Origin of the sequence: Dyadobacter koreensis, from assembly GCF_900108855.1 — a bacterium.
Taxonomy (GTDB): Bacteria; Bacteroidota; Bacteroidia; order Cytophagales; family Spirosomataceae; genus Dyadobacter; species Dyadobacter koreensis.
Genome location: NZ_FNXY01000008.1, coordinates 1 through 57,671, shown reverse-complemented (window position 1 = coordinate 57,671; position 57,671 = coordinate 1). Strand labels below are relative to the sequence as shown.

Annotated in this window: 52 protein-coding genes (1 of these 52 running past the window's edge); 35 read left to right on the top strand and 17 right to left on the bottom strand. The window is 40.5% G+C overall.

The window, feature by feature from the left end:
• The 5 genes from BMY70_RS23585 to BMY70_RS23565 all read left to right on the top strand — a co-directional run.
• Positions 1-1,026 carry the 3' portion of an ABC transporter ATP-binding protein gene (locus BMY70_RS23585; RefSeq protein WP_090338984.1) on the top strand. It extends 789 nt beyond the left edge of the window, so only the last 1,026 of its 1,815 coding nucleotides appear in the window; the start codon falls outside the window, past its left edge; it ends in the stop codon at positions 1,024-1,026.
• A 434-nt stretch (positions 1,027-1,460) separates the two neighbouring features.
• Positions 1,461-1,883, top strand: coding sequence for a hypothetical protein (locus BMY70_RS23580; protein WP_090338982.1), 423 nt, complete (start codon positions 1,461-1,463; stop codon positions 1,881-1,883).
• 211 nt (positions 1,884-2,094) lie between these two features.
• A complete protein-coding gene (locus tag BMY70_RS23575; RefSeq protein ID WP_090338979.1) occupies positions 2,095-3,246 on the top strand; it encodes an efflux RND transporter periplasmic adaptor subunit in 1,152 nt (383 codons plus the stop codon).
• A 28-nt stretch (positions 3,247-3,274) separates the two neighbouring features.
• The gene (locus BMY70_RS23570) at positions 3,275-6,430 is read left to right on the top strand and encodes an efflux RND transporter permease subunit (protein WP_090338976.1); all 3,156 of its coding nucleotides are present in this window, start codon (positions 3,275-3,277) and stop codon (positions 6,428-6,430) included.
• Positions 6,431-6,499: 69 nt separating this feature from the next.
• Positions 6,500-7,942, top strand: a complete 1,443-nt coding sequence (locus tag BMY70_RS23565) for a TolC family protein (RefSeq protein WP_090338973.1) — start codon at positions 6,500-6,502, stop codon at positions 7,940-7,942.
• 103 nt (positions 7,943-8,045) lie between these two features.
• Here BMY70_RS23565 and BMY70_RS23560 read toward each other — a convergent pair whose 3' ends face one another.
• Positions 8,046-10,163 carry a carboxy terminal-processing peptidase gene (locus BMY70_RS23560; protein WP_090338971.1) on the bottom strand — a complete coding sequence of 706 codons (2,118 nt, stop codon included), beginning with the start codon at positions 10,161-10,163 and terminating at the stop codon, positions 8,046-8,048.
• A 17-nt stretch (positions 10,164-10,180) separates the two neighbouring features.
• Positions 10,181-10,939 (bottom strand): BamJ family beta-barrel-assembly machinery protein, encoded by a 759-nt coding sequence (gene bamJ, locus BMY70_RS23555; protein ID WP_090338970.1) that lies wholly within the window; start codon positions 10,937-10,939, stop codon positions 10,181-10,183.
• Positions 10,940-11,227: 288 nt separating this feature from the next.
• Here bamJ and atpA point away from each other — a divergent pair, with 288 nt between their 5' ends.
• The 8 genes from atpA (at position 11,228) to BMY70_RS23515 (ending at position 18,556) form a co-directional block, all read left to right on the top strand.
• Positions 11,228-12,802 (top strand): F0F1 ATP synthase subunit alpha, encoded by a 1,575-nt coding sequence (gene atpA, locus BMY70_RS23550; RefSeq protein WP_090338968.1) that lies wholly within the window; start codon positions 11,228-11,230, stop codon positions 12,800-12,802.
• Between the two features lie 95 nt (positions 12,803-12,897).
• The gene (gene atpG / locus BMY70_RS23545; protein ID WP_090338965.1) at positions 12,898-13,785 is read left to right on the top strand and encodes an ATP synthase F1 subunit gamma; all 888 of its coding nucleotides are present in this window, start codon (positions 12,898-12,900) and stop codon (positions 13,783-13,785) included.
• Between the two features lie 94 nt (positions 13,786-13,879).
• Positions 13,880-14,074 carry a hypothetical protein gene (locus BMY70_RS23540; protein WP_090338962.1) on the top strand — a complete coding sequence of 65 codons (195 nt, stop codon included), beginning with the start codon at positions 13,880-13,882 and terminating at the stop codon, positions 14,072-14,074.
• An 81-nt stretch (positions 14,075-14,155) separates the two neighbouring features.
• Entirely contained in the window at positions 14,156-14,890 is a 735-nt protein-coding gene (locus tag BMY70_RS23535; protein WP_229209748.1) for an outer membrane lipoprotein-sorting protein, read from the top strand.
• 151 nt (positions 14,891-15,041) lie between these two features.
• Positions 15,042-15,578: a YceI family protein gene (locus tag BMY70_RS23530; RefSeq protein WP_177197123.1), complete on the top strand. Its 537-nt coding sequence runs from the start codon at positions 15,042-15,044 to the stop codon at positions 15,576-15,578.
• Positions 15,579-15,776: 198 nt separating this feature from the next.
• A complete protein-coding gene (locus BMY70_RS23525; protein ID WP_090338957.1) occupies positions 15,777-16,772 on the top strand; it encodes a mevalonate kinase family protein in 996 nt (331 codons plus the stop codon).
• A gap of 108 nt (positions 16,773-16,880) precedes the next feature.
• Entirely contained in the window at positions 16,881-17,744 is an 864-nt protein-coding gene (galU, locus tag BMY70_RS23520) for a UTP--glucose-1-phosphate uridylyltransferase GalU (RefSeq protein ID WP_090338954.1), read from the top strand.
• A 122-nt stretch (positions 17,745-17,866) separates the two neighbouring features.
• Positions 17,867-18,556, top strand: a complete 690-nt coding sequence (locus tag BMY70_RS23515; protein WP_090338951.1) for an SDR family NAD(P)-dependent oxidoreductase — start codon at positions 17,867-17,869, stop codon at positions 18,554-18,556.
• A 6-nt stretch (positions 18,557-18,562) separates the two neighbouring features.
• Here BMY70_RS23515 and BMY70_RS23510 read toward each other — a convergent pair whose 3' ends face one another.
• The gene (locus tag BMY70_RS23510; RefSeq protein ID WP_090338948.1) at positions 18,563-18,901 is read right to left on the bottom strand and encodes a hypothetical protein; all 339 of its coding nucleotides are present in this window, start codon (positions 18,899-18,901) and stop codon (positions 18,563-18,565) included.
• Between the two features lie 108 nt (positions 18,902-19,009).
• Between BMY70_RS23510 and BMY70_RS23505 the strand changes: the two genes are divergently transcribed.
• A complete protein-coding gene (locus BMY70_RS23505) occupies positions 19,010-21,361 on the top strand; it encodes a PDZ domain-containing protein (RefSeq protein ID WP_090338945.1) in 2,352 nt (783 codons plus the stop codon).
• A gap of 6 nt (positions 21,362-21,367) precedes the next feature.
• On the opposite strand, the gene BMY70_RS23500 is transcribed toward BMY70_RS23505, so the two are convergent.
• Positions 21,368-22,657, bottom strand: coding sequence for a hemolysin family protein (locus tag BMY70_RS23500; protein ID WP_090338943.1), 1,290 nt, complete (start codon positions 22,655-22,657; stop codon positions 21,368-21,370).
• Between the two features lie 151 nt (positions 22,658-22,808).
• The gene (locus BMY70_RS23495; RefSeq protein ID WP_090338940.1) at positions 22,809-23,054 is read right to left on the bottom strand and encodes a DUF1456 family protein; all 246 of its coding nucleotides are present in this window, start codon (positions 23,052-23,054) and stop codon (positions 22,809-22,811) included.
• 159 nt (positions 23,055-23,213) lie between these two features.
• Here BMY70_RS23495 and BMY70_RS23490 point away from each other — a divergent pair, with 159 nt between their 5' ends.
• The 4 genes from BMY70_RS23490 to BMY70_RS23475 all read left to right on the top strand — a co-directional run bounded on the left by BMY70_RS23490 (position 23,214) and on the right by BMY70_RS23475 (position 29,564).
• Complete coding sequence (locus tag BMY70_RS23490; protein ID WP_090338938.1) at positions 23,214-24,419, top strand: DUF763 domain-containing protein; 1,206 nt, start codon at positions 23,214-23,216, stop codon at positions 24,417-24,419.
• Positions 24,420-24,580: 161 nt separating this feature from the next.
• Positions 24,581-27,997, top strand: a complete 3,417-nt coding sequence (locus BMY70_RS23485; protein ID WP_090338936.1) for a DUF7133 domain-containing protein — start codon at positions 24,581-24,583, stop codon at positions 27,995-27,997.
• Between the two features lie 18 nt (positions 27,998-28,015).
• On the top strand, positions 28,016-29,209 hold the full coding sequence (locus tag BMY70_RS23480) for a hypothetical protein (protein ID WP_229209747.1): 1,194 nt from the start codon (positions 28,016-28,018) through the stop codon (positions 29,207-29,209).
• A 16-nt stretch (positions 29,210-29,225) separates the two neighbouring features.
• The gene (locus BMY70_RS23475) at positions 29,226-29,564 is read left to right on the top strand and encodes a DUF6984 family protein (RefSeq protein WP_090338933.1); all 339 of its coding nucleotides are present in this window, start codon (positions 29,226-29,228) and stop codon (positions 29,562-29,564) included.
• Positions 29,565-29,569: 5 nt separating this feature from the next.
• On the opposite strand, the gene BMY70_RS23470 is transcribed toward BMY70_RS23475, so the two are convergent.
• The gene (locus BMY70_RS23470) at positions 29,570-30,430 is read right to left on the bottom strand and encodes a helix-turn-helix domain-containing protein (RefSeq protein ID WP_090338931.1); all 861 of its coding nucleotides are present in this window, start codon (positions 30,428-30,430) and stop codon (positions 29,570-29,572) included.
• A gap of 198 nt (positions 30,431-30,628) precedes the next feature.
• On the opposite strand from BMY70_RS23470, the gene hxlB reads away from it, so the two are divergent.
• The 3 genes from hxlB (at position 30,629) to BMY70_RS23455 (ending at position 32,278) form a co-directional block, all read left to right on the top strand.
• Positions 30,629-31,213 (top strand): 6-phospho-3-hexuloisomerase, encoded by a 585-nt coding sequence (hxlB, locus tag BMY70_RS23465; protein WP_090338926.1) that lies wholly within the window; start codon positions 30,629-30,631, stop codon positions 31,211-31,213.
• A 45-nt stretch (positions 31,214-31,258) separates the two neighbouring features.
• Entirely contained in the window at positions 31,259-31,888 is a 630-nt protein-coding gene (gene hxlA, locus BMY70_RS23460) for a 3-hexulose-6-phosphate synthase (protein ID WP_090338923.1), read from the top strand.
• Between the two features lie 180 nt (positions 31,889-32,068).
• Positions 32,069-32,278: an alkylphosphonate utilization protein gene (locus BMY70_RS23455; RefSeq protein WP_090338920.1), complete on the top strand. Its 210-nt coding sequence runs from the start codon at positions 32,069-32,071 to the stop codon at positions 32,276-32,278.
• A gap of 96 nt (positions 32,279-32,374) precedes the next feature.
• On the opposite strand, the gene BMY70_RS23450 is transcribed toward BMY70_RS23455, so the two are convergent.
• Positions 32,375-35,164, bottom strand: a complete 2,790-nt coding sequence (locus BMY70_RS23450) for a DUF5686 and carboxypeptidase regulatory-like domain-containing protein (protein WP_229209746.1) — start codon at positions 35,162-35,164, stop codon at positions 32,375-32,377.
• An 80-nt stretch (positions 35,165-35,244) separates the two neighbouring features.
• Complete coding sequence (locus BMY70_RS23445; protein WP_090338918.1) at positions 35,245-37,386, bottom strand: ATP-binding response regulator; 2,142 nt, start codon at positions 37,384-37,386, stop codon at positions 35,245-35,247.
• 198 nt (positions 37,387-37,584) lie between these two features.
• On the opposite strand from BMY70_RS23445, the gene BMY70_RS23440 reads away from it, so the two are divergent.
• A complete protein-coding gene (locus BMY70_RS23440; RefSeq protein ID WP_090338915.1) occupies positions 37,585-38,814 on the top strand; it encodes a multidrug effflux MFS transporter in 1,230 nt (409 codons plus the stop codon).
• A gap of 93 nt (positions 38,815-38,907) precedes the next feature.
• Positions 38,908-39,219 carry an EthD family reductase gene (locus BMY70_RS23435; RefSeq protein ID WP_090338912.1) on the top strand — a complete coding sequence of 104 codons (312 nt, stop codon included), beginning with the start codon at positions 38,908-38,910 and terminating at the stop codon, positions 39,217-39,219.
• A gap of 198 nt (positions 39,220-39,417) precedes the next feature.
• On the opposite strand, the gene BMY70_RS23430 is transcribed toward BMY70_RS23435, so the two are convergent.
• The 4 genes from BMY70_RS23430 to BMY70_RS23415 form a co-directional block, all read right to left on the bottom strand.
• The gene (locus tag BMY70_RS23430) at positions 39,418-40,368 is read right to left on the bottom strand and encodes a bifunctional metallophosphatase/5'-nucleotidase (RefSeq protein WP_090338909.1); all 951 of its coding nucleotides are present in this window, start codon (positions 40,366-40,368) and stop codon (positions 39,418-39,420) included.
• Positions 40,343-41,104 (bottom strand): 5'-nucleotidase C-terminal domain-containing protein, encoded by a 762-nt coding sequence (locus BMY70_RS23425; RefSeq protein WP_090338907.1) that lies wholly within the window; start codon positions 41,102-41,104, stop codon positions 40,343-40,345. The genes BMY70_RS23430 and BMY70_RS23425 overlap by 26 nt, the downstream gene beginning before the upstream one ends.
• A 129-nt stretch (positions 41,105-41,233) precedes the next feature.
• Entirely contained in the window at positions 41,234-41,749 is a 516-nt protein-coding gene (locus BMY70_RS23420; RefSeq protein WP_090338905.1) for a hypothetical protein, read from the bottom strand.
• A gap of 106 nt (positions 41,750-41,855) precedes the next feature.
• On the bottom strand, positions 41,856-42,533 hold the full coding sequence (locus tag BMY70_RS23415) for a response regulator transcription factor (RefSeq protein WP_090338904.1): 678 nt from the start codon (positions 42,531-42,533) through the stop codon (positions 41,856-41,858).
• A gap of 420 nt (positions 42,534-42,953) precedes the next feature.
• Between BMY70_RS23415 and BMY70_RS23410 the strand changes: the two genes are divergently transcribed.
• Entirely contained in the window at positions 42,954-43,739 is a 786-nt protein-coding gene (locus BMY70_RS23410; RefSeq protein WP_090338902.1) for a murein L,D-transpeptidase catalytic domain family protein, read from the top strand.
• Here BMY70_RS23410 and BMY70_RS23405 read toward each other — a convergent pair.
• The gene (locus tag BMY70_RS23405) at positions 43,697-44,890 is read right to left on the bottom strand and encodes a L,D-transpeptidase family protein (protein WP_090338900.1); all 1,194 of its coding nucleotides are present in this window, start codon (positions 44,888-44,890) and stop codon (positions 43,697-43,699) included. The two genes, BMY70_RS23410 and BMY70_RS23405, sit on opposite strands and share 43 nt — an antisense overlap.
• Positions 44,891-45,179: 289 nt before the next feature.
• Between BMY70_RS23405 and BMY70_RS23400 the strand changes: the two genes are divergently transcribed.
• Positions 45,180-46,082 carry an EamA family transporter gene (locus tag BMY70_RS23400; protein ID WP_090338898.1) on the top strand — a complete coding sequence of 301 codons (903 nt, stop codon included), beginning with the start codon at positions 45,180-45,182 and terminating at the stop codon, positions 46,080-46,082.
• 36 nt (positions 46,083-46,118) lie between these two features.
• Entirely contained in the window at positions 46,119-46,811 is a 693-nt protein-coding gene (locus tag BMY70_RS23395) for a DUF2461 domain-containing protein (protein WP_090338896.1), read from the top strand.
• A 68-nt stretch (positions 46,812-46,879) separates the two neighbouring features.
• On the opposite strand, the gene BMY70_RS23390 is transcribed toward BMY70_RS23395, so the two are convergent.
• Positions 46,880-48,175 (bottom strand): aminotransferase class V-fold PLP-dependent enzyme, encoded by a 1,296-nt coding sequence (locus BMY70_RS23390; protein WP_090338894.1) that lies wholly within the window; start codon positions 48,173-48,175, stop codon positions 46,880-46,882.
• Between the two features lie 160 nt (positions 48,176-48,335).
• Here BMY70_RS23390 and BMY70_RS23385 point away from each other — a divergent pair, with 160 nt between their 5' ends.
• Both BMY70_RS23385 and BMY70_RS23380 read left to right on the top strand, forming a co-directional pair.
• Complete coding sequence (locus BMY70_RS23385) at positions 48,336-48,773, top strand: hypothetical protein (protein ID WP_218148676.1); 438 nt, start codon at positions 48,336-48,338, stop codon at positions 48,771-48,773.
• Positions 48,774-48,981: 208 nt separating this feature from the next.
• Complete coding sequence (locus BMY70_RS23380; protein WP_090338892.1) at positions 48,982-49,500, top strand: hypothetical protein; 519 nt, start codon at positions 48,982-48,984, stop codon at positions 49,498-49,500.
• Positions 49,501-49,542: 42 nt separating this feature from the next.
• On the opposite strand, the gene BMY70_RS23375 is transcribed toward BMY70_RS23380, so the two are convergent.
• Positions 49,543-50,256 carry a YqjF family protein gene (locus tag BMY70_RS23375; protein WP_090338890.1) on the bottom strand — a complete coding sequence of 238 codons (714 nt, stop codon included), beginning with the start codon at positions 50,254-50,256 and terminating at the stop codon, positions 49,543-49,545.
• A 174-nt stretch (positions 50,257-50,430) separates the two neighbouring features.
• On the opposite strand from BMY70_RS23375, the gene BMY70_RS23370 reads away from it, so the two are divergent.
• Together BMY70_RS23370 and BMY70_RS23365 are read left to right on the top strand one after the other, a co-directional pair.
• Positions 50,431-50,841: a hypothetical protein gene (locus BMY70_RS23370; RefSeq protein ID WP_090338889.1), complete on the top strand. Its 411-nt coding sequence runs from the start codon at positions 50,431-50,433 to the stop codon at positions 50,839-50,841.
• 56 nt (positions 50,842-50,897) lie between these two features.
• A complete protein-coding gene (locus tag BMY70_RS23365) occupies positions 50,898-51,257 on the top strand; it encodes a hypothetical protein (protein WP_090338886.1) in 360 nt (119 codons plus the stop codon).
• Between the two features lie 119 nt (positions 51,258-51,376).
• Here the strand turns inward: BMY70_RS23365 and BMY70_RS23360 are convergent, their stop codons facing one another.
• Positions 51,377-51,934: a hypothetical protein gene (locus BMY70_RS23360; RefSeq protein WP_090339801.1), complete on the bottom strand. Its 558-nt coding sequence runs from the start codon at positions 51,932-51,934 to the stop codon at positions 51,377-51,379.
• Between the two features lie 117 nt (positions 51,935-52,051).
• On the opposite strand from BMY70_RS23360, the gene BMY70_RS23355 reads away from it, so the two are divergent.
• From BMY70_RS23355 to BMY70_RS23340, 4 genes are all read left to right on the top strand, one after another.
• Positions 52,052-52,924, top strand: coding sequence for a LysR substrate-binding domain-containing protein (locus tag BMY70_RS23355; RefSeq protein ID WP_090338884.1), 873 nt, complete (start codon positions 52,052-52,054; stop codon positions 52,922-52,924).
• Between the two features lie 381 nt (positions 52,925-53,305).
• On the top strand, positions 53,306-53,842 hold the full coding sequence (locus BMY70_RS23350; RefSeq protein ID WP_090338882.1) for a type II toxin-antitoxin system antitoxin SocA domain-containing protein: 537 nt from the start codon (positions 53,306-53,308) through the stop codon (positions 53,840-53,842).
• Complete coding sequence (locus tag BMY70_RS23345; RefSeq protein WP_090338880.1) at positions 53,842-55,794, top strand: hypothetical protein; 1,953 nt, start codon at positions 53,842-53,844, stop codon at positions 55,792-55,794. The genes BMY70_RS23350 and BMY70_RS23345 overlap by 1 nt, the downstream gene beginning before the upstream one ends.
• Complete coding sequence (locus BMY70_RS23340) at positions 55,791-56,054, top strand: hypothetical protein (RefSeq protein WP_090338878.1); 264 nt, start codon at positions 55,791-55,793, stop codon at positions 56,052-56,054. Before BMY70_RS23345 ends, BMY70_RS23340 begins: the two co-directional genes overlap by 4 nt.
• A 530-nt stretch (positions 56,055-56,584) precedes the next feature.
• Here BMY70_RS23340 and BMY70_RS23330 read toward each other — a convergent pair.
• Complete coding sequence (locus BMY70_RS23330; RefSeq protein ID WP_177197122.1) at positions 56,585-57,376, bottom strand: type ISP restriction/modification enzyme; 792 nt, start codon at positions 57,374-57,376, stop codon at positions 56,585-56,587.
• 94 nt (positions 57,377-57,470) lie between these two features.
• Between BMY70_RS23330 and BMY70_RS23325 the strand changes: the two genes are divergently transcribed.
• Positions 57,471-57,671 (top strand): hypothetical protein (locus tag BMY70_RS23325; RefSeq protein WP_218148675.1); only part of this gene is annotated, 201 nt, incomplete at its 3' end.

The following is a 57,671-nucleotide window of genomic DNA, read 5'->3' as shown; positions in this document are numbered from 1 at the left end:
GCAACCAAAGCACAAATGTTTTCAGGAATGATGATGCCGATTATGATCAACATGAGTACGATCAATTATGCGCTGACCGCAACAATCGGCGGAGTGCTCGCTGTCACGCGCGGACTGGATATCGGTGGGCTGGCTTCTTTTCTTCAATATTCCAGACAATTCGGTAGACCAATAAACGAATTATCAAGTCAGCTGAACAGCTTGCAAGCCGCTTTGGCAGGAGCGGAACGAGTTTTCGAAATGATGGACCAATTACCTGAACCAGCAGATGCAGAAAATGCTTTTAAACTTACGAATGTAAAAGGTGAAGTTCGTTTTGAAGGCGTTTCATTCAGTTATAGTTCTGATAAAGTAATCCTGCATGATATCAATTTATCAGTCAAACCAGGTCATAAAATTGCATTTGTAGGTTCGACTGGCGCTGGCAAAACCACGATTATTAATCTGCTTCCGCGTTTTTACGATATCCAATCCGGAAAGATCACGATTGACGGTATTGATATCAAAGATATTTCCAGAAAAAGTCTTCGAGAATCGATGGCAATAGTTTTACAGGATACGCACCTATTTACAGGAACGGTAATGGAAAATATCCGTTATGGACGCCTGTCTGCAACAGACGACGAAGTTATTCATGCGGCCGAACTCGCCAATGCGCACTCTTTTATCACAAGGATGCCTCAAGGATATCAGACGACATTAGATGGTGACGGAAGTAATCTGAGCCAGGGACAAAGGCAGCTTCTAAATATCGCGCGCGCCACCGTTGCCGAAGCTCCGATCCTGATTTTGGATGAGGCGACGAGCTCCATTGATACAAGAACGGAAAAATTAATCGATCTAGGTTTAAATACACTGATGCAAGGAAAATCGACCTTTGTGATCGCCCACCGTTTATCTACTGTTCAGAACGCGGACGAAATTATTGTACTGGAATTTGGTAAGATTGTTGAGCGCGGAACCCATAATGATCTGATGTCCGGCAAGGGAAAATATTATCAATTATATACCGGACAATTTTCCTGAATTGCCTCAGTTTGATTAGATGCCAAACGTAAAAATAAGATTATTCCAAGCTTAAATCAGATTAAAAATACGGAATAAAGTCCAAAATCAGACAGCGAACATAAGGCTTTCAGACATTTTTAAACGCCTTAAAATACATTTTTCAGAAGACAATCACATCTGTACAAAAAACAGCCTTAAATGAAGAGACAATTGAAATATTGATGTTCGGACTATTTAAATATATTAATAATCAATAACTTATAAGCTTAATTAGAAAAATATTAGATTTGGTTAACAGTTGTTAACATTCCCGAAAATTTGGTTATAAAATTTGAATTGTTATATTTGAATAATTGGAGCACAGTATTGCATATTCAATTATATAATTCCAATCATTCTTGAATTCATTATAAAAATATGAATTTTTAATGTTTTGAACTTTAATCAGCACCATGCTTAAAAGAACTTTCATATTGTTTTTTTGCATTGGGCAAATTCTTGCCTCGGCACTGTTTTCCGGACAGGCGGAAGCGTCATGCAGGTCTAATTTCGGAATAAAGTTCTTGTCTCCCTTCAATAATTCCTACTATCTGGAAGACGAAGAAGAAGAAATTGAAATTGATGATTCAATTTGTCAACGCCAGACATTCGTTAAGGCTGATGAATTCGAATGGAAGGAAAGTTTAACGCACTTATTACGTCACCGGACATCAAGCTACCGGTTTATCAGCTTCGAAACTGTTCCCTCGGAATACTTCCATTTTTCTTTAAAATCAGTTGTAAAACATTATACCAAGCAAGTCATCGGCTCCATTGAGGGGTTACTTACCTTGCCAGACTATTACAACTTCCTTCATCGACTTTGTCCGTTTTAACAGACAATTCCGGCATTCTGCCACATTATTCTAGCCGCACAGATTTTTTGAATTAATTGACAGACACCAAATGCCTGCTTTTTGCTGCATGCATTCATGTTTGCTGATAACAATATACATCCTAATGGGTCACATTTGGATGTATCACCATGTGCCAAAGTTCTATTCATACACTTTAAAATATTAAATTTCAATTACTTACTTACTCATCATGAAAAATTATAACTGGTCTTTTCTGTTAGGAATAAGCCTTTTCGCGACGGCTTGTTCTACACAAAGCAAAGACTCCACAGAACTCAAAGATTCTATTTTGACAATTCCTGTCACAGAATTGAAATCTCAGAAAACCGATCTTCACAGGGAATATGTTAGTGATATTCATGCTGTCAGAAATGTGGAAATATATGCCAGAGTTAAAGGTTACCTCGAGCAGGTTTATGTTGATGAAGGCAAAGAAGTAAAAAAAGGGCAGATACTGTTTCGCATCAACAGCGCAGAATACGAATCCGGCCTTGCCAAAGCAAAGGCTAATCTGCAAAGTGCCGACGCTGATGCCAAGGGCGCAGAACTTGAACTGAAACGTGTTAAATTACTTGTTGAAAAAAATGTCATTTCAAAAACCGAGCTAGAGGTTGCACAGGCAAAACTCGCAGCTGCAAACGCTAAAATTGAAGAAGCAAAATCGGAACGATCGACAGCAGCGCTGCATCTGGCACAAACAGAGATCAAGGCGCCATTCGATGGCGTTATCGACAGACTTCCTTACAAAACAGGCAGTTTGATCAACGAAGGCACCTTGCTTACCACGCTTTCTGATACTAAAAATGTATTTGCTTATTTTAATGTCTCAGAAAACGAATACCTCGAATACACCCGGGCACGGGGATCTGCCTCTAATAATAACACGATTGTAGAGCTTGAACTGGCAGATGGTTCTTTTTTCAAACATAAAGGAATTATTGAAACCATGGAGGGCGCTTTCGACGAAGGTACCGGATCTATTGCTTTCAGGGCACGTTTTACAAATCCTGAAAAATTATTGAAACACGGATCTACAGGCACGATCAGGTTGACCAATACCGTTGAGAATGCCATTTTAATTCCTCAAAAAGCTGCTTTTGAAATTCAGGATAAAAACTTTGTTTACGTTTTGGGCAAAGACAATAAAATAAAAACCAGAAGCTTTGTCCCAAAATCGAGACTTTCAGGATACTATATTGTAAAGTCGGGATTAGAGCCGGGAGAAACAATCGTTTGCGAGGGACTTCAGGGATTGAAGGATGGCGTTACGATTAATCCAAAAACAATACTTCTGGATTCTGTCAAAACCGAAACGAACAAAATCGAGCTTACAGCGCGATAAAATCAAACGCCCACCTGAATTTTAAATCATGTTTCAAAAATTTATAGAGCGACCGGTACTGTCGCTGGTAATTTCTATTTTCATAACGCTGATGGGGATTCTGGCTTTCACCGGACTACCTGTTTCTCAATTCCCCGATATTGTTCCGCCTTCTGTTGTCGTAACAGCCACTTATACAGGGGCAAACTCGGAAGTTTGCGTCGACGCTGTTGCAGTTCCCTTGGAAAAAGCCATTAACGGTGTACCTGGCATGACGTACATGACCAGTGTCTCCGGAAACGACGGCGTGACGACCATTACCATTTCGTTTAACGTAGGCGTAGACCCCGATCTTGCCGCAGTCAACGTGCAAAACCGTGTGCAAACGGTTATTGACGAACTCCCGGAAGAAGTAATTAAAGCTGGTGTTACCACTGAAAAAGAGGTCAATAGTATGCTCATGTATCTCGATATTATGAGCACAGATACCACAGTTGGTGAAGACTTTGTATATAATTTCGCCGATATAAATATTTTAAAAGAGTTGAAAAGGATTGACGGCGTAGGTCGTGCACAGATTATGGGAAGTAAGGATTACTCCATGCGTGTGTGGCTGAAACCCGATCGAATGAATACTTACAACGTGTCGGCCGATGAAGTTGTAAAGGCAATACGCGATCAAAATGTGGTTGCGGCACCTGGAAAAACAGGCGTAGCTTCTGGCCGCGAAACACAGGTTTTGCAATATGTTTTAAAATATACCGGGAAATTGTTTGAACCGGTTCAATACGAAAATATTGTTCTGCGGTCCAATCCGGACGGTTCGATGCTTAAACTAAAAGATGTTGCAGATATCGAATTTGGAACACTGGAGTATGATATGGCTTCCAAGTCCAACGGAAAACCGTCGGCATCGATCATGATCAAACAGCGTCCGGGCTCAAATGCGCAGGATGTTATCAGAAATATCAAAAGCAAAGTAGCAGAATTAAAAGGCACAAGTTTCCCGCCCGGGATGGACTACTTTGTTTCTTATGACGTGTCTCGCTTCCTCGATGCATCTATTCATGAAGTGGTTCGCACATTGATTGAAGCATTTATTCTTGTGATCATCATTGTTTATCTGTTCTTGCAGGATTTCCGTTCAACGCTTATTCCTGCCTTAGCTGTCCCGGTGGCTTTGATCGGTACATTTGCATTTATGCAGCTTTTCGGCTTTTCGATTAACTTGCTTACGCTGTTTGCTTTGGTACTAGCGATCGGTATTGTGGTCGATAATGCCATCGTCGTCGTCGAGGCCGTCCATGCAAAAATGGCTGAAAAACATCTGGATGCCAGAGAAGCAACCCTCGAATCAATGAAAGAAATGAGCGGGGCAATTATTGCAATTACACTCGTGATGTCAGCAGTGTTTGTTCCGGTAGCGTTTATGTCAGGTCCCGTTGGAATATTTTACCGGCAGTTTTCGATCACCCTGGCGATTTCGATTGTAATTTCCGGTATCAACGCATTAACCCTTACACCTGCTCTTTGCGCAATAATGCTCAAAAATACACATGGGCAGCCGTCAAAAAATACCCCTCTTGACCGGTTTTTTAAAGGTTTTAATAATGGCTATAATGGTATTTCAAACAAATACCAAAAACTGCTTTCCTTCATTATCGGCCGTAGAATGATTACAATTGGCTTGCTGATCGCATTTTGTATCGGAACTTATGGCATCAGCGCGATCCTTCCAAGTGGGTTCATTCCTACGGAAGATCAAGGTGTAATTAACGTGAATGTGACAACGCCGGTTGCCGCCACGGTTGAAAGAACGGAAGCTGTTCTGGATGAAATACAGAAAGTAGCGGAGTCACTGGAACCTGTGGAATCGGTATCATCCCTTTCAGGGTATAGCTTGATTACTGAATCTGCCGGATCATCTTATGGTATGGCAATGATTAACCTTAAAGCCTGGGATCAACGCAAAGAATCAGTGAAAGACATCATTGCTGAAATGGAGCAGAAAACAAAGCATATCACAGATGCAAAAATAGAGTTTTTCCCTCCTCCAACGGTTCCTGGATTTGGTAATTCAAGTGGATTTGAACTTCGTGTCCAGGATAGGACTGGCAGTGATGATCTTCAAAAAACTGCCAGTGTCACAAATGAATTTGTTAAAGAATTAATGGCCACTCCTGAAATATCAAGTGCGTTCAGCAGTTTTGATGCAAGCTTTCCGCAATACATGATTCATGTGGATGCTGATATTGCTTCCAAAAAAGGAGTTTCTGTTGATGCCGCTATGAGCACACTCCAAACCTTGATCGGTAGCTTGTATGCTTCCAACTTCATCCGGTTTGGACAGATGTACAAGGTTATGGTACAGGCAGATCCAAGTTTCCGCAGAAGTCCGGAAGATATTTTGAAGTTGTATGTTAAAAATAACCGTGGTGAAATGGTTCCCTTTTCAACTTTCATACGTCTTGAAAGGGTTTACGGACCAGAATTACTGACGCGCTATAATATGTATACATCCGCAATGATCAATGGTGATGCTGCTCCGGGGTTCAGTAGCGGAGATGCTATCAGGGCGGTAGAACGTGTGGCAAAAGAAAAACTTCCCAAAGGGTTTTCATATGAATGGTCAGGGATGACCAGGGAAGAAATCCTGTCGGGTGATCAGGCGATGTATATTTTTGGTATATGTCTTCTCTTTGTTTACCTGCTGCTCGCTGCGCAATACGAAAGCTTTCTGCTTCCGCTTCCAGTAATACTCTCTTTGCCTACGGGGATATTTGGCGCTTTTCTCTCACTCAAACTTCTGGGTCTGGAAAATAATATTTATGCGCAGGTTTCTCTGGTCATGCTGATCGGTCTATTGGGGAAAAATGCGATTCTTATTGTTGAATATGCCATTCTTCGCCAAAAAGAAGGACGAACTGTTTTTGATGCCGCTCTGGAAGGAGCAACAGAAAGATTACGTCCTATTTTAATGACATCTTTCGCCTTCATTGCAGGACTTATCCCACTTTGTATCGCTTCCGGTGCGGGTGCATTAGGAAACCGGTCGATCGGAACAGCGGCCGCAGGGGGGATGTTGATAGGGACGCTTTTCGGAGTAATCATCATACCTGGTCTTTATGTTTTATTTGCAACATTGGCCCTTCCAAAAAAGCCTTCTGCGCCTAAAATGGAAAAAGAAGAAGTTCTGCTCCACTGAGATTCCGCCTAAAATAACGGCAGTCGTGACTATTCACGGCTGCCTATTTCTACTAACTGCATTGATTTAATGAAAACATATAAAACACTTTGTAAAACCCTTCCGGTTGCAGCCTTGCTATTAGTCAGCGGATGTAAAATGATGCAGCCCATAAAACAGTCTGCGGCGATCCGAACGCCGGAGGCTTTTGAAAATCAAAATGATTCGACCGGTATCGGTTCTATGCAATGGAAATCGTTTTTCAAAGATCCAAACCTGACCGCATTGATCGATACCGCTTTAATGAACAATCCTGACTTGAAGATTGCCGTTCAGCGTATCGAAATGGCTCGTTCCAATGTGATGCTGGCAAAAGGGGCATTACTTCCGGCAGTTGGCGCGGAAGTTTCTGGTGGTGGAAGGAAGTTTGGAGATTATACCATGGACGGCGTCGGGAATTACGATACGAATTTTTCTGAAAATATTGATGCCGACAGAAGGCTTCCAGCTCCATTTATGCCTGATTATTTCGCTGGCTTTCGCAGTACCTGGGAAGTGGATATCTGGGGAAAATTGAGAACACAACGTAAAGCTGCATATACCCGTTTTCTGGCCTCCGAAAAAGGAAAACATCTGGTTACGACAAGCTTGATTGCACAGGTTTCAAGTCTATATTATGAGTTGCTGGGAATGGATTCTGAGCTTGCGATTATCAAGAAAAACATCTCATTGCAACAATCTGCTGTTGAAAATATTAAAATCCAAAAAGAAGGCGGCCGCGCGAATGAGTTAGGAGTCAGACAATTTACTGCACAGCTATTAAATACTCAGAGTCTTGAAATCCAGATCAATCAGCGCATTGTTGAAGCAGAAAACAACCTGAACTTACTACTTGGGCGTTTTCCACAAAGAATCCAGAGACAAGGTAATTTGAATGACAATTTACCCGACCGCGTTCAGACAGGTATCCCGTCGAGAATGCTTATCAGACGCCCTGACATTCAACAGGCTGAATTAGATTTGCTGGCAAACAATGCAGATTTACAAGCTGCCAGATTAGCTTTTCTTCCTTCACTTAATATTACTGCCATGTTAGGTTTCAACGCGTTTAAAAGCTCATTATTGTTCAATCCTGGTTCAATTGCGTATAACGCACTGGGAGGGCTGGCCGCTCCCATCTTCAATAGAAAAGCACTGAAAGCTGGCCAAAAAAGATTCGAGGCGGCCAGTATTGAGTCACTTTATTCTTATAACAAAGCAATTCTTACCGGTTTTCAGGAAGTAAGCACCAGTCTGAAAAAGATAGAGAACACGAAAAAAATCTCAGATTTCAAAAAACAAGAAGTTGACGTTTTACAACAAGCTGTTGCGACTTCAAGGGATCTTTTCCTGACCGGTTATGCCACATATCTGGAAATTATAACGGCACAAAAAAATGTTTTGGAAGCTGAATTAGCATTGACAGAAGTCCAGAAGGATCAGCATCTTGCGTTAATAGAGTTATACCGTTCGCTTGGAGGCGGATGGGAATAATGACAATAATCTTTTTAAACCATCACCGACCTTACAATTTCAGACATAAAAAATGGACAGCTGGTGCAAACCGGCTGTCCATTTTTTATGTCTGAAATCTAACTTACTTTTTCTTAGCTCCTGCTAAACTCGGCTCTTTCGAAATAACGATCAAGTCAGCAAGCATACGGCCTGTTTCCGTAATGTAGATATCCTTTTTCTTTTTAGCATCTTTCGGTGCTTCTGTCGCAACTTTCGGGTCTGCATCTTCGTCTTCATCTTCCGCATCTTCGCCAAGTTGTTTCAAAGCCGCACGTTTCTTTTCTGCTTCGTCGCGCTCCACTTTGCGTTTTGCTTCCTGCAAAGAAACAATTTTATTCTCCCGTGCCTTTTTAAATTCGTCCAGCGTTTTGACCAACGTTTTCAATTCTTCATCCGATTTTAGACGTTGCTTATACTTGTCTTTAAGCTGGCCAACAATCTTGTCATTAATGTTATTGGCACTTTCGTATTTGGAAGAAGCAATCTGATCCCAAGGCAATGCACTTGGCTGTGATCCTTCACCATATTCATTCACTTTAAACGCTGACGGTAATTCGAGATCAGGCATAACACCTTTCAGCTGCGTACTGCTTCCGTTGATACGGTAGAACTTCGCAACTGTGAGTTTCACCTGGCCAAGCTGATCTGTTTCTTTTGGAGCCCACTGATTAAGATCGATCAAAGTCTGAACCGTTCCTTTACCATAAGTTTGTTCCCCAACAATGATTCCACGTTTGTAATCCTGAATCGCAGCTGCAAAAATTTCAGAAGCTGATGCACTGAAACGGTTCACCATAACAGCCATCGGACCATTGTAAGCTATCATTGGGTCATTATCAGTTTCGACCTGAATATCACCCTGACCCTCTTTTACCTGAACAACCGGACCTTTATTGATAAATAAACCTGTCAACGAAACAGCCTCCGTCAATGAACCACCTCCATTATTACGTAAATCGATTACAATTCCGTCCACACTTTCAGCCTGCAGTTCAGTAATCAGTTTCTGAACATCACGCGTTGTGCTCGAGAATTCTTTTTCTTTTTGCTGGGCTCCTTCGAAGTCACGATAAAATAATGGAATATCGATCACACCTATTTTGTAATCTTTGTTTCCGGTATTAACAGAAACAATCTCCTTTTTTGCACGTGAATCTTCCAGTTTGATTTTTTCACGAACCAGTCTTATTTCCTTTGGAGGAGTACTTGATAAAGCATCTGCCGACAACACCTGCAAACGAACAACTGTGCCTTTTGTTCCCTTGATAAGCTTCACGGCGTCGTCTACAAACCAGCCAACCAGGTCAACAAATTTGCCGTCGTCACCTTGGGCAACACCAATAATTTTATCTTCCTTTTTAAGCTGTTTTCCTTTAAATGCAGGTCCGCCAGGAATTACTTCAACAATTTTGATATAATTATCTTCCTCACGAAGTAACGCACCGATACCTTCAACTGACTGGCTCATTTCCTGTTTGAAACGATCAGCAGAAGTTGGCGCCATATAACTTGTATGGGGATCAAGTGATTCCGCATACGCATTCATAAACATCTGAAAAACCTGTTCCGTACGGATACGGCTAAGACCGCGGTCACGATTTTTATATCGATCGCTCATTGTTTTTACCACCGATGAATCCGCTTTTCCGGCAAGTTTCAGATCGAGCGCTTCGCTTTTCAGATACTTTCTCCAGGTATCGTTCAGCTCGTCGTTCGATTTTGCCCAGGCCACTTTTTCGCGGTCAGTGTTTAACGTTTCATCAACGGTATAGTCAAACGGCTTCGGCGTTTTCAAAAGTGTCTGAATATATTCGCTTCTTTCCTGATAACGCTTTCTGAAAAGGTTATACATATTAAACGGAACATCCAGCTCTCTTTTTTGTAAAAAGTCGTCGAAAGAGTACCTGTACTTTTCGAATTCCGCCATGTCGGAGGCCAGGAAATACAACCGGCCATGATCGATACCATCAATATACTTGTCAAAAATCGCTGACGATAATGAATCATTCAGCTTCGTTTTGCGATAGTGATAATTTGATAGTATCCGGCTCGAAAGTTCCTCTGCCTTATACTGACCCGCAGTCGGTTTGATATCCTCCGATAGCGAAGTTTCCGTGGTGACGATTGCATTTTGCTGTACCGGACCTCGCTGCCAGCCAAGTAATACAACAGGAATAAGAGTGATTAGGTACTTTTTCATTCGTCGAATTTTGTTAATTATTTAACAATCTCTAATAATTCAACTTCAAAAACTAAAGCTGAATAAGCTGGAATCTGAGGACCTGCTGCACGTTCGCCATAAGCCAGTGAATAAGGAATATATAATTTCCATTTCGAACCAACCGGCATAAGCTGCAACGCTTCTGTCCATCCTTTTATAACACCATTAACCGGAAACTCAACCGGCTCGCCACGATCAACCGAACTGTCAAAAACTGTTCCATTGGTCAAAGTGCCGTGGTAATGGGTTTTTACTTTATCGGTTGCAGTCGGTTTAGGACCGTCCCCCATTTTGATTACAGAATACTGCAATCCGCTCTCAGTTGTTGTAACACCTGACTTTTTCTTGTTTTCTTCCAAAAACTTTTCTCCTTCTATTTTTACCACAGCTCCTTTTTCTTCAGTTAATTTTTGAAAATACTCACCAATAAATTTATTTGCTTCCTCAGAAGTAAAAGTTGTTTTCTCTCCTTTAAGCGATGCTGCAATGGTTTTGTTCAGAATTTCTGTATTGATTCCAGTAATTCCCTGAGACGACAGTGAGTTGGAAAAACTTACACCGATCGCCGCTGATAGTGAATCCATCTGATTCTTCAGTACATTTGACGAAGGTACTGCCTTTGATGCTGTGGCTGTGGTCTTTTTTACTGCCGCTGCTGGTTTGGTTACTTTTTTAGGCGCTTGTGCAAACCCTTGTGATGCAGCTAAACCGATACATAATACAGAGGTTAAAATGGTTTTTTCTAATTTGTACATTCTACTTAAGGATGGTCAGAAAATTAAATTTTTGATAAGTAATAGTTATTAACGAACTCAATTACAACAAAAACACAATTAGTACCTAAAAAAGTTTTAAAAACCTTTTAAATGCCTGAAATTCCATATTTTTACGCCTCTGTAATAGCATAGAGTAGTAAACTTGGAAAAATCTAATTTTCATACAGCAGTTTTTTAGGTGAAGTATTCTTTATTTAACAAATAAACCCTACATTTGCGGCTGATTTCAAAAACTTACTACTATACTCTAAATAAGTCAATTATACTATGGTATCTGTTAGACCGGACGAAGTTTCGGCCATCCTGCGCGAACAACTTGCAGGCGCTAAATCTGAAGCAGAACTCGAAGAAGTAGGAACAGTCCTTCAAGTTGGTGACGGTGTTGCCCGCATTTATGGCCTTTCTGAAGTACAGGCGGGTGAGCTGCTTGTTTTCGAGAATGGCTTAAAGGCCCTCGCACTTAACCTCGAGGAAGATAATGTTGGAGCCGTTTTGCTTGGTGATTCAAGTGAGATCAAAGAAGGCGACACAGTGAAGCGTACGAAGGAGATCGCTTCAGTGAGAGTTGGTGATGGTATTGTTGGCCGTGTTGTTAACACGTTGGCTGAACCAATCGACGGTATGGGTCCTCTGCAAGGAGAACTTTTTGAAATGCCACTTGAGCGTAAAGCACCAGGTGTTATTTTCCGTCAGCCAGTAACCGAGCCTCTTCAGACTGGTATCAAAGCAATCGATGCGATGATTCCGATCGGACGTGGACAACGTGAGTTGATTATCGGTGACCGCCAGACTGGAAAGACGGCTGTTGCTATTGATACAATCATCAATCAAAGAGAATATTACGATAAAGGCGAGCCTGTATTCTGTATCTACGTAGCTTGTGGCCAGAAGGCTTCAACTATCAAAGGTATCGAAGCTACACTTCGTCGTTATGGTGCAATGGATTATACGGTAATCGTAGCAGCCGGTGCATCTGATCCTTCTCCGATGCAATTCTATGCTCCCTTTACAGGTGCTGCGATCGGTGAATATTTCCGTGATACCGGACGTCCTGCACTTATTGTTTATGATGATCTTTCAAAACAAGCAGTTTCTTACCGTGAAGTTTCCTTGCTACTTCGTCGCCCTCCGGGACGTGAAGCTTATCCAGGTGACGTATTCTATCTTCACAGCCGTTTGTTGGAAAGAGCTGCAAAAATCATCAATGATGATGCGATCGCTGCAAACATGAATGACCTTCCTCCTTCTCTGATTGGAAAAGTTAAAGGTGGTGGTTCATTGACTGCACTTCCAATCATTGAAACACAAGCTGGTGACGTTTCTGCCTATATCCCGACGAACGTAATTTCAATTACTGACGGACAGATATTCCTTGAATCAAACTTGTTCAACTCAGGTATCCGTCCTGCGATCAACGTAGGTATCTCGGTATCACGTGTGGGTGGTAACGCTCAGATCAAGTCGATGAAAAAGGTATCAGGTACGTTAAAACTTGACCAGGCTCAATTCCGTGAATTGGAAGCTTTTGCAAAATTCGGTTCGGATCTTGATGCTTCTACAAAACTTGCGATTGATCGTGGACGCCGTAACCAGGAAGTTTTGAAACAACCTCAGTATGCTCCGGTACCAGTTGAACAACAAGTGGCTACTGTTTATGCATCTACGAAAGGTTTGCTGGATAGAGTTCCTGTTGATAAGGTAAAACAATTCGATAAAGAATTCCTTACTATTCTTTCTGCTCAGTATAGCGAAACCCTTGCGGCTTTGCGTGCAGGTAAACTTGACAACAGCATCACGGATGTTCTTGACAAAGTAGCGAAAGAACTTTCAGCTAAATATTAATAGAGAAGCTATAAGTGAAAAATTAGGAGCAGTAACCTGTTTTTAATTTTTCACTTATTGATTACCTCAGGCGGACCGCATTTAATTTCCCTAAGATGGCAAGCTTAAAAGAAGTACGTAACCGGATCGTTTCGGTTAATTCCACCCAGCAGATCACCAAGGCCATGAAGATGGTTGCGGCTGCTAAATTGCGCAGAGCTCAGGACAATATCCTGCAAATGCGTCCCTATGCCCAAAAGCTAGGTCAAATGCTTTCGACAGTGTCGGCAGGTTCAGAAAGTTCAGTGGATAGCCCATTGAAAGATGTTCGTGCGATTGACAAAGTATTGATCGTTGTCGTTACTTCCGATCGTGGACTATGCGGAGCTTTCAATACCAATATTATTAAGGCAACCTTGCAACTGATCAATGAAAAATATTCGGTGCAGGCGAGCAGAGGAAATGTTGAGATTTTTGCAATCGGTAAAAAAGGTGCAGAGGCTTTCGTTCGCAGAGGTTTTAAAGTGAACACAGGCTACACTGATCTTTTTACAAGACTTAAATTTGTTAACGTTAAAGAAGCAGCTGAACAAATCATGAAAGACTTTTCAGAAGGTCGTTATGATGTTGTTGATCTTGTCTTCAACGAATTTAAAAACGTTGCAACACAAATTATCCATACAGATCCATTTTTACCGATCGTAGCTGATACTACAACACAACAAGTAAAAGCTCCGGAGGTTAACTATATATTTGAACCAAACGAAGAGGAAATTCTTGCAGAATTAATTCCAAAATCGTTAAAGATTAAGTTATACCGCGCCGTTCTTGAATCAAATGCTTCCGAACAAGGTGCTCGTATGACGGCGATGGACAAAGCGACTGAAAATGCTCAGGAACTTTTGAAAGCGTTGAAATTGGTTTATAACCGTACGCGTCAGGCAGCCATTACAACAGAGATTTTGGAAATTGTTGGTGGTGCAGAAGCGTTGAAAAGTGCATAATTAGTTTTAAGAACTTATATATTTTAAGCGAGCGGATCATCCTTTGATTCGTTCGCTTTTTTTTATTCAAGGTTTGATTAAGCAAATTTGAGTTATGCGCTTTGCCTATCCGTCCGACGGCGAGCAAAACGCTGCAATCTTATTTATTCAAAGTTTGATTAAACAGATTCTGACTTTTGAGATGTTGCCTGTCCGTCGGCGGCTGAAAAGCCGCCCGACGGAGCGTGCGACCCGTCCAATGGCTTTTTCCGCCATCGGACGGGTAAACAAAACCTGTACACTCAAATAAGAAAATACCCGCCCAACCCTTATCAAATTCGGTTTTAAAGTAATATTTCCTAGTTTTACACTTCTACCAAAACAAGCTCACATGCAAAATAGGACGTTTTTAAAGTCGATTGTTTTCCTGATCGTCTCGGGGATATGTACTTCTGCTTTTGCCCAGACCGTTGACGAAATTATAGCAAAGCACGTTACCGCAATGGGTGGCGCCGATAAATTGTCAAAATTGAAAAGTGTAAAAATTACCGGCGAAATGAATGTCATGAATATGGAAATTCCGGTGATAACAACAATCGTACAAGACCGGGGCTTCCGAAGCGAAACAACAGTTCAGGGGCAAACGATCGTTCAGGTTATTGACAAAGACAAAGGATGGTCGATCAATCCGATGGCCGGACAGACCAAGCCAACACCTTTGCCAGAAGAAGTTGTTAAATCGCTATCTGCTGAAACCGATCTTACCGGACTTTACAATTATAAAGAAAAAGGTCAAACATTAACGCTTGACGGCGAAGATGACCTAGCTGGCGCAAAAGTTTTTAAAGTGACTGCTAATTTAAAAAACGGAGGTAAACGCACGAACTACATCTCAAAAGATACCTACTACATTTTAAAAGTCGTCGCTTTTATGAACGTGAACGGGCAGGATGTGCAGTCAACAAATAACCAGTCAGACTTTAGGCAGGTTGATGGTGTAACTTATCCTTTCACTTCCGAAGTAGAAACTTCCGCGATGCCAGGAACCTCAATGGCTATGAAAATTAAATCTTTACAAGTAAATCCAAAAATTGACGAAGCCATTTTCGTTATGCCAAAAGAATAATAAGATTATTGGCGAGTAAATATCTAACTATCAATACTTTAATTCTCAATCCAAAAAGATTGGGAATTTTTTTTGCCAATAATTAAACTTTTTTTGATATTTACATGTATATACATTAAATGTAGAAACACAAATAAAACAAATAGATATCATGTCAGCAAAAACATCATGGGTTATTGACCCAACGCATTCAGAGATTCAATTTAAAGTAAAACACCTTGTAATCTCGACAGTAACAGGTTCTTTCAAAACTTTTGAAGGTACTGCGGAAACCGACGGAGATGATTTGACAACAGCCAGCATTAACTTTTCTGCTGATGTTGCAAGCATTGATACTAATCAGGCACAACGTGACGAACACCTTCGTTCAGGCGACTTCTTTGACGCAGAAAGCTACCCAAAACTTACTTTCACTTCGACAAGTCTTGAAAAAACAGGTGAAGAAACTTACAAGCTTAAAGGTGATTTGACAATTAAAGGCGTAACACATCCTGTCGTTTTAGACGCAGAATATGGTGGCGCTATGACTGATTTTTACGGTCAGAGTAAGGCAGGTTTTGAAGTTACAGGCAAAATAAGCCGTAAAGAATTTGGGTTGACCTGGAGTGCTACAACGGAAGCAGGTGGCGTTGTAGTTGGTGACGAAATTAAATTGGTTATTAACATCCAGTTGATAAAACAAGCTTAATTTTCAGATAAATTTATGCTCGGGCATATCAGATAATGAGCTTATCTGGTATGCCTGTTTTTTTTTGTAAAAGAAAATATCCATAACAATCACTGATCTTTGATAAATTTTACGTTATTGGGCATTGCATTAATTTAAGGGACAAAGGCGCGAAGCCTCGTCAATTGGTTACTACTTTGACGTTAAAAAATATTTACATTGATCATTGAAACACGCGCATACGCCCGGGCCGGGCTGCTGGGAAATCCTTCTGATGGTTTTTTTGGAAAAACAATATCAATATCTGTCCGCAACTTCGGAGCATCCATTTCACTATACGAATCACCTGAGCTGCACATAGAACCTGAGCCGCAGGACGGAAGTACGTTTCGGAGTGTTTTTCACCTCCGCGATTCTGTCAGCATGCTGGGCTACAACGGAGGAATTCCGTTGATAAAAGCGGGCATTAAAAAATTTGCTGACTATTGTGAAGACAATAATATTAAATTGCCAAACCGGAATTTCACTGTAAGATATCGCTCTTCCATTCCGCGGCAGGTCGGGATGTCTGGTTCAAGTGCGATAGTGGTCGCCCTGTTCAGAGCGTTAATGCAGTTCTATAAAGTTGAAATTCCTATCGAAATCCTGCCGCAGCTGGTCATGGTTTCTGAAACGGAAGAACTTGGTATCGCTGCTGGTTTGCAGGATCGCGTTATCCAGTGTTATGAAGGCTGCGTTTATATGGATTTCGATAAAACATTGATCCAAAATCAGGGATACGGACTTTATGAGCGAATTGATCCTGCGCTATTGCCTAAACTGTACGTGGCCTACAATACAAATCTTAGTAAAGTTTCAGGTAAAGTTCACAGTGACGTCCGCGCACGGTTTGATCGGGGGGAGCAAGATGTAATAGACGTTCTCGGACAAATTGCGCAGAAAGCCAAAGACGCACACATCGCCCTAAAAGAAGGCCGCCCTGACGATCTGCATGAACTTATGAACCAGAATTTTGATCTTCGCTGCCAGATTTACAACGTTCCTGATTCCAATAAAAAGCTAATCAACGAAGCAAGATCCTGCGGTGCTTCGGCAAAATTTGCAGGTTCAGGCGGAACTATTATCGGGATTTATAAGGACGACGATATGCTGAATCAGCTTTTCGTAAAACTTAAAAAATATAATGCGAGGGTGATCAAGCCGTTTGTGATTTAGCTATCGGCAGTCGGCTTTCGACTGTCATCAATTAGCTGATTCAAACTTTATTAAACTATATTCAAAACTTAAACTACCGGCAAAAGCCATCTGCCGAAAGCCAAACTTATGATTCGTAAAGCTGTAATCCCTGCTGCCGGACTTGGAACCCGTTTTTTGCCAGCAACCAAATCGATGCCCAAGGAAATGTTGCCGATTATTGACATTCCTACTATTCAATATGTTGTTCAGGAAGCGGTTGATTCCGGAATTGAGGATATTTTAATTATTTCAGGGAAGGGCAAACGTGCCATTGAAGATCATTTCGACCGTAACGTCGAGCTGGAATCACGCCTGGAAGAAAAAGAGGACATGATCTGGTTTAATGAGATGCGGCGTCTGGCGGATATGGCCAATGTTCATTTCGTTCGTCAGAAAGAAGCCAATGGTCTGGGAGACGCCATTTATTATGCCCGTCATCATGTTGGCAACGAGCCGTTTGCAGTTTTACTGGGTGACACGATCATGGATTCGGTAATTCCTGTAACGCAGCAGTTAATGGATACGTACGAACAATATGGCGGATCAGTAATTGCTGTTGAACAAGTTCCTGCAAACAAAGTGAATCGTTATGGAATTGTCGGCGGAACATCTTTGAGCGATACGATTCTGGAATTAAGCACGTTGGTGGAAAAACCGGCTATCGAACTTGCTCCTTCTAACCTTGCCATTGCCGGACGTTACATTTTAACTCCGGAAATTTTCAATACGATCGAGCAAACGCCTAAAGGGAAAAACAACGAAATCCAGTTAACGGATTCATTATTGCTTCTTCTTAAGCGTGAAAATATTTACGCACATCACATCGAAGGCAAACGTCATGACATTGGAGATAAACTTGATTATCTTAAAACAACCGTCGAGTTTGCCCTTAAACGAAAAGAATTTGCCGAGCCATTCAGAAAATTCCTGATTGATCTTTTGAATAAATAAGATTCAGATATTTTGATCCGAATGCAGAGAAGTCGCCCCAGGGTCCGACTTCTCTTTTTTATAAAACCATACAGCTTTTTGTTAACTTTCTTATTTTAGCGATCATATTAACCAAATTAACCATGTCTAAAAACATTATCGTAAGCGGAGCATCCGGAGGTTTGGGAAAAGACGTTGTGAACAAACTTGCAGGAGGCGAGAATAATTTATATGTAACATTTGGCTCGAAAAAAGTGGATACTTTTCAAGACCTCGAAAATGTGACCAGCCAGGTTGTTGATCTCACTGATCAGGATGCCGCTATGAATTTTGTTAATGCCACGATCGAGAAAGCCGGAACAATTCAGGCTGGAATTTTTCTGGCAGGCGGGTATGCGCCGGGAAATCTTCACGCAACTGATGATGCATTGCTTGAAAAAATGTTTAATATTAATTTTTTCACAGCTTTTCACCTGGTAAAACCGCTAATGAAACATTTTGAAACAACCGGAGGCGGACAGTTTATTTTCATTGGAGCAAGACCAGCTTTGGAAGCTGATCAGGGAAAAGGCAACTTTGCTTATGCCCTTTCCAAATCCCTTGTTTTCAAAATGGCTGAATTCATTAATTCAGAAGGCAAGTCAAAAAATATCACGGCAACAGTTATTGTGCCAAGTACAATCGATACACCTATGAACCGTGAAGCGATGCCGGACGCTGACTTTTCCAAATGGGTTTCCGGAACAGATATCGCTGAAAATATCGCGTTCGTACTGAGCGAATCCGGTGCAAAACTTCGGGAGACTGTTTTGAAAGTTTACAACAACGGCTGATAAGGCCTATTTCTTAGCTGGTTTTTTCTTAAAAGATTTAAGGCTATTTTCTCTTTTTATCTTCATTACGTTAGGAATTTCGGCGGGAACGACAATCTCGCCAATACGGCTAACTTTCACGGAACCGTCCGCATTTATTTGGCTGGAGGCAGGTATTTGCCCACCCGAAATCTGATAGATCCCAGTTGGCAGCATGTTGACATGATCCACCATTTCAGAAAACTTGGGCATGATCTGTGCATAAGATGGAAGAGAATCTTCTGGAGCTTTCGACTGTGCAAACACGAAATTTCCTATTAGCATCTGAATAAAAAATCCCGCGAAAATTCTTAAATCAATCTTCATAATTATCAAATTTTGAAAAGTAAGTATATTGAAATGGGTAGAATAATATTTGAAAAATCTTAAAATGATAAGGAATGGTTATAAACTTTTCAATTACGTTGGTGATATATGCGAAATAGACACTTATACGCACTATTTATTTGGCTTCAATTCATCTGTCCTACCTTATCTGCCCAACATAAACTATACGTATCTTCGTCCGGAAATGATGCAAATGCGGGTACAATTGCCTTTCCATTGAAAACCCCGGCAGCCGCAATCGAAAAAATAAACCGTTCAAAGCAAAGCCATATCGCCATCTTATTTCGTCAGGGAACTTACCACCTTGATGAAACCCTATCACTGGATAATAATAGCCTACAAGGCAAAACTGTTTCACTCGCTGCATATAAAAACGAAAACGTTACTTTCAGTGCAGGCAGGAAACTGTCTTTAAAATGGGAAAAACATACTGGCAATATCTGGAAATCAAGAATTGAAAATGCCGGATTTGAATCGCTGTTTATAAATGGAATTCCTCAGATTCTAGCCCGTTATCCAAACTATGATTCCACTGCCCGTGTCTTTAATGGAACGGCGGAAGATGCGATTTCCCCCGAAAAAATTGCAAAATGGAAAAATCCGGCTGGCGGTTATTTACATGCGCTTCACCAAGGTGAATGGGGAAGTTTTCACTACCGGATCAAAGGAATTGTAAATGGAAAAGCTGATTTGGAAGGGGGGTGGCAAAATAACCGCCCAGCACCGCTCCATCCAAAATATCGATTTGTCGAGAATATTTTTGAAGAACTTGACGCGCCCGGCGAATGGTATTATGACAAAAATGATGAAACTTTATACTTCTACCCAGATCCCCGGATTGATCTTGACAAAGCCAACATTGAGGTTTCCAATCTTAAACATATTCTTGAAGTAAAAGGTACTCCCGAAAAACCAGTTCATAATGTGACGGTCAAAGGTATTCGATTCGAGCATACTGCGAGAACCATTATGGATCATTACGAGCCACTTCTTAGAAGCGATTGGATGATATATCGTGGCGGTGCTGTTTTAATGGAAAATACAGAAAACTGTATCGTAGAAGACTCTGAATTTTCTTTCCTAGGAGGAAATGCCATTTTATTTAGCGGATATAATCATGCTTCCGGTGTCACAGGTTCGCATTTTCATGACATTAGTGCAAGCGCAATCTGTTTTGTCGGAGATAGCTCAGCCGTCCGCTCCCCGGCTTTTGGCTATGATAATTTTGTGCAATATTCTAAAATAGACAAAACGCCGGGTCCGAAAAATAACCGGTTTCCGTCCAATTGTTTCGCGGAAAATAATCTGATACATGATATCGGTAAAATCGAGAAACAGGCAACAGCGGTACAAATTGAAATGGCGTCCGAAATTTTGGTAAGCCACAATACGATTTATCGCGTTCCCCGGGCCGGAATTAACATTGGTGATGGTTGTTGGGGCGGACATTTAATTGAAAATAATGACGTGTTCGAAACCGTTCTGGAAACCGGCGATCATGGGGCTTTTAACTCGTGGGGGCGGGATCGGTTCTGGCATCCGAATAGAAAAACCATGGACAGCCTCGTTTTACTACATCCGGAATTAATATTTCTGGACGCTCAGAAAACGGTAGTGATAAGAAACAACCGGTTTCGCTGCGATCATGGCTGGGATATAGACTTGGATGACGGAAGCAGCAATTATCATATTTATAACAATGTTTGCCTCAGCGGCGGACTAAAATTTCGGGAAGGATTCAGACGCGTTGCCGAGAACAATATTCTGATTAACAATTCATTTCATCCACACGTCTGGTTCAAAAACAGTGGCGATATTTTCCGAAAAAATATCGTTATGCGCCCTTACTTTCCCATTATGGTTACCGATTGGGGCAAGGAAGTAAATCACAATCTTTTTCCGGACAAAGCCGCATTAGCAAGTGCACAAGCGCTGAATATTGATCGAGACAGCAAATCGGGTGATCCAAATTTTGTCGGTGCAAAACATGGTAATTATCATGTTAAATCAGCCAGTCCGGCATTAAACATCGGGTTTAAAAACTTTCCAATGAATAATTTCGGTGTGACAAAAGCAAGCTTCCGAAAGATGGCTGCTAAGGTTGACTTTCCGGTTTTGCTCAACGCCGCACTGGAAATGGAGTTGCAGGAAACCATCTGGCTGGGAGCAAAAATTCGCAACGTAAATGGACTAGGCGACCGGTCCGCCTTTGGGTTACCAGACGAAAAGGGAGTTGTTCTTGTCGAAATTCCTGCTTCGAGCATCCTGACCAAAAGTACACTGCAAGCCGGTGATGTGATCCGGACTGCAAATAACGAAGAAGCAGGTAATGTGGTACGGTTGGAAGCAATTCGCCAGCAGTATAACTGGACTGGCAAATTGAATCTGGAAATCCTGCGAAATCAACAAGTGCTGAAGATAGACGTTACTTTAAAATAAATAGTATTATTCTTCCAATGCAGTTATCTGTACGAGCGTGATCATGCTTCGCTGTTTTTTCATCACCATAAATTCGTAGTCCTTCGTGCGGATCTTTTCACCAATCGATGGAATCCGGTTGAACTTGGAGATAAGAAATCCAGCAAGTGTCTCATAATCACCTTCTCTGAAAATATCAGTCGGTAAATGTTCATTGATATCACTTAGCGAAGCTGAACCTAAAACCAGATAATTTCCGTTTTCGTTTTTAACAATCGGCGTTTCATTGTCATACTCGTCCTGAATTTCACCGACAAGTTCTTCCAGAATATCTTCCATTGTCACAATTCCTTCTACACCGCCATATTCATTGACAATAACGGCCATCTGCTGGCGAGTTACCTGAAAATCCCTCAGAATCGCTCCGATCGGTTTTGACTCAGGAACCATTGAAATTGGCCGGACAAGTTCAGAAAGCACAATTTCACTTCCTTTCCTCATCTTCATCAACAAATCTTTTAAGTGCAAAACACCGATGATCTGGTCCATGGAATCCTCGTAAACAGGAATTCGGGAATAACCTTCCTCTATTATTTTTTCTAGATCTGCCTCGGTAAAATCGTTGATATCAACGCCAACTACTTTTGTGCGCGGTATCATTACCTGTTTTGCTATACGCTCCGAGAAATTAAAAGCATTTTTGATCAGGTCATAATCTGCGGCCTCAATCATTCCGCTTTCTTTTTGCTGCTGTACAAGGTAACGCAATTCATCACTGCTATGAACTTCGCTTCCGTGCGTAGGAGTTATTCCAATTGCACCTAAAATAAAATTCGCGATCCCATTTAAAATCCAGACAATTGGACGAAAAACAAGAAAAAATGCATGAAGCGGATATGACAAAAACAAGGTTGTAGCTTCCGGCCGCTGAATCGCAATCGATTTGGGCGCCAGTTCACCAAAGACGATATGAAGTACGGTAATAATCGCAAATGCAGCAGGCAATGCAATCTGATGAGCCAAAACAGGATCAAGTGTAATCCCGATAACCTCCATCCCACCTATCAAAATTTTAGAAACAACTGGTTCTCCAATCCATCCCAAACCTAAACTTGCCAGTGTGATACCAAACTGGGTGGCAGCCAGATAACCATCAAGATTTGAAACAATTTGTTTCGACAAAATGGCCATTTTATTCCCGTCCTGTGCTTTTTGTTCCAGTTGTGAGGCTCTTATTTTTACGATAGCAAATTCAGCCGCAACGAAAAAACCATTTAGAAATACAAGAACAAGGGTAATAATAACCTGAATTACCATTTTTTATTTTTTAGGTGATTGTAGTGTTAAAGTGGGAAGAATTAACCGGATCGCCTCTGTTAAAGGAAGTCCGGTAAACTCAAAGATATAAAAAATGGAAGCATCAGAAAGTTTTTGTTTGTCAGACGCACACTTTTAACCGATCACCGGTCTACTCTTCGTCACGAATTTTGCCATCCGGCGACGGTCCACGCATATGAATGATCAAACCGTTCAGGAAATTACGTAGTAATTGATCACCGCATGGTTTATAATTTTCATGTCCTTCCTTGCGAAATAACGCACCTAATTCACTTGCAGTTACTTTAAAGTCAACCAATGCAAGGATTTTAATAATTTCATCATTTCTCAAATGAAGCGCGACACGTAATTTTTTTAGAATATCGTTGTTGGTCATGTTTTCTTTTTATTGCCTTAAAATATTTTTTACAAATATCGCCCTTGTTTTGCTCTTGTCTTTCTTAAAGTTGAAAAAACTAATTTTTCACCAAATTCAGGATTGGAAGACAATAACTCCAAACTTTCCCATTCGCGCTATTTTGATTAACTTTCAAGTATGAAAAGTGGACATGCGGATTTGCCTTTGCATTATGGAAGAGTACCGGAATGGCTTGCTCGACGGATGAGCTTGCTGGGCGGTGCGATCGTTGAATCCATAGTAATCGAGTACGGACGCGACGTCTTGCTGCAAAAACTTAGCGATCCTTTCTGGTTTCAATCGCTGGGATGTGTGTTAGGTATGGACTGGCATTCATCGGGGATTACGACATCCGTTATGGGCGCTTTAAAAAGGTCCGTCAATAAAAAATCTGCGAATCTGGGCATCTATATTTGTGGCGGGCGAGGCAAGCAATCTCTGCAAACTCCGGCCGAGTTATTGTCGATCGCAAATAAAACCGGACTTGACGGAAATCTGCTGGTTCACAACAGTCGCCTTTCAGCAAAAGTTGACAATACTGCTATTCAAGATGGATTTCAGCTCTATCTCCATTCTTTCATCGTTTCAAAAGAAGGAAATTGGGCAGTCGTTCAGCAGGGAATGAATACCAACGAACGGATGGCGCGACGCTATCACTGGCATTCACCCAGTATCAAGTCGTTCGTTGAAGAACCTCATACTTTTATTTACGGCCAAAATCAGGGAAAAATATTAAACCTTACGGACAAAGCTGCCGCCCCTACCCGATCAGGAATTCTTGAGCTTACGTCTGAAAATCCTGATAAAATCATGCGGGAGGTTAGAAAATTAATTATGCCTGAACATCATGACGTCCGTGCTGAAGATGTTAATCTGAAAAGGCTTGGATCCGTGCTGGCTCTTGCTCATGAAAATCCTGTCCAAAATATGGAATCGCTGCTTTTGCTTGAAGGAGTTGGCCCAAGAACCATACAGTCACTCACGCTGGTCAGTGAAATTATTCACGGAACATCCTCGCGTTTTTCAGATCCTGCAAGATTTTCGTTTGCACACGGAGGAAAAGACGGCCATCCTTTTCCTGTACCGATAACCATTTATGACGAATCGATTCAAATTCTGGACAAGGCTGTTCAAAAAGCCAGATTGGGCGATCATGATAAATCAGAAGCCTTAAAAAATTTGTCAAAGGTAGCCGCACAGCTGGAAAAAGATTTTCAGCCAAATAATCGCTTTGATGATGTCGTTCAAAAAGAGCGGGACAATTCCTGGAAATATGAAGGAAGAACAGTGATGGGAAAAGCGAAAAAACCGAAAGGTAACAACGGTCAACTGGAATTATTTTGATTCTGTAGTGCATACATTTTTATCTTATTATAAGCACTTACTGCACATTCGGGATTTCCATCAGTAAAAATTCCCCCAATCTTCCTCTTAACTATTTTGCAAGTCGCATGTAGTCCTGAAAGACTTAGACGTTATTCCATACCAAACAGTAATTCAACCTGATGATCCCCAAAAACTTTTTACGAAAACCACTCCCAGTACTAGCCCTTACAGCTGTTGTAGTTGTTTCTTGTATGAAAATGGCTCCCACAACCTCCAAAATTTCCAGTAAAGCTCTGGTCGTTCGCGAAGATGCAGCCACTGGAAAAGCAAGAGCGAAAGAAATTCGTGATAATACAGTTATAAAACTTGCAGACGGATTAAAACTCGATTTATGGGCTTCTGACTCATTGGCGCCTGATCCGGTTGCCATTGCAATCGATGACAAAGGACGAGTATATCTGAACCGCACGAACAGACAAAAGAACTCTGAGTTTGATATTCGTGGACATCGTAACTGGATGACGCCGTCGATCGCGCTGCAATCTGTGGAAGATCGCCGTGCATTCCTTCGCAGCACATTTGATCCGTCGAAAAGCAAGGAAAATTCCTGGCTGAAAGATTTGAACGGCGATGGCTCTCATGACTGGAAAGATCTGACCGTCGAAAAAGACGAAGTATGGCGCTTGGAAGATACAGACAACGATGGTATCGCTGACGTTTCCATGCGAATTCTCAGTGATTTTTTTGAGGAGGTTTCTGATGTGGCGGGCGGCTTGCTTGTCCGGGCCAATGATGTTTTTGTTGCCATCGCTCCGGATGTCTGGCGATTGAAAGACACGAACGGAGATGGTGTTCTGGATGAAAAAACATCCATCAGTCATGGATATGGAGTTCATATCGGTTTTGGCGGTCACGGAATGTCTAACCCAATTGAAGGGCCGGATGGAAAAATTTACTGGAATATTGGCGATATTGGCGCGAATATTACCACAAAAGAAGGCGTCAATCATAAACGCCCGAATGAGGGAATTATAGCAAGATCAAACCCTGACGGAACTGATTTTGAAATATTTGCCGGCGGATTGAGAAATACGCATGAGTTTGTTTTTGATGAATATGGAAACCTGATCAGTTCTGACAACGATGGTGACCATCCGGGCGAAAGCGAGCGTTTGGTTCACGTCGTGGAAGGTTCTGATGCCGGCTGGCGCTCAAACTGGCAGTATGGCAAATATACGGATCCCAAAAACAACAACTATAAAGTCTGGATGGACGAGAAACTTTATGTACCGCGCTGGGATGGCCAGGCGGCTTACATAATTCCTCCAATCCAAAATTTTCATAATGGCCCGACAGGTATGCAGTATAATCCCGGAACCGCTCTGGGATCGGAATGGAAGAATAAGTTCTTCCTGGTTGAATTCGTAGGAAACCCGGCTCGTTCGCCGATATGGTCTTTTGGTTTAAAAGCAAAAGGAGCTTCTTTCGTTTTGGATGGTGAGAAAAATATTTTGAACGGGATTCTTCCCACAGGTATTCGTTTCGGTCCGGATGGCGCACTTTATGTGGCTGACTGGATCAACGGCTGGGATACCAAAAATTATGGCCGCGTATGGAAACTGGATGTTACGGATTCAAAAAATGATCTGAAAGCATTAAGAGTTGAAACAAAACGTCTGATGCAGCTGGATTATACAAAACAGTCTGAGTCTTTGCTTTACACGCTTCTTTCAAATCAGGATATGCGTATCCGGCTTAAAGCGCAGTTTGAGCTGGCGGCACGCGGTGCGAAAGGTGCTGTTGAGCTCAACAAAGCTATCACAGCAACCGGAAGTCAGCTAGCCCGTATTCACGGAATCTGGGGCGTTGGACAACTGGCAAGACAAGACAAAGCCTATGCAAATACGCTATTGACTTTATTGAAAGACGCTGATACGGAAATCATTGCGCAAGCCGCGAAAGTTTTGGGAGATGCTAAAATTGCGGAAGCAGGTCCTCTTTTGATCCCTCTTCTAAGCAATAAAAATCCGCGTGTAAAATTCTTCGGCGCGCAGGCATTGGGCCGCATTCAGGAAAAACAGGCAGTTAATCCTCTTCTTGATATGATCAAAGCAAATAACGACGAGGATCTTTATTTGAGACATGCTGCTGTTTTAGCCCTTTCAAGGATAGGCGAAGTGGAACCGATCATAGCTTTGGCCAACAATCCTGATAAATCCCTTCGTACAGCTGCGGTTTTGGTTTTACGCCGACTGAGCAGCGAAAAAGTCAGCTTATTCCTGAATGACAAAGACGAATATATCGCCACCGAAGCAGCTCGCGCAATCAATGACGATTTATCGATTGAACCTGCATTGCCTGCGTTGGCTGCGATTTTAAAAGAAAAAAGATTTACTTCCGAACCCTTACTGCGCCGCGCTATTAACGCCTCTCTGCGTGTTGGCGGCACCGAGCAGCTGGATGACCTGATCGCTTTTGCAAAAAGAAAAGATGTTAGCAAAGAGTTGAGAGCAGAAGCTTTGGCGACGTTGGGCAGCTGGGCAAATCCATCAGTTTTGGATCGCGTTGATGGTCGTTATCGTGGCGTAATTACCAGAAACCCTGATGTAATTAAAGCGAAGATCAAACCTGAGATCAGCACGTTATTACAGGATGATGATGCAAGTATTTTGATTGCAGCCGGACAAATGACCAGTGAACTGGGAATTACTGATAATAACGCCACACTCGCTAAAATCCTCAACGATCACAAAGATCCGAAAGTGAGAGCAGCAATGTTAACTGCCCTGCACGATCTGAAATATTCAGACATGGAGGCGGCGATGAAGAAAGGTATGAACGATTCTGATGCCGATGTTCGTACGTCAGCATTGGCTTTGGTTAGCAGTGTTAATATGTCAAGAGAAACACTTACTGATATTTCCAAGCTGATTTTTGAAAAAGGAAGTGTAAAAGAACAACAGCAAATGCTGCGGGTTCTGGGCGGATTGCCTGTCGCTAAAACAGAAACTATTTTCGAAGGGTTGATCAGTAAAATGGCATCAAAGGAGTTGCCAAATAACCTTGCTCTGGATCTGGGAGAAGCTGTTGATTCTACAAAATCAAGTGCATTGATTGCTAAACTGGCTCCGATGCGCAAAAACGGTGATACCGTTGCTGACTATCAGGAAGCACTTTATGGTGGTAACGCGATGCTGGGACGCAGATACTTCATGACCAGTTCACAAGGCGAATGCACGCGTTGTCACTCAATTGGCGGACAAGGAGGTGCTGTTGGTCCTTCACTCTCAAAAATCGGCAGTACCTTGACAAGAGAACAAATTCTGCAAGCGCTTGTTGAACCGAGTGCCAGATTATCTCCCGGCTTTGGCATGGTAGTCCTGACTTTAAAAGACGGTCAGACCGCAGCTGGTATCCTTACTTCGGAAAATGATCATGAACTTGTTCTGAAAACATCAGAAGCCGAGCCATTAAAAATCCCGGTGGCAAGAATTGCCAAGCGTGACAATGTTCCTTCGAGTATGCCGCCAATGGGATCAATTATGTCGAAAAGAGAAATGCGTGATGTCGTTGAATTTTTATCAGGTTTGAAGTAATTACAGCCTGTTTTCATTTTGATAAAAGAAGCCAACCTGGATACTCCTGAGTTGGCTTCTTTCATATCCTACCTCATCATAACCAACCGGCATGATATTGATGGAATACTAAATAAGGTATATTTGGAAAAAGATAGTCATGACACACCTTTAAGAAAACGTATCATCAACGCAATGGAACTGGATAAAAAAGACGCTGCTGTTCTCAATAATGCAATTCAAAACTGGCAGGAATCCGGAAAAGTGACCCCGGAACTTGCCGATGAACTACGGAACAGCTACCAACTTCGCAATTCAAACGTTGACACCATTACCTGGTATGCCTTTATCTCAGCAGTTTCCTGCGGCTTATTAGCGTTCGGAGCACTGGTAATTGACGAAAAGTGGATCGAATTATTACGTAATAAATGGGGCTTCTCAGAGACTGTTGTCGGGATCGGTTTTTCGTTAGTGGCTGTTCTTTTTGTAATTCTGGCAAAGAGACGAAAACTAAAATATCCGACCGCCAAGGCTAGTAATGAAACTTATACTATCACCATTATTCTAAGCGTTGCCATCGCCATCGCCTATTGGACGAGAAGTTTCGCCTACTTCGAAGGAAATTATGCAAGACCGCTGCTAATTGCTGCTGTTGTTTACTTCGCCACTGCCGCTTATCTGAATTCCCAACTGTTATGGACGGTTATGTTATTGTCTATTGCAGGATGGTGGGGCGCGCAAACTTACTTCTGGACTGGTGGCTCATATCGTTTTGCCGGCATGAATTATCCTCTGAACATGACGGTTTTCGGATTGATTATCTGGTCGCTTTCATGGGTTGTTGACAAAATAAATCTATTGAAATCCTTTACACCTGTCACCTATTCCATTGGATTATTCCTCTTTCTTCTTGCTGCCTGGACGCTTTCTATCTTCGGGAATTATGACGATCTGGATCGCTGGACTGCCATACGTCAGGGAACTTTATGGTATTGGGCAGTTGGTTATACTATCGTTTTAGGAGCGCTTACTGCTTATGCATTTCAGACAAAAAATGATGTTTTGAGAGATATGTGCCTCGTATTTTTTCTATTAAATATTTATACGCGTTACTTCGAATATTTCTGGGACAGAACAAACAAAGGAATTTTCTTCGCTATACTTGCAGTCTCATTTTGGTTTGTTGGTAAAAAGGCAGAACAATGGAGAAACCGGGAAAAGAAGCTTGCTTGATATTGAGATTAAAAAAATGAGAGAAAAAAGAATAATCCGTCAGAACGAAAAAGATCTGATTGAGTTTCTTCTGAAACAATTAAATCTGGATCCAAATGATTATCCCGTAGAGGAATATGTTGATGAATATGAAGACGGAAAAATGGGCAGTATAAGTCTGGGAGGCGATGTTTCTGCTTATGCAGGTGATTTGATCCAGGTTGAATATGTTGATTCTGACGGAACGCCAGTTGTTATTACACTGACCAAAGACGACAAAAATCATCTTCTGGATCTTGATTTCTGGAAAGTTGATTTTACAAAACTGTTGGAATATCCAACACCTGATAAAATTATTCTGAGAGGCGAGGGATAACCCTCTCAGAACAATGTATTGAATTTCGTCACGATGTGCGCCTTGGCTTCATTCTGGAATTGCTCAGGAGACAAACCGGTATGTTGTTTAAAAAAACGGCTGAAATAAGGCCGGTCCGTGAAACCCAGATCATAGGCGATTTCTTTAATTGTGCTTTCACTATGAATAATCTGACGTTTTGCTTCCAGAACAATCCGGTCGTGTATCAACTGCATTCCCGTTTTATCCAATTTTTCCTTTAATATCTGGTTTAAACGTTTGGAACTTATTCCCAATTTGCCGGCATAAAAATCAGTGTTTCTTACCTGCTGATAATTCATTTCAAGTAAAACCATAAACTCATAAACCCGTTTCTGGTTGATATCCTGCACCGTGAAATTATGCTCTTTTATTCGCACGAGTTGCAGCAAAAATACTTTCAAAAGTGCCTTGATAATAACCAGACTGTTATTTTCCCGTTGATATTCTTCTTCCAGTATCTGATAAACTTTCCCCAATTGCTCAGCCGTTTCATCATTGATCTGTAAGCAAGAAAACTCGCCCTGGATATTAAAAATCTTGAAAACATCTAGTAAGAATTCCTTCACATCGTCATCGAGTATATCTCTTTTGAAAGATAACAACACTCCCTTTTTCCCCGCTTTGTTGAGCTGATGAACGCGATATGGAGGGATCAGATATATCCAGTCTCCTTTCAATAATTCATCTCCCTTTACAGTATGTAATGCATTTTCATTTTTCAGCCAGACAATTTCAAAAAACTCTTTCCGACTCGGATGGTTCAGATAACTGGGCGGACAGTTATCAAGATTCCTGATATATATCAGCGTTTTGTTTAACTCTGCACTTAGCTTACTTTCTTCCATTTACAGTCATAATTTATGTGACTCAAATAATCGATTTTAGTACCATATTCCGAATTAGACACCAAAATTAGCAGATAATGCAATCTGTTTTAAAAAAATTAGCAAATAATCCAACATATCGCGCTGATAGTGTAACGTCATACGCAGGTATTGAGGATACCTTTGTATCCACGATTTACAGCATTTCATAACAATCCAATGAGCATAACTACAGAAATTGATCTAGGCACTGACATAAAGGAGAATCTTGAAATGATCCTGACAGAAAATCAAAAGCTGGCAAGTCAGGTTGATTTCAGCCAGATCGCAGAGATAATACCTTATATCCAAAACGCTGATCGCATTTTTGTCGTCGGTGCCGGACGGACTGGCCTAGCTTTAAAAGCGGCAGCAATGAGGCTCATGCATCTCGGATTAACGGTTTTTGTGATTGGCGAAACCACGACGCCGGCTATCAGAAAAGGAGACCTGTTAATTGCCGCATCTGGCTCAGGAACAACCAGCAGTATTGTTAAAGCCGCTGAAAAATCAGTTTCCGCAGAGGCAAAAGTAGTTTCCATCTCAACAACAAAAGAGTCACCGCTGGCAGCATTATCCAATCATGTTGCTATACTTCCAGCAGCTCAAAAGCAAGATCACGGTGCGACGATTTCCAAACAGTATGCCGGAAGTTTATTTGAGCAATCCGTCTTGTTATTGACTGATGCAATTATACAAACTTTATGGAAGCTGGATGGAACACCAGCAGAAGAACTCTGGAAAAGACATGCAAACCTCGAATAGAACAAATTGAATACCAATAATTTAATATAATAAACAATTATAATCATGGCTAAATTACAAGTCGCAATAGACTTATTGACAACAGCGGACGCAATTGCATTGGCTACAAAAGTTGCTCCTTATGTTGATATCATTGAATTGGGGACACCCCTTATTAAAAGTGAAGGTTTGGCAGTGATCACTGCGATGAAAAAAGCGTTTCCGGATAAACTTGTTTTCGCTGATTTCAAAACAGCTGACGCCGGCGAACTAGAGGCAGATATGGCATTCGGTGCCGGTGCAGATTTAATAACGATTTTAGGAGCAACAGGAGATGCAACTATTATTGGCGCTGTAAAATCAGCAAAAAAACATGGCAAAGGAGTCGTAGTTGATACAATAGGAGTTTTGGACCGCGTAAAACGTGCTCAGGAAGTGATTGCCCTGGGAGCAGAATTCGTTGAATTACATGCGGGACTTGATGAGCAGGCTCAGCCTGGCTATTCTATTCAGGTTTTGATCGACGAGGCATCTCGTGCTGGCGTTCCGGTATCAATTGCGGGCGGCGTGAAATTAAGCAACATTGCTGCTGTAAAAGCTTCGGGTGCAAAAGTGGCCGTAGCAGGTGCAGCAATCTATGGTGCCGCTGATCCGGCAGCTGCTGCCAAAGCACTCCGTGAAGCTTTGGACGCTTAGTCTGTCTTTTAGCAGTAAACTTTTCGAAAGCTGTTCTCTAATAAGAGAGCAGCTTTCTGCTTTAAAAAATATGATTTTAGTCAGTTTTAAATAACCTCATTTCTATAAACCAATCAATATTAACCCTTTTCTCTACCTTTACGACAGATTGAAAAATAGTTTGTAAGTAAAGATTAATTCATGGAAGTTAAGGATGGTAACGGAACACTTCTCTCAGAAGGTGATTCTGTAAAACTGATTAAGGATTTAAAAGTCAGAGGTTCGTCTACCACTTTGAAAAGAGGAACTGTTGTGAAAAATATTCGTCTGACTGATGATGCTGAAGAAATTGAGGGCAAAGTTGAAAGAACCGTTATGGTTCTAAAAACAATGTTTGTTCAAAAAATGTAAAGACAAGAGCCATGACTATTTAGGGCTTCACTCCTGAATAGTCATGGATTTTTTGGTATCTCATTCCTAAAAATTTATTAAATCATCGCTTTCCCGCTACTTCTTTCCAAAAGAAAAATTCATCGTTGTACCAATGCGGAAAACGGTATTTTTATATTTAAAACCTTCAAAACTATTCGCCACTTCTATTCGGAAAGGAAAGCGGATACCTACGTCAAGAGCGTAGCCTAACTCACCGTAATTATTTGAATCAGGTGTTGCCAGATAATGTGCAAAGAAATTTTCCTTTATCCCCATAATCCGGAACCAGGTAATCTGCGTTAACAGAAATTTACGGAGTTCAGCCAGGGCATGTGCCTCAACAAATCGTTTTGCTGTGCTATACCGATAATAATCCAGCATCCGGAAAGTGCCGACAGGATCGCCATATTGAAAGAAAAACTGGTTTCCCGCAAAATGCTGATAGTCCGGGAACTGAACGGCTTTATCATTAACAAATGCTCCTGCCGCAACTTTATAGCTTAATTTGCTTCGAACTCCCGTATCAAATCCGTGAGATATTCCGACCTGAACGAAATCAAAATCGGCGTCGCTGCCAAATGCAGTGTTAATTCCCTTTCTGTAACTGGCAGAAATTTTGGGTGAATCATCATCGTAAAAGGTCGTCTTTCCTTTTCTTGTCCTGTATTTTTGCCAGGGTTTATAATACGCAGATAATCCAACGATCAAAGCCTGATGCCGCTGCATTTCGAAAGACGATGTTCCGGATTCATCAGATAATTCTTCATTGAAAGGTATATTAGACGTAAAAGTTCTCTTTTTCCAATCAATCCAACTATATGGATTTGTATTATCACGATTTTGAAGGGCGCGGCGATCGGCATATTCCACATTAGCTCTCAATTCAAAATGCTCATTCTCCCGATTCGTTTTAAAGTCCAGACGAACAAAGTTCTTTTCGTAAATTTTGATAAAATTCCGTTCTAAAAATAATGTTGTCAAGCTATTCAGAATCGGATGCATTGGATTTTCGGGATTAAATTGCGCTACCGTTTTCCCGCCTGAAAGACTGATAAGATTTCGTTTCCAATTGTAATCAACCCCACCGGTTGCAAACAATTTCTCCCTGGCAAATGAGTAACGCGTGAGCCCGCTGAAAGTCCAGGCGCCCTGATCCCGATAGGTTGTTCTTTTGATCCCGTTACTAGAAATATCCAGTTCATCCGTGCTTTTCTTTTGCGCTCCCTTTTTGTATTTTAATTTAAAACCTCCACCATTCAAAACCCAACCTTCCACGGTATTTACCTGCAAGCCATACAGCGGACTTACATATTCCAATCGCCAGGGACTTTTCTTTCCAAGCCGGAAAGTATGACCGGTAAACAGATCTTCAAAGAAATTTGATCCTCCGCTTTTCTTTTTAGTGGTATCTGATCTAGAAACTTTTAAACTGTCCCTTTGCTCCTGTGTCCCCTGATTGATAATTACCAGGCTATCCAGCCTCGTATAACTTTTAACTTCGGCCACCGTCAGCGGAACAGTGCGAATAGAATCCCAGAATGCCATGCTGCGGACATTCGCCAGAGAATCCACCGAAGTGGAATCATTTCTGGTAAAGTTTAAATCAATATCCTCTCCTCTTTCTTCTTTCTTTTTGATATCCTGTCTCTCATATTCTTTCATCAGCTTTTTCAGGTTTTTCGCCGAAAACTCCTTTTGCTTGCTCACCACCTCGTCCAGCTTTTGGCTTTTTATCTCACGATTTGACAGGCCAATTTTCCTGGCTTCTTCTTTTTCCTTTTTACCGTCAACAACCGTTATATCCGCCTGAAAAGCCGGATTTATTTTCAGTTTCGAAAAGGTTTGCGAGATCACCAGATCACCCTTTCCCTTAATACCATAAATTCCTCCATTAATATGAAATTGCTGGTTGATAGGCATCCAAACTCCCTGAACCGGACTGTAAACCTGTTTTATTTCAATATTAAATCCTGTGTTCACCGTCTGAAGATTCAGGCTGTAAATGCTCCAAAGATTTTCAGTAATATAAATCGTTCCTTTGTAAACACCTTCCCCATAAGATCGCGGTGTTACTTTTATCTTATTAATCTCTACCCCATTTTCAATGAAACTGCCCTGATATTCAAACTTGTAATAAGTGAACGCGCGCGGCGATAAAGGAGAAACTGCTTTGACAACTTCGGGTTGGTAGAAACTGGTAAGAAAATATTGGTTTGCACTTGCAAAGTTTTTGTCCTGGCTATTACGTGCCGCGATCACACGCTGCGAGTAAGAATTCGGCTGGCGAAAAGTTACTTCGGAAACACTTTCATTTAAAATCGGAACACCCTTTTTAAAATTGGATTCTTTTTCAATTTCCTTCAATTCCTTTTTATATAAAAATTCCAAAGGAAGATCAGTAATGACGAACGAAGACTTGGAATACGCTTTGGCGGTGTAACTTTCAACCTGCAAAAAATGATACCGGCTCTTGGCTATTGCCCGGCGCATGATTGTGTAGGCAGGATCTTCACCCTTATTTCCAATCCGCACCTCACCAAGATTGTAAGCCTGCTCCTCCATCGTCAGGTCAAAAGTTTCCATTTTATTTTCAATGGTAACAGACTTCAATCCCGTTTTAAAACCTAGGTATTGGAAAATTACCTCATAATAACCCGGTTTCAGATCCAGTTGGTATCTCCCTTCTTCATTTGAAATCGTGCTAATTTCAGTACCCTTGACAACGATTGCAGCGAAAGGCAAAGGGTCGCCCTTTTGAGTTTTAATAATCCCCTTTAATCCGGTCGACAGATTTCCGGTTTGCCCAAAGCTTTTTGCAGTCAGCAACAGCATGAGAAGAAGAGGCAAAATGGAACGGTGATACATATATGCTAATTACTTTATATTATTTCAGGCTATATCCGAGATGAGATTTTCGGAGGATTAGTTGCTTACAGTGAAAATAACTATAAAATCACCCGTCCCAAAACTTCAACCAAATCATTTTCCGTGAAAGGTTTGTCGAGTAAATCGTTCATACCGTAATCGAGATATCTGGACCGCTCTTCCAGCGATGCACTTCCGGTATAACCGATTACGGGAATACCTGCCTTGATTTTATCAACTTCACTTCTGACACATTTAGTGAGTTCCAGCCCGTCCATTTTTGGCATTTGAACATCCGTAATGATAAGATCATATGACGTCGAAAGAAATAATTTGAACGCCTCTTCACCATCCGACGCAAGATCATAACGAACTCCATTTTTATCCATTATTCTGCTAAGTAAAAGTAGATTGATCTTTATATCATCGACCATCAGGATTCTTTTATTTTTCAAAATGCTGCCAATCTCCGTTACTGCTGCCGGCTCTTGCCGAACAAGATTATCCCCCTCCACATTGGCTATCGGTATTGCCACACAAAAAACAGAGCCCTTTCCAAGTTCACTTTGTACCTCGATTTCCCCTTTGAACAAATCAACAATCCTTTTAGTGATCGGAAGCCCAAGGCCTGTCCCGGTTTGCCGCGGCGCATCTGATGATGTTTCGATTTGCGTAAAGTCTTCAAAAATCTTTTTTAGGTTTTCCTGAGCAATACCTATTCCGGAATCTTTGACGATAATTTTCAAAATGCCCGATGAAAGTTTGTCGGCTTTCAAATATTCAGCGTGTATACTGATCTTTCCGCCAGCAGGTGTAAACTTTATCGCGTTAGTCAATAAATTAAGCACAACCTGCTTTAAGCGAAAGTCATCCCCATTGAGTGTCAATCCGGATTCCAGAACGAAGTGTTTTGTGAGTGAAACATCCTTGTCAACAGCCAGAACGGAAAGCATATCTACCACATTTTCAAGCATCATCAAAGGATTGAAATGATGATTGATCAGTTTTATTTTACCGCTTTCAAATTTTGAAAAATCAAGAATTTCGTTGACAAGCATAAGCAGCACATCAGAAGAATTTTTAATCGCACCAACTTTATGACGCAGGTCTTCGCTAAGCTTGCTTTCTTCAAGTTGTCTCGAAAAACCGATTATTGAGTTTAAAGGGGTCCTGATCTCATGGGATATATGAGACAGAAATTCACCTTTTTTCTTTGCAGTTTCTACCGCCTGATTACTATATTTAACGATGGTGATCTCACTTCGGTATAATCTTAAAATATTCCAGATTATGATGAGAGTCAAGATCAGAACGACCGCAATATTCCCCCAGGATAGTTGATGCAATTCCGAAAGGCGGTCAGAAGTCTGCAATAACAGCGACATTCTTAGCGTTTCTACATTGTCAATTTCTTCATTTCTGAGCGCTTTTAATGCCGACTGAAGATTTGAAAAGATATGATTATTTACTGCCAGCAATTCCAGTTCTGCCTTATTGAGCCTGTTTCTTGCCAGATCAAGTTTTCTCAAATCATTTATCGCCGCATAGTCTTTCCTCCGTTGAACCCAGGTCAATGAATCTTCAATCGTGGTTATCGTGCTGACCGCTTTCTTCTGAACTTCACCGGTATCTGCCGATTTGTTTGAAACAGCTTCCACCAGTCTCCGCCAGAACTTTTTATTCTTCTTTTTAGGCTCAATCAGGATTGAATCGGTTTTAGCAATTTTTCTTACTTTTTTAAAAGAATAAGGTTTAAGATCAGTAACAGAAAGTTCCGCCGTTTTTTCGGGTATCCGAAATACAAGCAGACTATCGACCATTTTCCGCAAGTGAATAAATTCGTCATTTTTGATTTGCTTGCTCAAAAGAAGCTGCGGAAGATATAAATTTGAAAAGAATGTCTGCTTTTTCTTTTCTTCCTGAAATTCTGTGAGGATTGATGAAACTGTTTCCATCTGCCTTGTGTACTTATCAAGGTATGCGGAATCGGCAGTTGCTGCAAATAATCTGCTATTATTTTCCGCGACATATAAAACAGATATACAAGTATCGATCCTCCTGTAATTATCATTGCCAGCCTGAAGAATCTGTATATTATTCTTTACAATAGTTGATTTTGAATTTGTGTTCAGCGTAATAAAAACGAAAGATGCCAGTATTAGAATCAGTACAATCGTCCAAGCAAAAGATTTAAGAGAAACCGTTTTTATATCGTTTTTCATAGCTGAGGGGCAACATTTACTGTGCCAAAGTTAGCGGATAGTTTTACTTCTACAAGTTATTTGCACCTCACGAATAAATAGTTATAATTATTTCTACATAACTAATACGATTACTTCCGTTTTAGGTAACATAAATTTTACAATACTTATAAAGCTTTTCGATTTTCACTATTTACCAGAATTGATTAACCATAAAGAATGAACAATAGAACTTACTTTTTTCTAATCTTAATACTCGGCAGTCTCACGGCACTTGGCCCATTTTCAATCGATATGTATCTGCCGGGATTTCCGGCCATTGCAAAGGATTTACACACGACCGCTTCGAAAGTATCGCTTTCCTTATCCGGCTTTTTTATCGGAATTTCTGCCGGACAACTTTTGTATGGCCCTTTGCTAGATCGTTTCGGGCGAAAAAAACCACTTTTTATTGGTCTGACAGTTTACATTGTAGCATCACTGGGATGTGCAGTTTCTACAAGTATTGATATGCTCATTGCCATGCGTTTTGTGCAGGCAATCGGAAGTTGTGCGGCGGCGGTTGCGTCCGTTGCCATGGTGCGCGATTTATTCCCGGTTAAAGACAGTGCCAAAGTGTTTTCGTTACTGATGCTGGTGGTGGGAGCCTCCCCCATGATCGCGCCAACGGTCGGAGGTTACGTAACGGCGGCGTTTGGATGGCAAACCGTATTTTTGATCCTGACCGGAATGGGTGTTTTAATTCTGGCGGCAACGGCATTGTGGCTCCCCGATAGCTTCAAACCAGACACATCCTTATCGTTAAAACCCAAACCGATTATTCTGAATTTTCTATCCGTGATTCGCGAGCCTCAGTTTTACACTTACTCACTGACCGGTGCAATCGCCTTTTCCGGATTGTTTGCTTATGTCTCCGGATCTCCACTGGTTTTCATGGAGGTTTTTCATACAGATGAGAAAGTTTACGGCTGGATTTTCGCCCTGCTGTCAGTTGGGTTTATCGGGTCAAGTCAGTTCAATACATTGTTATTAAGAAAATACAGAAGTGAGCAGATCATTAATTTGGCGCTGATTTTTCAGTTGTTCATAAGCTTCACCATGGCTTTTGCCTCCTTCAGCGGACTGCTTACGTTAATTTCAACAATCATTTTACTGTTCCTTTTCCTTTGTTGTATCGGACTCATCAATCCAAATGCAGCAGCACTTTCTCTCGCGCCTTTTTCGAAAAATGCAGGCAGTGCCTCGGCATTGATGGGAGCAATCCAGATGGGAATGGGTGCACTAATTTCTGTTGTAATCAGTCTTTTCGAAGAGCCTTCAACTTTTCCTATGGCTTCTGCCATGGCAGGATCGTCTCTGCTTGCACTTTGCGTATTCCTCGTTGGACGACGCAGGATCACTCAGCAAGTCGAAGTAAAAGCAGGTACCGAAAGCGGAATAATTCATTAATACTGAACAGCATAATATCGCTCAGCAGGTAGGAATAAGTTTTTCAATACTTATCTTCAAAGAGAATTATAACAATTTTAAACAGATCGATCTATGTTCAAAATAACTGTTATTTATCCGCGCACAGCCGAAGATGATTTTAATATTGGCTATTATATAGACTCGCATACTCCGATGATAAAGGAATTATTGGGCCCTTATGGTTTGGTGAAAGTTGATGTCGAAGTCGGGATAGCTGGTGCTGCTCCCGGTTCCGAGCCACCTTATGAACTGATCTGTGGAATTTATTTCAACGATCTGGTTTCGTTGCAGACAGGTATGGATGCACAAGGCCCGACGCTCATTGCTGATGTCCCAAATTTCACATCTGTTATTCCGACAATGCAGATCAGTCGGGTTGAGTAGCATTTTGGCAGGGCGTCAGCTGGTAAGATTGAGCTATTGGCCGGTTAATCAGATTTAGATCCACAATCCTGCAGCTCCGTTGAGACCATTATAAATATTTGATCGTGCTTTCTGACCAAACTCGTTTACTATTAAAAAAAGATGACTTGCTACAGATACTGGCAAGTCATCTTTTTTAGACAAATATATTTTGATATTTTAAACAGCGGAGTATTCATGAACCGGACAAACGGCCGCTGTCATGATTTTCTTTCCTGTTCCTTTCTGGAAAAAATAGTCCAGACGCCCCAGATTAATTCCGGCAAAACCGACCTGATTGATCGTCGTTACCTTTCCATCCAGATTTTTAATATCTTCCGGTGCTTTCATAAAAGTATGTGTATGTCCCCCAATGACCAGGTCAATATTTCGGGTCGATTGAGCCAAAATTTGATCCGAAACCTTATTTTCTTTATACCTGTATCCCAAATGTGACAGGCAGATCACAAGATCGCAGTGAAGATCATTTTTCAGAATTGAAGCAGTTTCATTCGCTTTGGCAATAGGGTCCTGGTAAACGATATCGCCATAATTTTTCTTATCGACCAGACCGGCCAGTTCAATCCCCAAACCGAAAACTCCGATTTTCAAACCTTGTTTCCTGAAAATTTTATAAGATTGCGTCTTGCCTTTCAGATCAGTGTTATTAAAATCGTAATTACTCACCAGAAACGGAAAATTAGCGTGAGGAAGTTGTTTTAGAAACCCGGCAATTCCGTTGTCAAAATCATGGTTACCCATCGTTCCGGCATCATAACCCATATCACTCATAAGTTTCATTTCCAGCTCCCCGCCAAACATATTGAAATAAGGCGTCCCCTGAAAAACATCACCGGCATCCAGTAAAAGTACATTTTTCTGCTCAGCCCTGATCTGTTTGATCAAAGCCGCCCGTCTGGCGACGCCGCCTAGTCCCTGGTTTCTGGATCCATCCATCGGAAAAGGTTCAATCCGGCTGTGTACGTCGTTCGTGTGCAAAATGGTCAGCTGCACCGTTTCGTCCTTTGCGAAAGCCGTAAACGGAGATGCACCTAACGCGAAGAAAGCAGCAGCCGCACTGCCGCTTTTCAAGAAATCCCGGCGACTAGTTGACAACAGTAATTCTTCCATCTAATTGCGTGTTTATAGTTTTTCCTGCGCTTGTCAAATCACTGATGTGATCAATAATGGCATCGCGCACTTTTTTATTTATGATTTTGCTTTCAATCGCATCTGTCAGGAAATCCAGATCCTCAGCGCCATTGGCCAAATAATCGTAAGTCAGCAGATTATAGGTTTGATTTATGTCAAAAGGTTTACCGCCAATAAACACGTCATATGCTTTTTTGTCCTTGATTTTCATCCGGATTCCTGCAACCGGCTGGCCATTCGACTTCACTATGAAATCGATTACTTTTTGGATACCAGCCCCAGAAAGTTTTAATACAACCAATTCGTTTTCAAATGGCATCAGTTCAAAAGCATCAGAAACGGTGATATTACCTTTGGGAAAAGTTTTTCTTAAACCACCCTTAGTCGCCAGCGTCAACTGAATTGATGGATCTTTTTTCAACCCCTCTGTTAAAATAGCGTCAGAAAAGAAGTCGCCCATCAAAGTTTCAGGCTCGGACGGTTTGGTCAGTTCCCTTTCCGCTTTGCCGATGACACGGCTCATCTCGGCATCCATCTGCTTTTTATAAGGCAGGTAATATTTTACGAGAGATGAATCTACGCCGGCTTCCTGAGTGACTGAATATTGTTTATACTGATTTCCGGAAACCAAGAAATGGCGATGGCAGGAAGACATGAGCAAAGAGCTAAAAACAAGGCTATAAGCAGCATATCTATAATTTTTTGAAGAAAGCATAACGAAAACGATCGAATTGAATTACAAAAGTAACAGCAAATATCCCAGCTTTCGTCAGAGAGGTAAAATTTGATAAAAAAACAACAATAATAAAAATCCGGTACTTCTGGAAGTACCGGATCATCGGATTTATTTTGATTTGCTCTTAATCAGTAAATAATCAATTTTATCTTTTTTAGCGAATGCAGCAATTTCGGTATACTTTTCATAATTGTCCCAGCGCATTACATCGTCATTTTCGAAAGTCGGTTCGATATCCCGCTTTAAATTAAGCATACCCAGAACCACATTATTTTTAAAATCAAAGTCAGAAAGGTCAGTAATGGTGATCCGGTCTGCAATTTCGTTAATATAGATGATTTCAATCTTGCCCTCTCTGTAAATCATTTTCGGGCATTTATCACAACCCGCCTTTGCATCACGCCAATAACTGTCCAAACTTCCTTTTCCCAACACAGCTTCTACCTCCTTTTCACTTTTAAAAGCTACCTTGCTCAAATCAACCAGGACAATCGGAGCAAGAGTTTCGTCCTCCTCATCCTTCATTACAAAGAACTTGATGAAAATAGCAAAGGCGACTATAGCCAGACCGATAAATCTCCATTTGTACCACTTTTTTCGGGTCGGCGTAATTTCATTTTCCATTTAATACAGGTTATAGTTCGATTATAATTCAACTATAACGTATAGTAATATCATGCCAGAATAAAACCGAACGATATTAAAAGGAAGGCAAAAAAACTGCTGTAAGCTAAACAATCAGATCTCCGTAATACATTTCGATTAATTCGAGCACATTCTTCACGCCCAGTTTCTCAAATACGATAGACTTATGCGTTCCAACCGTAGAAACTTTAATATCCAAGTGATTAGCGATCGCAGATAAGGATTCTCCTTTAATGAGATACTCCACAATCTCTTTCTGACGTCGTGAAAGTTTGTCGTTCAGAGAATGATGGGTGGTTTCTTTGCTCTTATGCGGCGAATTTTTCCGCCGGTGTACGTTATTTAGGAAAGTTTCCTGAGCCATTGCTTCAAGCAATTCCATACATAGATAACGTTCCTGATTCAGCACTTTTCCAACTGCCAGAGCAATCTCCTCACCCGGAGCTGACTGCGTAAGAAAACCATTTGCACCTGCGATCAGATAACTCATCGCATGGGGATAATGCATGGTCTTGGCGAAAATCAGGATTCTCGTATGACTATTATTCTGTTTGATTTCATTGATCAGATCTTCGACTTCTTCCGAAATTGTTCCGATTACAACGATATCAAACTTGATCTTTTTCTGAAAAATATCAATAACTCCCTGCGAAGAACTCTCCTCAGATAATATCTCACAATTGAAATTTTCCCTGATTACCTGACCCAATCCAATCCTTACGATTGTACTGTTGTCAACGATTAAAATTTTGCACTTATTCATAATATTCACTCCTGGCAGACCGGGGAATCTGCCCTAATTTAGTAGGTGGCAAGGTTAAACTTAGTACTTAATAACTATAACTTTCGGAGAGCAGTTAACAGATATTTACGACGACGTGTGCAGATCGGATTACAAACATGCGCAAAAAGCTGAAAATATTGTTATTAAAATTTCATTAGGATATAATTTCCTTTAAAATTTTATCAAAAATGCCCCGAAAACTCCATAATAGGCGGACTTTCAAGTATTTGATTTTTTGACAGGAACCATTTCTAACGTAAGTGATGTTAGCTTAACTCGCAGATACAAAAGATAAGAGATGCCGGAAAACAAGTTTTTTTCTCTTCTTACGTTTTCTAAAATAGTATTTCCACCCGGTCCTCTTTGCTGAATCATATTTAAAAACCTTAAGTATTCGAGATGACAAAAGCACAGGTTGTAGTAGTATTAATGGTTGTTGCGCTTAGCGTTTCCTTTGGCTTTCAAAAAATTAATCCACTTTTTATTTCTGATCGTTCCTCCAACGACACTATAATAGTTCATCAGGATTCTGTATCCAAGCCAGAATGGACTGCTATTTATGATTCTCTTGATCTGAAAAACAAGGGATTATCGGAAGCAGCTTTTCAATATGCCTGGTATGGTTATCAAAAAATGAATCTTGGAAAACACATCATGGCAATCGCTGATTTCAGCCAGTCTTCTTGTAAGAAGCGGCTGTATGTAATCGATTTTTTAGAGAAGAAATTACTCCTGAACACTTTTGTTGCTCATGGAAGAAACTCTGGTCAGGAGTTTGCGAAGAACTTTTCAAACAATAATTCATCATATCAGTCGAGTTTAGGATTTTATAAAACGCTTGGTACTTATCAGGGCAAACATGGCCTTTCGCTCAGACTTGAAGGTGTGGAGAAAGGCATCAATGACCGTGCTTTCGAACGTGCCATTGTTATGCACGGTGCTGACTACGTAAGCGAAGATTTTATTAAAAATACAGGTCGTTTGGGAAGAAGCCAAGGTTGCCCCGCGGTTTCAATTGCTGACCATAAAAAACTGATTCAGCTTATGTACAACGGAGCAGGGCTTTTTATTTATTCCCAAAACCCAAATTATTTTCAAAAATCATCGCTTTTGGCCGGACTTAATCTTATGAAAGAAAAAGGTCAGGCGCTGGGTGCATCTCTTTTATATACATCTGCAAAATAAAGCAGGTCGCCTTTTTCGTTACAATCGGCACCCAGATACAAAAGAAACACTGGAATCCTTTTCTTCAATTTATGCCATTTCGGTGGAACAGAAACAGTGTCCGGCTCGGTTAAAGAATCGTTTTCAAGTAACTTTTCTCCTGCCATAAAATTGGCAAGGTCGGTCGGACGCTGTACTCTGACACATCCATGGCTTCTCCACCGCTGATCACTGGCAAATAAATATCTTGCATTCGTATCATGCAGATAGATCGCAAGCGGGTTTTTAATTTCAACTTTTAACAAACCAAGGGAGTTGTCCCCACCTGTTTCCTGACGAAAACGGTAAGGAAATTTTTCGGCTGTCATTGATTCCCAGTCAATATCGGCCGGGTCAACGACTTCGCCTTTTCCTTTAATAATTTCAATTTTATTTCTCGACAAATAATTTTCGTCACGCGCAGCTTTCGGAAAAATTTCTTTGATCGCGATACTCTTCGGAACGTTCCAATACGGGTTCGTCACGATACTTGTCGCATATGTATCGATTGTCGGCGTTGGCGTATCTCTCTTTCCGGCCACCGTTCTCATACTGATCATGTCTTTTCCAGTGGCATCCATGCCAGTCAGATACGCCCCACGGATATTTACCATCACGATTCTTGGCGCGCCGTTAGACTGCCTGTGTATCCACCGGTACGCGTTTAAAGATTCCGCGACCACAGCAGCACTATCTTTTTTGTTTTCCGTAATTAACCGTGTGTAATGTTTTTTAAGATTTTTATAGACTGGAAATTCCGGTTCGAGTGACTCCATAACCTTGGACACTTCCTCACCTTTCACCAGATTTTCGGCTGCGGTTCTTAAAACTGCGGTATCGGCAGGCATTTTTTTATTTATATACCGAATGGACGGCTGATGACCAAAACCGGCTTCTTCCAGCAATGCAAAAACCCTTGCAGATTCCGGATTAGTAAATTTATCAGTCTTTATTCCTGCACTGGATGCATACTCTAAAAGTTTGCTGTAATGTTTTTCTTTGCTCAATTCCTGAGCAAGTTCCTCTCTTGTCATTTTTTCCGCATCTTTCTTACAAGACTGGAGAATAACAAAAGATAAGAGAATAATGAATGAGATATGTCTGAATCCGGAAGCACCTGAACGTAACTGCATGTTGGGTAAAATAAGATGATACTGCGAATCTTAATAAAATTGTCGTGCTAAGTAAATGAAACGCATTACGCCAATTATAAATTATTAAATATTAGCAAGTTAACATTTATTACCATTTATCAGACGAGTATTTATTTTTAAAAAGATGGGGAAATAAATAAACATCACAAATTTCGCCAGCTTAATTTTCTGCATCACACAGCCAAGCTCTCCGATATCCTCTGATTTTGGGAACTTATTTCTCTTACCGGCCCTTCTATTTCTTTTAAGTATCAATGAATCAACAGTAATGAATTTGTCAAAATATTACTTATCTGCGCTTTCTTCGTTCGCTATTTGGGGATTTTTTAGTCTCGCTTTAAAGGCACTCCACGAATATGCTTCCCTTGATATACTTTTTTACCGCGTCTTTTTTTGTGCCGTTATTATGCTGATCATCGGGCTGACGCTCCGGGCAAAAGTGTTAAAACAAAACATTGGGTTTTTTCAGAAATTAACAGCGAAGCAAAAAAAGCAAGCCATCCTCTTGACTTTATCGGGCGGATTGCTGCTTACCGGAAACTGGTTCTTTTTTATTTATGCGGTCAATCATATCAGTGTGAAGGCCGGCGCGTTGGCCTATCTTGTCTGCCCCATTCTTACAACCGTTTTTGCCTACTTTATTTTGCACGAAAAACTGAGCCGCTGGCAATGGACAGCGGTTGGCATAAGTACATTTAGCTGTATGCTGCTATCGATCAACCATGTTACCGATCTGCTTTACAGTCTCATCATTGCTGCTTCTTACGCATTGTATCTGGTCAGTCAGCGTAAAAATTTCGGCTTTGATAAATTCATATTACTCACTTTACAAATCCTTTTCTCGGCATTTATTCTGCTTCCATTTTATCCTGTATATAGCGCAGCAGTTCCATCAGGACATTTCTTTTATATTATGATCGCGCTGATTGCGGTTGTTTTTACAATAATGCCCCTTTTCATGAACCTTTATGCTTTGCAAGGGGTCAATTCTTCAACGATGGGCATCTTGCTGTATATTAACCCATTAATCGGCTTTATGTTTGCTGTTTTTTACTTTAAAGAGGAAATCACAGCATTGCAATATATGGCCTATGGACTTATCTTGTTAGCTATTATTTTATTTAATAAACATCACCTGTTCAAGGTAAGAAACGTTGAATTAAATAGCTGATTATCAGATTTTTAATTAAAAAATATTCATCATCTCATGCCTGCGCAACAAATAAAAATACCTGCATCCAGTCTGGAATTTCTAAAATCTTTAAAAGAGAATAATAACCGTGACTGGTTTAATTCTCATAAAGATGATTTTCTGGAGCAGCAAAAAAATATCGAAATTTTTGCTGACGCTTTACTGGATGAATTGAACAGGCATGATTTAATTGAAACTGTATCAGGAAAGAAAAGTCTTCAAAGGATTTATCGGGATACCCGTTTTTCAAAGGAAAAGATTCCCTATAAAATTAATTGGAGCGGAAGTTTTACACGTGCAACCAAGCAGCGCAGAGGAGGTTATTATTTCCATATTCAGCCCGGAAACAGTTTTCTCGCAGGAGGTTTCTGGGCGCCCAATCCGGAAGATCTGAAACGTATCCGTGACGATATCAGTTTTGATCCCGCGCCAATAAAAAAGATCTTAAACAGCAAATCCTTCATCGATGCCTTTGGAAGCTTAAAGGGTGAGCAGGTTAAAACAACTCCCAAAGGTTTTGACAAGAATGATGAGGCTATTGACCTGCTCCGGTACAAACAATTTCTGCTGATTAAAAACTTTTCGGATGAAGAGGTACTGAGCCCGACATTTCTTCAAAAAGCCAATGAAGCATTTAAAAATATGCGCCCGTTTTTCAATTACATGAGCGAAATTCTAACGACGGACCAGGACGGTCTGGCAATCTAAAATCTGATTATTACCAACAAAAATTTAACGAACCATTCGAAATCACTGGTCGGTGACATCATTCCAGATCAAGACAATACCTTAATCAGTTTTTCAATATCATCCGTATCGTTATAAAACGATGGTGATATACGCAACCGGTTTTCATACAACTGAATATTTATATCAGCTGCATCCAAACGTGATTTCAGAATTTTTGAGGCATCTCTGAAAGCAAAACTTACGATCGGCGACTTTGAATTTGCGGGAGTCATTTGTGCGTAGCCCAGTTCCGGCAACGCCGATTGCAAGCGATCAATCATCGGCTGCCGGAACTGCTGAATTTTATCAATGCCGGTTTCAAGGAGCAATCCCAGCGAGTATCGTAAAGCCGCTACCGCCTCGTTTCCCAAAGTTCCAACTTCAAAATGCCCGCCTGTATCCTCTTTCGGCCGCGATTCAAAAAGTTCTGTTCCGGGCTGATCAAACGGAAAAGCGTGAAAAGCATAGTCTGCCAGCTGCCTGTAACCATATTGACTGCGTTTGAGCATTTCAAGCCTGTCTTTGCGGACATAAAGAAATCCTACACCGAAATCACCCATTAACCATTTGTACGTTGAGCAGGCACAAAAATCTACACCGCTTTCTTTTACGTCAATTGGTACGGCACCGGCAGCCTGAATAATGTCTGCATAAACCATTGCCCCGCGGGAATGCGCAAGATCGCAGACAGCCTTCAGGTCGTGCTGAAAACCATTGATTGTTGAAACCAGCGAGATTGCAACCAGCCGCGTACCAGGTTTTATCGCGACATCCAGTTCGTTCATATCGATTTGATTGTTGCGAGGTCCCAGTATATGCAAGTCCAGCCCCTGTTTTGCCAGTTGCTGATAGAGATATAATGAACCGTCGAAATGGTAAGCATCCGTGACAACACGGGCTTTTGACCCAGGCAATCCAAGTCCGGAAACAACCAGATTTTCACCAACCATCGTACTCGGAACCCATGCCAGTTCCTGAGGATCAGCATTAATAAGTTTAGCAAAAAGATCAAGTGCCTCCCTGCGATCTGTCGCCATATTGACACCCTTCCCCCGTCCGTTTACCATTCTCAGATCCAGAAAAGATTTTATCGCATTGGCACTTCCAAGACTCATCGGGTGTGTGTAGGCTGCATTCAGGTAAGTCCCGCTGATCTGGAATTTATCTTTCGCAGGTAAAATCCCGTGCTTCAAAACCGTCGAAGCCATACTTTTCCGGACCTTCAACAGACCTGTTGCAAAGGGAATAGCGCCCGCTGTGACCAACCAGTTTCTTCGTGATTCGCTAAAACTTTCTGTATGAATATTCCCCTGCTTTGATTCGTTATTCTTGTCGTCTCGCATGACACCCTGGCTTTTGTTTTAGTAATATAACCAATAATCAGTGACGCAGAAATTTTTAAAATGAACAAAAACATTTTACAGTTTCGAGAGTGAAAAAATATAATTATAACAATAAAAAACAAGACTAAGTATAAACACGTGTTTTTATAATCACGTGTTTATGGTCTTCCTCAGACCTTATTTCCATACTACTTTTGATCTGTCCCGGAAACGAATCCTGGATAATATTCAACGTAACCTAAAAGAAATCATGGCTTATCCTGATGTTCATGTTAAAAATTCAACGCCTTACCAGGTGATCAATGGCAAAGTAAACTACGCAAGTGCGTTTTGTTCAGACGACAGGTTCCAGATCGCGCCTAACGGAGATTGGTCTAACCGTCGCGGTGTCTGCCTTATCACCCAGGTTTATGCAACAGTTGTATACAACGGACGCGAAGTTCGTGCCACTCCGTACTCGTCAAGTGGAACATCTTACAGCGAATATGCCATTCTTGAAACATCTCCCGGAGCATTTGCGATTACTCGCATGGTAACGGGTGTTGAAGATTCTGACGTCGGTGTGCTCGAAGCAGAACCAACGGAGTTTCAAAAATAACAGATTGACATCTCACAAATAAATTATAAAAAGTGAAGGAGCCGTATCAAAATACAGCTCCTTCACTTTTTCTTTATACCCTGTTCCATTTGCATTCTTATTCGGAACGATAAATTTAATTCCTGAAAAAATATTCTTTCTGATTTGAATTTGATTCTTGTCTTTTCAAAAGAAAATCTGTATTATTGATACTAAATTAATCATTTTAATGATACCAAAAATATCATTTATTAATTTAACAGCTGAAAATCAATACAATAAACGACTGAAACACTTTAAGAAAGCGGAAAACTTCAAAGGCATGATCAACATTGAAACCATTAAACTTATCCCGAATAAAGAAAATGTAATTGTCAGAGTTTGCACAAACAACAGCGAAGAACTACGGTTTAACAACTTCCGGTTCGAGCTCCATACGATGTGCGACGTACCGATCCTGACTTTTAAATTTGAACGCCCGGAAGATATTGTTCTGGCGCCTATTAATTTCCGCTCGCTTGCAGCATGGCCGAAGGCGAAAGCGCTAACAATTCATTTTCAGATTTTTGATCTGAATAAAGATTCCATTTCTTATGACAGGGCAATTGTTCTTAACCATGACGATACCGAAATAATTTTCTTTGCAAGGTTACAGCAAAAGAATATGTACAAACGTCAGATTGATGCAATTATCGATTTTGTCAAATCTGATTATATTGAATTCGCTGGTCTGGCGGAGGTTTTCTGAGATGATCGTTGTTGACTTACAATCCTGTGAAGAATTATAAAGTTAAAAACGATTCCTTTTCCACTTCACGGAAACAGCAGAACCTTCCGCAAGCAAAATCGAATCTGGTTTCACATCTTTCAGGAATGCAAAATCGCGGCCATACATTGCTTCAAAATTGCAATTTATTTTGTAGTTCGTCACTTGATTAACATCCCATCGCGGATGCCGGATGTTATATTCCTCTGTCGAATTTTCGTCGATCCTGGTATATCCGTAATAATGTTCAAAAATAAATTCTTCTATGCTATCCGGTTTCATTGGTGAACTTAGCGGCGATGCTTCCACATAGATCCGGCTCCACTCCTTTCCGATCTTCCACTGATATTCAATTTTTCGTAATTTCTCACTGAAATCCCAATGGTGTTTCGTGGGAATTGCAACGTAATGTTCTTTGTATAAATAATTGGCAACCCACGCTACAAGCTTGCTGGGAACCGTTTCGTTTATAAATACCACACCTCTTTTTATCTCGCCTGCATCCTTTCGCGTGACGTAAAACCGAAGATTTACCTCCTCAAACGTGCCAAAAAATGGGATAGGAATTTTAAAAACAGATGTGTCCCTAAACAGAAATCCTACCAGACTGACAAACGTTTCGCCTTTAAAATAATCGAGTTCTACACCCTTGGGTAAATAAGGCTGTAGCAGCTCCGGTGGAACGCTGTAATTAGCCATCACGAGATGCTCCCACCTGGCTTTTAAAAAATCGGTCATACTTTATGAAATCTTTAAAATGAAAGCGAGAAAAAAAATCTGAAAGGCAATCTAGGAAAATAATACCGGACATTCTGATAATATGTTTTAGTCGCCAATTCGTTGAAAATTCAAATCATGATCAATATATTTGCCAATGTGATAATATCTCAGAACAAAATATAAGTCATTATAATGGAAGCAATAGATTATTTAAGAGATGAGATAAAATCATATTTTACCGAATCTTCTGAACTCCAGCTTTCGAGCTATTATGCTCAGCATCGGCGGTTTAACTTTTATTTCAAAATCACAGACAATTACCCTTATCTCCTCTACCTAAACTGGGACGGAGAGGGAAACCACTTTACGTTGAAATGTCTGGAATTTAACAGTTGTGAAATTCTTGATACACTGATCGGCGAATATCCTGAAAAAGGTGCAAAATCTTTCAATATCGGACGACCGAAGCTCATGGTCGATTTCGTTTACAGGGACCAGGACAGATTGTATGTTACTGAGTACAAAGGCGGAATCCAGGAGCAGGTTCAGTCAAACGAAATCAGTCGCCAGCGTTTAATGGAATGTGTAGATCCGGCAAAATAATTTCATAAAATAGCTAAATATTCATAACTTAGATGATTCACCAAATGCATTTGGTTATGTATACTTTCCTGTTTTTAATCAGCCTGGCCTATATCAGCTACAATCTTTACCATGTTGCGAAGAAGAGTGTCCCTGTCTGGCTCGAAAAGCGGGTACGTGCGTCAACACAAAATATATCTTTTGAAGGACTAAACAATAAACGGTGGGATACGCGAATCGGAGCGCTTTCAAAAACCTTTACCTGCTCCGTTCTGTTAACCAGTTTTATGGTTTTTACTTATTTGGTCGGTTACGAAACGATGTTAATGAATAATATCCTAGTTTTTGCTGTATTGTTAACTGCGATAGGACTTGCTTGTCTGACCCATTGGAATATGGAGAGATGGTTGAAAAGAGTCAGCCAACCTGGAAGATAGTTTTAATCGACTTGCACACCGAGTTTTATATTAATCTCATTGAACAAAAACCTCTAGACCGTCAGGAACGCTGACAGCCTAAAGGTTTTGCTGTTTTAAGCGAATGTACTCCGGGCATGCTAAAATGGCTGATTGTATTTTCCGGTTAACGCTTTGTTTTCAATACTTTTCGCGAACAGCGGCGTTTCTTCACGGTTATGTTCGTCAGAAGCCAGCTGCCGCGCCTCATGCGCTTTTTCCAAACTGATATTACGCTCCTTCATGAATTCAAAAAATTCAGGTGTTGCCGTTGCGTGAATGGTATTACTGTATTCGCAGGTATTGTCATCAATTTTTGTCACACGAAGTTCCCATAAAACCTGAACCTTCGTTTTTCCCGTCGACGTAATGGCATCCGACAAAGACAGCATTCTGCAGTAGTCCGGCTGATGAACCGTGGCAACATAGTGCTGCACCATAAGCGCTTCTCCAATGGTTTCAACGTTAAGAGAAACCGGCTGTCCATCGTAAGTTGACGATATGGCGGCTCCGATATGTTTGGTCGAACAACGCTGATACTCGGCATCAGGAAGATTTAATAACCAATCGGCGATATCCACTTTTTCAATGGGTGCGTTAATGATTGCTTTCACTTCGGACTGAGAAAGTGCATTTTCGGATGTTTGTATGATTTCCATCGTGATTTGTTTTTTGTTTCTCCAAAAGTCCGAAGTAAAAATCAATCGTCTAAACTCTTTTTTTCGATTACATCGATCGAAATTTCCGATCATTGCTTATTCTTTTTACTTTCGAAAATGGAACTACGTCAGTTAAAATATTTCATCAAAGCGGCTGAGCGGTCAAACTTCACCGAGGCAGCAGCACTATTGAATATCAGTCAGAGCACACTTTCCCAGCAGATTAAACAGTTGGAAGACGAATTGGGCGTTCCACTTTTTGACAGAATTGGCAAGCGGGTTATGCTGACCGAAGCCGGAAAATTATTCCTGCCACACGCAATACAGACCGTTCGCAAGTCGGAAGACGGGCGGGAAATGATCAAAGAGCTTAATAACATTCGGACTGGCTCGCTGAAAATCGGAGCCACGTATGGACTCTCTTCATTACTGACCCAAACTTTAATTCGCTTTTCTGAAAAATATCCAAAAATCAAAATCTCGATTGAGTTTGGCACTTCGGATGAGCTGTTAAAACTGATTACAGAATCGAAGCTGGATTTTGCATTATCTTTCATACCCGTCAGGCACACTAAAACTTATGTCACTTATCCACTTTTTAAATCCATTTTGTCTCTGATCGTGCATCGCGATCACCCTTCCGCCACGCATCAGAACACGAGTGTCGCGCAGCTGGCTGACATGCCCCTTGTACTTCCGGTGAAAGGATATAGTATCCGGGCATTTCTGGACAAAGCATTTTCAGAAGTAAATATAATTCCGGATATCGCTATGGAAATAAATGACATCGACATGCTCCTGAAACTTGTAGATACAGGTAAGTGGTGCACCGTTTTGATGAAAACGTCTTTGTTTAATTATCCTTCACTTGTAGCAGTTCCGATCCTTGGGGAAGAAATGGAGAGACAGGCCACAATTACCTGGCCGGTTGATGTATACCGAAAAAAGTCTGCAATAGAATTTGCTGAGCTTTTGGGGAAGGAGAATTAGGATTATTTTGATTATGTTTTTGTTAGTGAATATCGTTTAAGAAGTATGAAAAAAAAAGTCAAGAACTCAGGCTGGCCTTTGAGTGACTGGCGACGGAAATATATAACATACTGAATAATAATAAGTTATTATATATATTATAACCTGGGCATCAAATTGGTATCAAATGTGTTACATTTAAATCTTTTTGTATATTAATTAGTTATACTTAGTGAGAAGCAACTTCTCTATTTAATATCAGGTATTTAATAACTGAGCATAAAGAACTGATTCACACGTTTACAAGACTTTAATCACCTCATTAGAAGACGCTTAAAAATAAATAACGTGTGCGAGTAGATAAATAGTGGTTTTGTCTCTGCTATATAAAACAATTAAAATATGATTAAGGTTAAGGCGTTTGAGTACCTCATAGATGGGTTTGTCACCTGGTACATAAGAGAAAAGCCTGGTTCTGACTATACTGCTGACTTCACCAAGCTGAAGCTCATTAAACTTCTATTTTTTGTATCTGCGGTTAATGCAGATACAGATAATGATGGCTTGTTGGATGTGTTTGATAATTTTTATGCCTTACCATTTGGACATGTTGAAAGTGACGTTTATGACAATCTTGGTCAGAGTGCCAAGTATACTGTTTCGAGAAGTCGGCTAATAAGGAACAATGTACCCGAAGGCTACTTCGATGAAATTAATCATTTAAAAACTAGGCTTGACGAATCATTATTATCCATAATTTCAAAAAATAGATCTTTGGTTTCTTACTCTGCCTCCGACTTAGTCGAACTGAGTCATCAATGGTATTCATGGAAAAGTACTTTTAGCCTGGCAAGAAGTATCAACAAATTTTCTTTGCCTATCGATCCGTTGATAATCAAGAAAGAAAGTAAGATATATAGATTAAGCTATCTTGTATAATGTACTTAAATGCTATCCAATCCTCCTTTGCTGATCCATTTTCATCCGGCTTGGATTCTTTAAGTGATACTCAACTTTTACAAGACAAAATAGTTAGTACAACAAACCTTTTGCTTTCATTTTCGGAGGACTTCTATACAAATTTAAACCTTTCCGTAATATCAGGTGAATATATTCGAGAGCCAGACTTCCTGGATAATTTAGAAGTTACTCTGCAATTGTTTTCTCCCAGTTATTACTTTGATCAATCTGTTACAGATGATGAAAGTGCAAATCAACTCAACAATCTCATAATATCAGCCTTTAAGATATATAGCTATTCATTAAGGCATTATAAACATTTTCATTCGAATGTTACGAGAGACTATAATTCAATCGAAACTTCGATTAGATTCGATACAATAAAAAATACACGATTTAACAATATGCCAGCCTCGCTGGTACCAGTTGTTGAGCAAGCTCATGAATTTCGGACGTTTAATATAAAACTTGCCGAATACGATCATCATATTTCGGCTAGACCCAATATATTAAAAGAGTTAGTCTTACTATCTCACAATTTGAAGGAGCGCTCCCAAGAAAGTAATATAATCTATTCTATACTACTTGACAAATGCGTCTTCCTTTTACAAAAAATAAGCTATCGTTATAAGCAAAGCGAACAAAATTTTTTTTATGCGGTTGACTTTGTCGAAAGGGAATTGAATGATGAAGACCTTGATCAATATTTTTTCAAAGATTTTAGCCTAATTACAAAATTACACTATGATATAGATAGTGGTGTTTCATCAAGAGAATTTACCCGTACCTTAGATACAGCACTTAGAAACTATCAAAATAGTCAAAACCTTAGTTATGAAAACTTTCATTGTATTGTAAAGAAGTACAAGATCCTCAATGTTAGTGAAACGAAACTCATCGAAATTTCGGACAAATTCACATCTCATTTTTCTTTCCAAAATGAAGAAATAAATAATTTTGACAAAAGGGCTTACGAGATTACTAAAAATTACATATTCAATAATAGATTTTCAGTCCTGGCGAACATCGATCACATACCTTTTCGCGAATTACTGAAAGAAATTAATAACATAGATTTTTTACAGCAGGAAACGAAAGTATACAACTACTTCCCATATTTAAAGGTTTGTCAACACTTAACTAAACAATTAGATTCACTTCTTGAACCCAGTAGAAAATCTAAGTATGATGAGAACTTTGAAAAAATAGTTTACTATCTCAAGTATCTCAAAAAGTTTCAGGAAATACTTAAGAAAAACTTTGATTGGTGTAAAAATCGTAATTTCTCTCCTTATCAAATGCCTATATCCGAATGCACAAGAACGGTTGTGCATGATGGACAGCAAGTACAGGTATTTTTAGCTTCTTCAATTGTCTTACCTATTGATTACGAACGTGTCCAAAAAGATGTTGCAACGGTAACTTCTGATTACATTAAATTAGAGACAATTTCGAAGGTTCAAAGTAGTATCTTGGATGACATTAAAAAGATTCAAGATATAAAGGAAACAATTGAAAAGACAGATAAAAAACATATAGAAATTTTAAGCGTATTTGCCGCAATCGTGCTTTTCGTATCATCGAATATTCAAGTATTCAATAAGACGGAGACAATCGAAGATGCTTTAAGGTTTATGTTAATATTTGCTTATATTCTTATTCTCTTCATAGTGGTTATTTGGATGATTACTAGAGAGAGCGCGTTTGCGATTAAGAAAATCCCAATGATTCACTGGATTTTAATTATAGGATTAGCTATTTCCACATTTTGCGCTTTTCTATTATCTAAACCCATAGTTAATGCAATCGAAATAAATGCCCGTATAGACTCACTGGTTGATAGACGTTTACAAAGTACAAATAATGATATAATTAAAGTAATACCCCGTAAAAAAATCATTCTTACCCCAAAAGAGAAAAAACAGATATGAGTGAGATGAAGGATGTTTACAATAAGCTAAGCAATTTACTCGATGCGACTAATGAACGTAGCACAAATCGCTTCTTAATAATGAAGCAGGCTAATGATCTAATAAAAGATAACAGCGCTGTAAGGGATATATTTTTGGAGGAGTTTAAATCTGAAATTGAAAATTATCTTGATCAACACCCTTTCGAGTCAGCTCAGCACGTAGAAAATGATTTGAGAAGACTCATTCAAGCTATTAGGAAAAAACACCAAATAGATTAACCATATTTGAAACATTTTTTTAACACCTTTTAATGAGTAAGATGACGATCTATTAAAGTCTTTACGAACTTATCTTACGTCTGCGGCTCAATATACTAGCCGATAACGCCTTCAACAACGATACCGGCCAATTATGAAAATATAATCATCTGCTATAATTTTTATGTTATACTTTCCCATACATTCTCTGGATCTACTACCCTTAACGTACAGGCTTGCTTCTCCATCCTTGCGGCTCTTAGCCTCCTATCCAAAATAGTACCTTTCGACTTTTCGAAAGGAAGGTCAAGAGCGAATAAAAAAGCTTCTAGGGCTTTCAGTTCCCTACCTGATACTTTTGCGATTATTATTTGTGCCATAATTTTATTGACTTCGGAATAGCGGAGTAAAAAAATTAGCGCTAACCAACCACTCACAAATTCCAATTAAAATATTAGGAATCACTCATGAGATCCACTTTGACTCTTTTTCCGATACATTCGATAAGTATGTATTAATTTTTGATATAAATCAAGGTAGGGCCTATCCCCCTAAAATTGAAATATAGAGTCGATCTCTTCCATTAGTCTTGCCGTTTCTGTCAAAGCGACAATGATTTTTTGATAATGCAGAATATCATCAAATTCCAATATCCGACCTTTTCTGTCTTTGAGCCACTTTTGAGCCGGTTGATAACCACCAATATAAAACTCCCAAGCAGTTAACGGCACATTGGCAAAATACTGGATTTCGTTGATATACACATTGCCATCTTTGTATTCGGGTTTCACCACCACATTATCGCCATCTATTTGATATTGCGTAATGAATTGCTCCACCACAGGACTTTCAAGCAAGTGTATCTGCCTGATCTCCCCACCGAGTTTTACAAGCTGCCAAAACTTCTCCGCTTCTTTTGGGTACGGAACACGCGGGAAATCTATCTTCAAAAACTCCTTGTATTTCTCCCTATAAGCCACACTGTGCAGCACCGCATAAATGTAATCCAGCAAATCGATAGGTGCGAAGGTTTGCGGGAACTCGGGACGAAGGTCTGGATCATTGGCAAAACATACATTTACTTCGGCTTCTTTTTCGGATACAAATTGAGATCCAACTCCTTCTGCGATTTTAGCTACAATTTCGGGGTTAAGGTTTGGAGTTCTTTCGATGGGTTGGGTTAGAGAAAGTTGGTTACTAAGCTTGGGGTATAGATAGAGAGGGAAAGCATAGTCTTTACCAACTGAGCCAGGAACTGAAAAATATCTTTGGTCGATAAGATGCTTTGTAATTGTGATCGGTAAATAACAATGCACCACGATTGGTAAATAAGAGTGCACCATAATTGGTAACAAGAATGCACCAGATAGAAAGCTTTGGGGGCATGCCCCCAAAGCTTTCTACACCTAAATTGCCGGCTTACCAACCCTGGCATTTATGAATGTGTATTTAGCCAAATTTATGACTTATTTCGAAATCCACCGAATGCACCGTGAAGGTCTGTCCGTCCGGCACATCAGCAGTTACCTGGTACTGAACCGGCGCACGGTTATCAAGTATCTTAACATGAGCGAACAGGAGTACGAGTCTTTTTTGATCCAGCAGGCGGATCGTAAAAAGATCCTACTTCCGTATGAA

Coding starts and splice junctions, on each gene's coding strand:
- BMY70_RS23580 (WP_090338982.1), top strand. CDS start 1,461: ATGCTTAAAAGAACTTTCATATTGTTTTTTTGCATTGGGCAAATTCTT.
- BMY70_RS23575 (WP_090338979.1), top strand. CDS start 2,095: ATGAAAAATTATAACTGGTCTTTTCTGTTAGGAATAAGCCTTTTCGCG.
- BMY70_RS23570 (WP_090338976.1), top strand. CDS start 3,275: ATGTTTCAAAAATTTATAGAGCGACCGGTACTGTCGCTGGTAATTTCT.
- BMY70_RS23565 (WP_090338973.1), top strand. CDS start 6,500: ATGAAAACATATAAAACACTTTGTAAAACCCTTCCGGTTGCAGCCTTG.
- BMY70_RS23560 (WP_090338971.1), bottom strand. CDS start 10,163: ATGAAAAAGTACCTAATCACTCTTATTCCTGTTGTATTACTTGGCTGG.
- bamJ (WP_090338970.1), bottom strand. CDS start 10,939: ATGTACAAATTAGAAAAAACCATTTTAACCTCTGTATTATGTATCGGT.
- atpA (WP_090338968.1), top strand. CDS start 11,228: ATGGTATCTGTTAGACCGGACGAAGTTTCGGCCATCCTGCGCGAACAA.
- atpG (WP_090338965.1), top strand. CDS start 12,898: ATGGCAAGCTTAAAAGAAGTACGTAACCGGATCGTTTCGGTTAATTCC.
- BMY70_RS23540 (WP_090338962.1), top strand. CDS start 13,880: ATGCGCTTTGCCTATCCGTCCGACGGCGAGCAAAACGCTGCAATCTTA.
- BMY70_RS23535 (WP_229209748.1), top strand. CDS start 14,156: ATGCAAAATAGGACGTTTTTAAAGTCGATTGTTTTCCTGATCGTCTCG.
- BMY70_RS23530 (WP_177197123.1), top strand. CDS start 15,042: ATGTCAGCAAAAACATCATGGGTTATTGACCCAACGCATTCAGAGATT.
- galU (WP_090338954.1), top strand. CDS start 16,881: ATGATTCGTAAAGCTGTAATCCCTGCTGCCGGACTTGGAACCCGTTTT.
- BMY70_RS23515 (WP_090338951.1), top strand. CDS start 17,867: ATGTCTAAAAACATTATCGTAAGCGGAGCATCCGGAGGTTTGGGAAAA.
- BMY70_RS23510 (WP_090338948.1), bottom strand. CDS start 18,901: ATGAAGATTGATTTAAGAATTTTCGCGGGATTTTTTATTCAGATGCTA.
- BMY70_RS23505 (WP_090338945.1), top strand. CDS start 19,010: ATGCGAAATAGACACTTATACGCACTATTTATTTGGCTTCAATTCATC.
- BMY70_RS23500 (WP_090338943.1), bottom strand. CDS start 22,657: ATGGTAATTCAGGTTATTATTACCCTTGTTCTTGTATTTCTAAATGGT.
- BMY70_RS23495 (WP_090338940.1), bottom strand. CDS start 23,054: ATGACCAACAACGATATTCTAAAAAAATTACGTGTCGCGCTTCATTTG.
- BMY70_RS23490 (WP_090338938.1), top strand. CDS start 23,214: ATGAAAAGTGGACATGCGGATTTGCCTTTGCATTATGGAAGAGTACCG.
- BMY70_RS23485 (WP_090338936.1), top strand. CDS start 24,581: ATGATCCCCAAAAACTTTTTACGAAAACCACTCCCAGTACTAGCCCTT.
- BMY70_RS23475 (WP_090338933.1), top strand. CDS start 29,226: ATGAGAGAAAAAAGAATAATCCGTCAGAACGAAAAAGATCTGATTGAG.
- BMY70_RS23470 (WP_090338931.1), bottom strand. CDS start 30,430: ATGGAAGAAAGTAAGCTAAGTGCAGAGTTAAACAAAACGCTGATATAT.
- hxlB (WP_090338926.1), top strand. CDS start 30,629: ATGAGCATAACTACAGAAATTGATCTAGGCACTGACATAAAGGAGAAT.
- hxlA (WP_090338923.1), top strand. CDS start 31,259: ATGGCTAAATTACAAGTCGCAATAGACTTATTGACAACAGCGGACGCA.
- BMY70_RS23455 (WP_090338920.1), top strand. CDS start 32,069: ATGGAAGTTAAGGATGGTAACGGAACACTTCTCTCAGAAGGTGATTCT.
- BMY70_RS23450 (WP_229209746.1), bottom strand. CDS start 35,164: ATGTATCACCGTTCCATTTTGCCTCTTCTTCTCATGCTGTTGCTGACT.
- BMY70_RS23445 (WP_090338918.1), bottom strand. CDS start 37,386: ATGAAAAACGATATAAAAACGGTTTCTCTTAAATCTTTTGCTTGGACG.
- BMY70_RS23440 (WP_090338915.1), top strand. CDS start 37,585: ATGAACAATAGAACTTACTTTTTTCTAATCTTAATACTCGGCAGTCTC.
- BMY70_RS23435 (WP_090338912.1), top strand. CDS start 38,908: ATGTTCAAAATAACTGTTATTTATCCGCGCACAGCCGAAGATGATTTT.
- BMY70_RS23430 (WP_090338909.1), bottom strand. CDS start 40,368: ATGGAAGAATTACTGTTGTCAACTAGTCGCCGGGATTTCTTGAAAAGC.
- BMY70_RS23425 (WP_090338907.1), bottom strand. CDS start 41,104: ATGCTTTCTTCAAAAAATTATAGATATGCTGCTTATAGCCTTGTTTTT.
- BMY70_RS23420 (WP_090338905.1), bottom strand. CDS start 41,749: ATGGAAAATGAAATTACGCCGACCCGAAAAAAGTGGTACAAATGGAGA.
- BMY70_RS23415 (WP_090338904.1), bottom strand. CDS start 42,533: ATGAATAAGTGCAAAATTTTAATCGTTGACAACAGTACAATCGTAAGG.
- BMY70_RS23410 (WP_090338902.1), top strand. CDS start 42,954: ATGACAAAAGCACAGGTTGTAGTAGTATTAATGGTTGTTGCGCTTAGC.
- BMY70_RS23405 (WP_090338900.1), bottom strand. CDS start 44,890: ATGCAGTTACGTTCAGGTGCTTCCGGATTCAGACATATCTCATTCATT.
- BMY70_RS23400 (WP_090338898.1), top strand. CDS start 45,180: ATGAATTTGTCAAAATATTACTTATCTGCGCTTTCTTCGTTCGCTATT.
- BMY70_RS23395 (WP_090338896.1), top strand. CDS start 46,119: ATGCCTGCGCAACAAATAAAAATACCTGCATCCAGTCTGGAATTTCTA.
- BMY70_RS23390 (WP_090338894.1), bottom strand. CDS start 48,175: ATGCGAGACGACAAGAATAACGAATCAAAGCAGGGGAATATTCATACA.
- BMY70_RS23385 (WP_218148676.1), top strand. CDS start 48,336: ATGGTCTTCCTCAGACCTTATTTCCATACTACTTTTGATCTGTCCCGG.
- BMY70_RS23380 (WP_090338892.1), top strand. CDS start 48,982: ATGATACCAAAAATATCATTTATTAATTTAACAGCTGAAAATCAATAC.
- BMY70_RS23375 (WP_090338890.1), bottom strand. CDS start 50,256: ATGACCGATTTTTTAAAAGCCAGGTGGGAGCATCTCGTGATGGCTAAT.
- BMY70_RS23370 (WP_090338889.1), top strand. CDS start 50,431: ATGGAAGCAATAGATTATTTAAGAGATGAGATAAAATCATATTTTACC.
- BMY70_RS23365 (WP_090338886.1), top strand. CDS start 50,898: ATGTATACTTTCCTGTTTTTAATCAGCCTGGCCTATATCAGCTACAAT.
- BMY70_RS23360 (WP_090339801.1), bottom strand. CDS start 51,934: ATGGAAATCATACAAACATCCGAAAATGCACTTTCTCAGTCCGAAGTG.
- BMY70_RS23355 (WP_090338884.1), top strand. CDS start 52,052: ATGGAACTACGTCAGTTAAAATATTTCATCAAAGCGGCTGAGCGGTCA.
- BMY70_RS23350 (WP_090338882.1), top strand. CDS start 53,306: ATGATTAAGGTTAAGGCGTTTGAGTACCTCATAGATGGGTTTGTCACC.
- BMY70_RS23345 (WP_090338880.1), top strand. CDS start 53,842: ATGTACTTAAATGCTATCCAATCCTCCTTTGCTGATCCATTTTCATCC.
- BMY70_RS23340 (WP_090338878.1), top strand. CDS start 55,791: ATGAGTGAGATGAAGGATGTTTACAATAAGCTAAGCAATTTACTCGAT.
- BMY70_RS23330 (WP_177197122.1), bottom strand. CDS start 57,376: ATGGTGCACTCTTATTTACCAATCGTGGTGCATTGTTATTTACCGATC.